Genomic DNA, 56,271 nt, shown 5'->3' on the forward strand with positions numbered 1-56,271 from the left:
AATCCCATGCCCGAATAGACTGCGTTGAACACCACGGTCTGAACCAGGATGCCGGGTAGGAAGAACTGCAGGTATTCGCCAGGCGAACCGGCGAGCGCACCGCCGAAGACGAAGGTGAACAGCAGCGTGAACATGATCGGTGTCATCACCAGGTCGAAGAGCTGCTCCGGCACATGCTTGAATTTCAGCACCGCGCGCCATCCGAAGACCAGCGCGTTGGAAAGGGCCGATGGGGTCCTCGGTCGGGCGACCCTTTGCAGCCGCTGCAGGGATGTCGTGTCGATCATGGCTTGTCGTCCTTCCGGCTTTCACCCAGGCTCGGCTGGCCGGTCAGCGCGAAGAAGACCTCCTCAAGGCTGGGTTGGCCCATGGAGAAATCCGACAGTTCGATGCCGGCAGCGACCAGGTCGGCGAGCGCCTCGTTGGCGGCCTTCGCCGTGCCGGCAAGGACGGAAAGTTCCGCGCCTTCGGCACTGCGTTGGACAGGGTGCTCCAGCCGGCGTTCCAGAATCGCCGCCGCCTGGTCCAGCCGCGCAACATCGGCGAGCGCGACATGGAGAAACCCGGAGCCGGTGGCCGCCTTCAATTCCCGGCTGGTGCCTTCGGCAATCTTCCTGCCGTGGTCGATGACGGCGATGCGTGCCGCGAGTTGATCGGCCTCTTCGAGATATTGCGTGGTGAGCAGGATGGTGACGCCGGCCTCGGCGAGGCCGCGGATCATGCCCCAGACATCCTTGCGGGCGTTCGGATCGAGGCCTGTGGTCGGCTCATCGAGGAACAGCACGCCTGGCGTGACGATCAGCGAGGCGGCTATGTCGAGCCTCCTTCGCATGCCACCCGAATAGTCCCTCACCTGTTTCGTCGCCGCCTCGGACAAGCCGAAAGCCGCGAGCAGGTCGTCCGCACGGGCTTTAGCGGCGCGACCGCGAAAACCCCAGAGTCGGGCGAGCAGGACGAGGTTCTCACGGCCCGTCAGGTCCTCGTCGAGCGAAGCGAACTGCCCGGTCATCGCGATTGCCGCACGGACCTCATGCGGGGCCTGCACGAGATCGTGCCCCATCACGGTCGCGGAGCCGGCGTCAGGCCGCGACAGCGTCGAAAGCATCCGCATCAGCGTTGTCTTGCCGGCGCCGTTCGGACCCAGGATAGCGAAAATCATGCCGCGCGGCACATCGAGGTCGATACCATCGACGGCACGCAGCTTGCCGAAGGTTTTGACCAGGCCCCGGGCGGAAATGGCTGACTGGGCAAGGCCCGTGGCGGGCAGACCCATAGGAGAAGTATCGTTCATGCAATCATCCGGCAGTCGCAAAATGAAGGCCAACTTCGGCGCAATGGCTGCGTCGTCAGTTCCTCTGCAGGCGCACGAGCTTACCGTCTGGCTTGTCCTCAAGCCAGAGGCTCCGACCATCTGCCTGGCCGCCGCGCTGTAGCGCCGGTCAGATCATGTCGGCTACTCCCTTGGGGTTTTCTCACTCGATCACGGCACAGGTCTGACGTTTTCCGGCATCACCGGCAGGCTGGCTTTTGTAGTCGTCCTGTCCACCGTGGATCATCAATGCCTTGCCTCGTATCGCCGTTTCTCCACCATCCAGCTTGACCATGCTGTTGAACACCTGAGCACGCAAAACGCCGTCGGCGCCGACCCGCTGATTTGGCATATCGCCCGCGTGAGGGCCTTTCCCAGTGAGATATCCATGTTCGGCATTCGTCGGATTGAAGTGCCCACCGGCCGAGTCATGGCCGGTCTGATGATCGCACTTTCCGGTCTCATGAACATGGAACGCAACCCATTCGCCCGCCGGCAGTCCCGTCACCTCCAACTCTATCAGCACACCCTGCGCCGCCTCGGTCAGCGTGGCCGTTCCATTCTTCTCGCCAGCCATGTTGACGAATTCGGCTTTCGCGGTCGCGGCGTCCTGAGCCGCTGCAGGCATCGCGACCGCCAGCGCCAACCCTGTTGTTGCAACCAATCTTTTCATTGACTCTGCCTCCGGTTGTCCAGGGCATCCAAACAACAACGGGGCCTCTTCGTTCCATTTGGGAATTGAGTTTTTGTCTCCGGCACGGCCGCCAGGGAAGCGACGCCGACAACTTTTTCGATGTGCCTCAGTTACACCAGTTCGAAGAGTTGCGCGGTTTGCCAGCCCGCCAGCACTATGATGAGAGTACCAACGAGCCTGAGAAGCGTCTTTTCTGCGATCGACTTCACCATCAATCCGGCGATCGGCGCTGCGATCACGCCGCCAAGGACCAAGCCGGCAACGGCGACTAGATTTTCTGCCAGCTCTCCTGCCTCCGCCCAATGGCCCGTCAATAACGCAAACAGGAAGGTCAGAGACACCGACAACGTGATGAGGAACTCGCTGGCATTAACCGTACCAATAACGTAGCGGGGCGTCCCGCCAAAACCGAGAAGGCCTGTCGTCACGATGGGTCCCCATCCGCCACCCCCTGCGGCATCGAGAAATCCACCACCAAGTCCAAGCGGAGGTACCACGGCTGCAGGGACCGGATTGCTTGGGAACCGCCGGAAGGAACGGAACAGGAGCCAAGCTCCGACGAGCGCGAGATATATGGTCACATATGGCTTCATGACGGCCCCTTCAAACGAGGTGAGCACAAAAGCGCCGAGAACGCCGCCGAGCACGCCAAATGGCATCAGCCGCCAGAAAAGCTTCCAGTCGATATTGCGGTGATAGAGGTGAGCCGAACCCGAAGCCGCCGTGGTAAACAGCTCAGCCGCGTGAACCGAAGCCGAAGCGTGCGCAGGAGACACGCCAAACCCCAGTAGTGTTGTCGAGCAAACCACGCCGTAGGCCATGCCGAGAGCTCCGTCCACAGCCTGAGCTAAAAACCCCACGATCACAAAAAGAAGGAATTCTTGCATTTGGCTCTCCAACAAAGCGCGGTTGTCCTCGACGAAAGAGGAACCCGCTGCCTACAACGCATGCAATCTTCATGCTTCCACAACTCACCAAACGCCTGGCTTCGATAATGGGACGACGAACGGGAGACTGTCCACCCGATCGACGCCTTTCTCCGCACCCGCTGCGATCGAATAGACTGCGCCGCATCTCCTCTGGAGGTTTCACGGGTCGGCCGCAGACTTGCAGCGCCACCCCATATCTGTTTAATTGCCGCCATCCACAGGGGTGCTCCGTATCGCCGGGGCTGAGAGATGGGCTGCAAGCCCGTAAACCCTAGAGCTGATCTGGATAATACCAGCGGAGCGAGGCGGGCGATGTTTTCTGACGCACAGATTTCTCTTTTTCCGATGTTCCCTCTTTATCCGATGATTGGCGATTTCGTCGGCGTCTCCGGGCTCGATGCGCTCGACCCTTGCCGCGAACGGTTGCGCATAGGGACAGACGATATTTTGACGCTGCCGGTCGGACCGCTCGAAAGCCATGTCACGATCGACCTCACGATCGACCTCGCGGTTTCGGCCAACGGCCCGGCCCCGCGCTGATCTTTCGCGCCAGAGGTCTCGCATGTCCCAACCATTCTCCGCCACGCTGCGAATCGCAGTCCTGTTCGGCAAGGTTGGACCGGCCTTGCTATCGGTCGGCACGCTGGTTTTGGCCTGGGAGCTCTATGCGCGCCTCTCGGGCATCTCGCCCACCACGCTGCCCGCGCCGTCACGCGTTCTCGCCCAGGCCATCCAGCAGCGCCAGGCGCTGTTCGACAACACCGTGCCGACGATCAGCGCCACATTGGCGGGTTTCGCCTGTTCGCTGGCCGTTGCCTTCATCCTTTCGATGCTGATCGACTTCTTCAAACCGCTGCGCAGCGCCCTGTTCCCGCTGTTCGTCATCAGCCAGACCCTGCCGCTGGTGGCGATCGCCCCGCTGATCGTGCTCTGGTTCGGCTTCGGGCTGACGCCGAAGATCATGCTGGTCGCCCTCGTGACCTTCTTTCCCATGCTGGTCGCGCTGGTGCAGGGGTATGCATCGACGGATCGCGACATCTCGGCGCTTCTGCATTCGATGGGCGCTTCCCGCATGCGCATTTTCCGGCTGGCCCGCCTGCCCTCCTCGCTGCCCTATTTCTTCGCCGGGCTGCGCATCTCGATCACCTATGCCGTGGTTGGCGCCATCTTCGCGGAATATGCCGGTGCGGCCAAAGGGCTCGGCATCTACATGCTCAACGCCAAGAACAATTTCCGGTCCGATCTCGTGCTGGCGGCCGTGCTGGTCAGCGCCTTGCTTACGCTGGTCCTGTTTGCCGCTACGGCGCTGATCCAGCGCGCCGCCATGCCATGGGAGCGGCTCGATGCCGCACGAAAATCATGAGCAGGCGGCTGGAGTTGCGTCAGGTCAGCAAGCGTTTTGGCGACATTGACGTGCTTGCCGGCATCACCCTGCATGTCGAGCCGGGCGAATTCGTTTCAATCCTCGGCCCCTCCGGAGCCGGCAAATCCACGATCTTCAGCTTGCTGACCGGCGGTCTCGATGGCTACGGCGGCGATGTCGACTTCGACGGACGGCCACTGGCCGACGCGCGCCGACCGTTTGCCTTGATGCCGCAGCGCGATGCCCTGATGCCCTGGCGCACGGTTATCGACAACGCCGCGCTCGGCCTGGAAGTGCAGGGCATGTCCCGCAAGGCGGCGCGTGACGAGGTGGCGTCGCTCTTCGGCGAATTCGGCCTTGCTGGCTTCGAGCATAAGTATCCGGCGCAGCTCTCAGGCGGAATGTGCCAGCGCGCCGCGCTGTTGCGTACCGTCGTGCAGCACCGCGCCATGCTGTTGCTCGACGAACCGTTCGGCGCACTCGACGCCCTCACGCGCACCGGCATGCAGCGCTGGCTTCAGACGATGTGGGACCGACACCGCTGGACCGTCCTGCTGATCACCCACGACGTGCGCGAGGCGGTCTTCCTGTCCGACCGCATCTATGTGCTGAGCCGCCGCCCCGCCCGGGTGCTGCGCGAAATCGCCATACCTCTTTCGCGCCCGCGCAAGGATCTTGCCTCGCCGGAAGCCAGCGCCATCGAAGCCGACATCCTCGATACCCTGCTCGACCCACAGCCCGCCCAAAGGACATGACCATGCTTTCCAGACGCCTATTCATCGCTGCCGCATTGATCGCCGGGCTCGGACCCGTCACGTCCGTGTCAGCCCAGCAGACTGTCACCGTCGCGCTCGACTGGACGCCGAACACAAACCATGTCGGGCTTTATGTCGCCCGGGCGAAAGGCTTCTACGCCGAGGCCGGGCTCGACGTGCAGATCCTGCCCTACAGCGACACTGCGGCCGGTACGCTGATCGCCAACCGCGTGGCCGATTTCGGCATATTGAGTTCCATAGGATTGTTTACCCAGCGCACGGCCGGCGCCGACCTCGTCGCCACCTATGCCATCATGCAGACGGAAACCGGCAGGCTGGTGTTCAACGCCGACCGCGCCGATATACAGTCCCCAAGGGATCTGGACGGCCTGACCTATGGCGGTTTCGGCAGCGCCTGGGAGAATGCGCTGATCGGCACCATCATCCGCCATGACGGCGGCGGGGGCAATTTCGAAACAGTGACGCTGGGCACCTCCGCCTATGAGGCGTTGGCCAATGGCAAAGTCGATTTTACGCTCGAAGTCTATACTTGGGAGGGGATCAAGGCGGAACTCGACGGCAAGGCCCAGCGCACCTTCCGCTATGCGGATTTCGGCGTTCCCGACCAACATACCAACTTCATTGGCTCGAGCCGGGCCTACCTCGAGAAGAACAAGGACACCGCAACCGCGTTCATCGCCGCGACCAGGCGCGGCTATGCCTTCGCCGTCGAACATCCGCAAGAAGCGGCTAATATCCTGATCGCAGCAAACAGCGACGTGTTGACCGACCGACCGTTGATCGAGGCATCACTGAAGGCGCTGGTCGACGGCCACTATTTGCAAAGCCCCACCGGCGCGATCGGCACGATCGATCCCGCAAAGATGGAGGCTATCGGCGACTACCTGTTCAAGGCCGGCGCCCTGCGCGACGGCGATGGAAACCCGGCCGGCGAACGACCCGATTTCGCAGCCTATTACACCAACGCCTATCTGGCCGGCGAAAAATGAACCCACCGCGGCACATGCATCTCAATGCCGTGATCCTTGGTCTCGGCAGTCACGAGGCCGGTTGGCGCATGACAGAAAGCCAACCCGCTTGCCTCGGCAAGCCTCGATTATTGGGTCGGACCTGCAAAGCTCAATCGATGACGTGATGCCTTTGCTGGAGGTTCGGAAGCGTTCGACGCCGAGGGTAAGCGCAGCCTTCGCGAGCGATACGGCCTTCCACGTTCTTTAGGTCTAGAATCGAACTAGTGGCGCGTGGCGTGCTTATTCACGACCAGGCGTGGCTCTCGACTGACGTGATGGCTTTGTGTCGCGCTTTGGCGTCAGTTCCGCCCCTGGTGGGTCGTTCAATCGTTTCTTGAGAATGTCAACGAGGCTGACGGTGACCGCGATCACCGCAGGGCCGAGGACAAGCCCGGATGCTCCGAAGAGGACGATGCCACCGACCGCGCCGATAAAGGCGACCACTGTGTGGAGCCGCAGCCGGCTCCCGACAAGCATCGGATAGAGCAGATTGTCGATGCCGGCGACGACGCCGCCGCCCCAGACGGTCAGGATCGCTGCGCTCGCCCAAGCCCCTTCCAGCGCGAGATAGATCGCTGCCGGCACCCAGATCAGGAATGCGCCAAGCACCGGGACGATGGCAAGAAGTCCCATTACCAGGCCCCAGAACACCGGAGTGGGCAGGCCGAGCCACCAGAATATCAGGCCGCCCAGCGTTCCCTGCACAGCGGCGACAAGCACGGTGCCTATCAGGATCGCATGGACCGTCTCGGCAAGGCGGGACAGCAAATATGCCGTCTCCGGTGCACGCAGGGGCGACAGACGCACGATCCCCCGCAGGGCGGGTTCACGGTCCCTCAGAAAATAGAACAGCAGATAGAATGTCAGCACGAACATCACGGCCTGATTGATCGAGCCGCGCAACAGCGATGTGCTTTGTCCCGTCAGCCATTGTACAAATGCGGCGACCGTGCCGGCCGGATCGAGTTGGTTCTCGATCCACTGGGCAACAGCCGAAAGCCTGGGATAGTCCGACACGAAGGCATCTGTGTTCCAGCCCCGGATGACCTCCTCCATATAGGTGGCGCCGTTTACCGCCTCGCGAACAAGCTGCTGTGCCACGAAGATGAGCGGCAGGCCGACCGCCACCGCCGCGACGCTCACCGATATCAGTGCAGCCAGATTTTGATTCCTGAGCCTTTCTTCGACCCGTCGATGAGCCGGATACAGGATGATTGCCAACACCAGCGCCCAGGTCAATGCGGGCAAAAAGGGCAACGCCAAGAGATAGCAGACATACAGACCGAGCGCCGTCGCGGCCACGATGCCGAGCAATCTCATTTGCTTCCTATCGGGCATCTGTTTCAGGTCGGGCATCTCTCGCCGTCTCGCAAACCAAGCGAGACTAGTGGATTTTCTGACAAAATGGCAGTTTCCGTTGCCGCACCCTACGGCTGGGCCGCTGTCGAGCGTGACAAAAATGGCCACGACATTACGCGCTCTGTGGGCTGGTCATACTGGTTGGGCGTCCGTGCGCTGCCACCACCGCGGCCTGCTCGGTCGTGGATGCTCCGCCCGCGGCAGCGCAGCTTCACAGGGCAGCCAAATAAAAAAAGGTCGGACTGTTAAAGTCCGGCCAGGCATGAAGGTTCAAAACCTCCAGAGGGGAACGCGCCGGACGCAATGGGAGGAAAACATCCGACGCAATGCACATATGGGTTGGCACGGCTGACGTTTCAACGACATGGGGTGGGCCACATCAGCCGCTCCATAGAGCCACGTGGGCGGCTTCAATCGTCACGGCCCGTACCGTCTTCCAGCGCCGCTATCGTGGCGGTCATTGCGACCGCCACGACAAGGGCTCACCAGCCTAGTCGATGTCGAAGGACACGCCTTGGGCGAGCGGCAGCGCCTTGGAATAGTTCACGGTGTTGGTGGCGCGCCGCATGTAAGCCTTCCAGGCGTCGGAGCCCGACTCGCGGCCGCCGCCGGTCTCCTTCTCGCCGCCGAAGGCGCCGCCGATCTCGGCCCCCGATGTGCCTATGTTGACGTTTGCGATACCGCAGTCGGACCCGTCGACGCCAAGGAAGCGCTCGGATTCCTGCAGGTCGCGGGTGAAGATCGACGATGACAGCCCCGCTCCGACCGCATTGTGCTCGTCGAGTACGGCGTCGAAGTCCGAGTATTTCATCACGTAGAGGATCGGCGCGAAGGTCTCTTCCGTCACCGGCGAGACCTGCTTGGGCATCTCGACCAGCGCCGGACGAGCGTAATAGGCATCGGTATGGCCATTCTCGACCCGCGTGCCGCCGGTCACCTTGCCGCCGTGTGCGGCGGCTTCCTTCAACGCATTCTGCATGCTGTCGAAGGCTGCCTTGTCGATCAACGGTCCGACCAGCGCTGATGTCTCCAGCGGATTGCCGACAGAGACGCTTTCATAGGCCTTCTTCAGGCGTGGAATCAGGGCATCATAGATGCTCTCATGCACGAACAGGCGCCTGAGCGTCGTGCAGCGCTGGCCGGCCGTGCCCATGGCGCCGAAGGCGATGGCGCGCAGGGCCATGTCGAGATCGGCCGTCGGGCAGACGATGCCGGCATTGTTGCCGCCGAGCTCCAGCACGGCGCGGGCAAAGCGCTTGGCCAGCCGCGGACCGACATCCCCGCCCATGCGGGTCGAGCCGGTGGCCGAAACCAGCGGCACATCAGGATGATCGACCAGAATTTCGCCGACGGCGCGATCGCCGATCAGCACCGAAATCAAGCCTTCCGGAGCATCGCCGAAACGTTCTGCCGCACGCTTGAAGATCGCCTCGCAGGCGAGCGCCGTCAGCGGTGTCTTTTCCGATGGCTTCCACACCACCGCGTCGCCGCAGACCAGCGCCAGCGCGGCGTTCCACGACCACACTGCAACCGGGAAGTTGAAGGCCGAAATCACGCCGACGACGCCCAGCGGGTGCCAGGTTTCCATCATGCGATGGCCGGGCCGCTCGGTGGCGATGGTCAGGCCGTACAATTGCCGGGAGAGGCCGACGGCGAAATCGCAGATGTCGATCATCTCCTGCACTTCGCCGAGCCCTTCGGACGGGATCTTGCCGACCTCGATCGACACCAGCCGGCCAAGCTCGGCCTTGTGGGTACGCAGTTCCTCGCCAAGCAGCCGCACCAACTCGCCACGCTTCGGTGCCGGCACCAGCCGCCATGTCTGGAAGGCTTTATGCGCCCTGTCGATGGTCTCTGCCGCGCCGGCCGGCGAGATCGTCTTCAGCGCGGCGATCTGCTCACCCGTCACCGGACTGCGCACGATAAGATCGCCGCCTGAAAGCGCAGCCTCGGCAACGCCCAGTTTCGCCAGTAACCCGGCTGTTTTCTTCGCAATTGTCATTTTCTTTCCCTTCAGATCCCATCGCTCATAATGCATGTCGCCCAAAAGCATGCCCTCTGGCCTGCCCGAGGGTGCGCAGCGGTTTTGGGACAACGACATGCACCCTTGTGCCATGCCGTCCCTGCGCCGATCGGCACATCAGGCGCTGTCATGGCGTGGCATTACTCGTTTCAGGGAAAAATCGCCACCCCGGCATGGTCTAAGCCCAGGTCAGACCGTTGAACCAGCGATTTGGTTCAGCGCGCTGTCTGTGCTGTTCCCCGCACGGCGCCTTCCTTCATCAGCCGGTCGATATGCATGCGGATATGGGCGGCCTCGGCGGCCGTATTGGCAAGCGCAATGGCGCGGTCGAAGGCGATGCGCGCCTCCTCACCACGATTGAGCTGCATCAGCAGGCCACCCCTAAGGCCGAAGAAGTGGAAATAGCCGGAAAGCCTTTGTTCCAGCGGCTCGATCATGGCAAGTGCGGCTTCCGGCCCGCGCACCTTGGCGACCGCGACGGCGCGATTGAGCGTCACCACCGGCGACGGCTGCATCTGCTCGAGCAGGCTGTAGAGCAGCTCGATCTCGTTCCAGTCCGTGTCCTCGGGCTTTGCCGCGCGCGCATGCAGGGCGGCGATCGCCGCCTGCACCTGGTAGGGACCGGGCTTCTGGTGGCGCAGCGCTTTGTCGACCAGCGCCAGCCCCTCGTCGATCATCTTGCGGCTCCACAGGCTGCGGTCCTGGTCTTCGAGCAGCACGATTTCGCCGTTCTCGTCGAAACGCGCCGGCGCACGCGCATGCTGGAGAAGCAAGAGCGCCGTCAGGCCCATGATCTCCGGCTCGGTCTGGAACAGCCTGAGCAGCAGCCGGGCCAGCCGGATCGCCTCCTCGCAGAGCGGCGCGCGCGCCGGTGCCTCGCCGCTGTTGGTCGAATAGCCTTCGTTGAAGATCAGGTAGACCATGGCGGCGACCGCGGCGAGCCGCTCGGAGCGCTCGACCGCGCCGGGCGTCTCGAACGGCACGCCGGCATCGGCGATGCGCGCCTTGGCACGGGTGATGCGCTGCTCCATGGCGCTTTCACCGACGAGAAAGGCGCGGGCGATCTGCTTGACGCTCAGGCCTGAAACGATGCGCAACGCCACAGCGATCTGCTGCGTCGCCGGCAGGTCGGGATGACAGCAGATGAACAGCAGGCGCAATATGTCGTCGCGGTAGTGCGCGCCGTCCAGCCGTTCGGCAATATCGGTCTCGGCATCTTCCAGATCGGAGATCTGGTGCTCTTCCGGCAGCGGCGCCTGCTTGGCGCGCTTGCGCACCGCGTCGATGCCGCTGTTGCGGCCAACGAAGATCAGCCAGGCTGCCGGATCGCGCGGCGGGCCGTTTGTCGGCCAGTTCTTCAGTGCTCGCAGGCAAGCGTCCTGGAAAGCTTCCTCCGCCGCGTCGAGATCGCGGAAGTAGCGCAACAGCGCGCCCATCGCCTGTGGGCGGGCGGTGCTGATCGCTGTGCTGATCCAGGTAAGGTCGGTCATGCGGAAACCTTGGCGGGATTGAAGAGCGAAACCGGCCGTATCTCGTAGGAGCCGCCGCTCGGGTTGACCTCGGAAAGCTCGCGCGCGAAGTCGACGGCCTCGTCGAGATCGGCGCATTCGAGCGTGTAGAAGCCGAGAAACTGTTCCTTGGTCTCGGCAAACGGGCCATCGATGACGACCGATTCGCCCTTGACCTTTCTCAGGGTTGTCGCAGCGGTCGTCGGCAGCAGCCGCGCCACCGGGCCAAGCCGGCCGGCCCGAGCGTATTTTTCCTGCACGCCCAGGAGTTTTTCCATGACGGCATCGTCCTGTTCCTTGCTCCACGAGCAGACGACGTCTTCGGAGGCATAGCAGAGGATTGCGTAGAGCATGGGTGCGTCCTTTTCTCTGTCAAAGGACGAAACAGTAGGACCGATCCCGACACAACGTCGATAAAAAAATCACGTCCTGCCAGCACAATGAAGGCCTGTGGCTGCTCTGTTCGGTTCAGCTTTCCTGCGCCTTCAGCCACCTCAATACGAGCGCTTCTTCGTCATCAAGGCCGGCTATCGATCGCTTCCGCTTGTTCGCATCCGCCATTTCGCTGAGCAGCCGACCTTCGGACCAGGCTTCGAAAACCTGTGGGTGGATGTAACAGCTGCGACAGATGGCGCGCGTGTTGCCCAGCCGCTCGGCCACCTTGTCGATGACGCCGTTCATCACCCGCTTCTGTTGTGCCTGGCTTTCGGGTCGTTCGGTTTGCGCAAACAGCGACGCAGCATGGATGGTGCCGCCCCAGGTTCGGAAATGCTTGGAGCTGAAATCGGCCCCTGCCGTCTCCCTGATATAGCGGTTGACGTCGTCGGAGCGGATCGGTCGCCTGCTTCCATCCTCGTCGAGATACTGGAACAGCTTCTGGCCCGGCAGATCCTGCGCCCCGCGCACAATCCTGGCGATCCGGCGATCGACGAGCTTCAGCTTCCATTCCTTGCCGGACTTGCCTTTGAAAGCGAAACGCAGGCTCGAGCCATCGATGTCGACATGGCGGTCGCGCAGCGTGGTCAGCCCAAAGCTGTTGTTGTCGCGGGCGTAGGCGGCATTGCCGACGCGAATCATCGTGTTGTCGAGCAGCCAGACCACAGCGGCGACAACCCGTTCCAGCGGCAGGCCGTGACGGCGCAGGTCGGCGTCGATCTGGCGTCGCAGCCCAGGCAGGCTCTCTGCAAAGGCAACCAGGCTCGAATATTTGACGCCGTCGCGCTCCTCGGCCCATTGCGGATGGTAGCGATATTGCTTGCGTCCGCGCTGGTCTCGGCCCGTCGCCTGGATGTGACCGTTGGCATCCGGCGCGATCCACACATCCGTCCACGCCGGCGGGATGGCGAGTGCCTTGATGCGGGCCATGGTGTCCCCGTCGACGCCCTGCCCGTCAGGCCCTTTGTATGAGAATCCCTTGCCGGCCCTGAAACGACGGATACCGGGCTCGGTATCGGTAAGGTAGGTGAGCGAGGCTCGATCGGCCGAGGCCTCTCCGCCATTGTTCGGCGCCCCGTTTTTTGGTGCAACCTCATTGGCAGCCGATCGGCCAGACGACGATCCGGATTTGTCCAGCATATCCTCTCCACGAGAAATTTTCCCGTAGATAAGCGCAGGAACGGCTGCGGGTTCCGCGAACGGCGTTCAGAATGATGTCAGCGCACCGCATGTGCGTTCGACGGGCCGTCTTCTCTGTCTACCTTCGGCGCCTACAAATCGATTGCGGCCTCGCTTGCCGTCATGCCTTTTCCAGCACAACCGGAATGACGTCGACAGCCTGCTCGCCGACCTGTCCGCCCGTCGTCTTCAGGACGCCGACGATCGGCGCTACATCCGAATAGTCGCGGCCGTGGCCGACGGTGATGTGGTCGTTGCTTGCCCGCATGCCGTTGGTCGGATCGAATTCCTGCCATCCGGTGTCGCGCCCGCACCACACCTTGACCCAGGCATGCATGGCGTCGGCCCCTTCCAGTCGCGGTTTTCCGCGCGGCGGGATGGTGCGCAGGAAGCCGCTGACATAGCCGGCGGGAATACCGAGGCCGCGCAGGCCGGCGATCATGATGTGCGAAAAATCCTGGCAGACACCCCGCTTCAGGCTGAAAGCATCGCTCGCCCGGGTCTGCACCGTGGTCGCCTCGCCATCGTAGGTGAAATCGCGATGAATGCGGTTGCACAGGTCCATGGCGGTACCGACGACAGAACTGCCGGCACTGCTGCGCGCATACCCCGTGATATCAGCGTCGACGCCGGCATGGTCGCTGGCGGCCAGAAAGTGATGCGGTGTATCAGGCGACAGCGACCGCACCGCTTCGAGTTGTTCCCGCAGCCGGCGAATGTCGGGCGACACGTCAAGCCCGGCTTCCGGCCGCGAGACGGCGACGCGCGCGCTCATCCTGATGTCGAGCGCATCATGGGCATCGCGAAAGGCGATCGACGTGACATTGTTGCCGAAGAAATCGGAAAAGTCGGAGCGTTCGCTCGGCGCCGGCGCGAAGGACAGCGAAGCGGCGATCACGCGCTGCACGCCCGATATCGTCGGCGGCAGCACGCGCACCTGATGGCGGCCGCCGCCGGCTGCAGCATCATAATCGTAACGCAGATTGAGCCTGATGTCGTAGAGCATGCCAGCCTTTATCCGAACCAGCCCTTACCCGAAATAAGCCTTAGCCAAAATAGGCCTTGGCGAGGCTGTTATAGAGGCCGCCGATCTCGCTGGCGAGATCGTCAAGGGCCTTCGCCGTCATGTCCGACGGCTCCTTGATGGCGATTGCTGTATTGAGCTGCAATATCTCTTTCGCCGCCGGCGACATATGCCCCTCGCCGCCGACAGCAGGCAACAGCGCGATTTCGGCCTTCAGCCGCTCGAGTTGGAACAGGATGGAGCGCGGGTTGAGCGGATCGAGCACCAGGAGGTCGATCACCGTGCGCCTGCCGGCCTGCACCGGATACTGCCGCCGGTGGGTCATCACGCTGTCGCCGATCTCCAGCATCATGTCGAGCGCGCCTTCGGGCGCCGCAGCCCTGGTCAGCCGGGCGAGCGTTCGGGCGATCTGGATGCCGCGTTCCAATCGCCGGCCGATCTCCAGGAACCGCCAGCCGGTGAAGCGATACATGTTCTCATGCAGCAAGCCGGAAAACCCGGCGAGCTTGCGCAGGATGACCGTCATCGCCCGCGTCGCGTCATCGCCCGGCGCCACCGTTGTCGCGAATTGATGGATGGTCTTCGACAGATCCTTCAGCGCCAGCCAGCCGTCGGGCGAGAAGCGGTCGCGGATCTGTCCGGCGCTGTAGACGGCGCTGTCCAGCGTGCCGATCAGCCCCGGCGGGATCGCCGCCGCGACGTCGATGCCGAACGGTTCGAGATGGTCTCTGATATCGGCAAGCAAAGGCATGTCCGGGTCGGAGGCCTCGGCCAGCCGCACGTGATAGGCGCGCAGGATGCGCACCGTGTCTTCCGATCGCTCGATATAGCGGCCGAGCCATGTCAGGTTTTCCGCAGCGCGGCTGGGCAGGCTGCCCGGCGAGGTGCGGATGAAGCTGTCATGCTCCTGCGGCAGCAGCGTCTCGCGCTCCACCGGCCTGTCGCTGACCACCCAAACATCCGCCGCCTGGCCGCCGCGCTGCATGGCGATTGCGGTCGGGTCGAGCGAAAAGCCGACGCGGGCAAAACCGCCAGGCATCACCGTCCAGCCTTCCGGCGTTCGCGCCAGATAGACGCGCAGGGCTGCCGGCCGCGGCTCAAGCCAGCCGCCGACATAGACCGGCGTGGTCGAAAGCGTCACCGCTTCCTGTCCGACGAAGGCGCCGCCGTCCCGTTCGATCCGGGCTATCAGTTCGGCCCGTTCCCCGGCGACCAGCGCCGAGCCCAGCCTGGTGCAATCGTCATCCTCGAAGGCAAGCCGCGTCGACAGCGCCGGACCGATCACCATGCGGTCGAGGTTGGCCAGCACATGGTCACGGTCCGCGTCCCGCCCGCACCACCATGTCGCGACGCTCGGCAAGAGAAGCTCCTCATTGCGCAATTCGCGCGAAATTTTTGGCAGGAAAGCGAACAGCGCCCGCGTTTCCATCAGCCCGGAGCCGAGTGCGTTGACGGCTGAAACGGCTCCCCGGCGGATCGCCTCGACCAGCCCTGGCGTGCCGATCTGCGAATCCGGCCGCAGCTCCAGCGGATCGGCGAAGGCGGCGTCGAGCCGCCGCCACAGCACGCTGACCGGCATCAGCCCGGAAACCGTGCGCACCATCAATCGACCGCCGGAGACGGTCAGATCCTCGCCTTCGAGCAGCATGATGCCGAGATAGCGGGCGATATAGGCATGCTCGTAATAGGTTTCGTTGAGTGGCCCCGGCGTCAGGATGGCGACACGGCCGCCTGATCCCTTGGCCAGGCCGTTAAGCGCGTCGCGAAAGCGACGGAAGAAGCCGGCAAGGCGGTGCACATGCATCTCGCCATAAATGTCGGACAGCGCACGCGTGGTGGCGACGCGGTTTTCCAGCGCAAAGCCGGCGCCCGACGGCGCCTGCGTGCGGTCGCCCAGCACCCACCAGCGGCCATCCGGACCACGGCCGAGCTCGAACGCGCAGAAATGCAGGAAATGGCCGCTGGCCGGTCTGGTGCCGACGACGGGGCGCAAATATTCCGGGCTGGCCGCGATCAGCCCCGCCGGCAGGATGCCTTTCTCAACCAGGCGATTCGGCCCGTAGATATCGGCAATCGTTTCCTCGAACAGCTCGGCCCGCTGGACCAGGCCGGCACTGATCGCAGCCCATTCCTGCTCCTCTATCAGGAGAGGCACATGCGCCAGCGGCCATTCGCGCTCATTGGCGCCGGCCTGATCGTAGAGACGGTAATAGACGCCGGCGTCGCGCAGATACTGGTCGGCGCGGGCGAAACGCTGGGCGAGCTTTTCGGGCCCCAGATCTTCCAGCGCCTCGATGAACTCCTTCCAGACCGGACGGGGATTGCCTGATGCATCGACCATCTCGTCGACGACGCCGTCGATCGGCTGGTAGTGCTCCAGCAGGTTATGCGGCCTGCCGCGTATTTCCTGGTGATTCCCCTTTGCCATGGCCGATCAGAGTCTTGCAGGCCGCCGCAGGTCAAGGGTCATCGGGAAATCCTCAGAGGCTTGTTCGTCGCGCAGCACGTAGCCGGACGGCGTATGGCCGCGTGGCTCGAAGCGGGCGAGCCGCCGCGCCTCCGCTTCGTTGCCGTTGACCGGGAAGGTGTCGTAGCTGCGCCCGCCGGGATGCGCGACATGGTAGACGCAGCCGCCGATGGCCCGGCCCGACCAGCGATCATAGATGTCGAAGACCAGCGGCGTGTTGACCGGCAGCGCGGGATGCAGCCCCGATGCCGGCTGCCAGGCTTTGAAGCGGACCCCTGCCACCGCAATCTCTCTGGTGTCGGTCACCTTCATCGGCACGATGCGGCCGTTGCAGACGACGGCATGACGCTCCGGGTTTAGCCCTTCCGTCTTCACCTGCAGCCGCTCGACCGAGGAATCGACGAAGCGCACGGTGCCGCCGATGGCGCCCTGCTCGCCCATGACATGCCACGGCTCCAGCGCCTGCCGCAGTTCCAGCTTGATGCCGGCATGCTGGACCTCGCCGCAGAACGGGAAGCGGAATTCGAGCTGCGCGTCGAACCATTCGGGACGGAATTCAAAGCCGTTCAGCTTGAGGTCGTCCAGCACGTCGAGAAAGTCAGCCCAGACATAGTGCGGCAGCATGAAACGGTCATGCAGCGACGTGCCCCAGCGCACGAAACGGCCATCGAGCGGGTTCTTCCAGGCGCGGGCGATGATGGCGCGCACCAGCAATTGCTGCGCCAGGCTCATGCGCGCATTGGGCGGCATCTCGAAACCGCGGAACTCGACCAGCCCCAGCCGGCCGGTCGGGCCGTCGGGCGAAAACAGCTTGTCGATGCAGATTTCCGAACGGTGGGTGTTCCCAGTCACGTCGGTCAACAGGTTACGAAACAGCCGGTCGACCAGCCACGGCAGCGGTGCCGCGCCCTGGTTCGGATGCGGCACCTGCGCCATGGCGATCTCGAGCTCGTAGAGCGAATCGTGGCGCGCCTCGTCGAAGCGCGGCGCCTGGCTGGTCGGGCCGATGAACAGGCCTGAGAATAGATAGGACAGCGACGGACGGCGTTGCCATTGCAGGACAAGGCTTTTCAACAAATCGGGGCGGCGCAAAAACGGACTGTCGTTGGGCGTCGCGCCGCCGACGACGACATGGTTGCCGCCGCCTGTGCCGGTGTGGCGGCCGTCGATCATGAACTTGTCGGCGCCAAGTCGCGTCTGCCGCGCCTCCTCGTAGATCGCCGTGGTCGTCGCCACGCAGTCCTGCCAGTTCGCAGCCGGATGGATGTTCACCTCGATGACGCCGGGATCCGGAGCCACGCGGATGACGTTGAGGCGCGGATCGTGTGGCGGGCCGTAGCCCTCGATATGCACCGGCAGCCCGATAGTTTTTGCCGCATTCTCGGCCGCCGCGACAAGTTCGAGATAATCTTCCAGCGCCTCGACCGGCGGCATGAACACACAAAGCCGTCCGTCGCGCGGCTCGACCGACAGCGCGGTGCGCACCGCGCCGCCGATCTCGGTGATCTCCTGTTCGACGCGGTCCTGCTGGCCGGTCGCTGCGGTGAAGGACGCCGCCTGTTGACGGCGCGCCATTTCGTCGGCGCCTTCAAGTTCGGCCGGGGCAGCCTCCGGCAAAGGAGCGGCCTCAGGCAAAATCGCCTCGCGCGCCGGCAACGGTCCGCGCGGCAGCGATGGGTCGACCGGCACGATGTAGGGGAACTGCGCCGGCGGCACATGGGGAAGCGTGCCGAGCGGCAGGCGGTAGCCGACCGGTGAATCGCCCGGCACCAGGAACAGCCTGCCGCGCCGCGTCTTCCATTTCTCCGAACGCCAGCGCGGTCCCGACGCCTGGCTGTTCCAGCGCTGGACAGGCAGTACATAGCCCGACGGCTTGGTCAGGCCGCGCTCGAACACCCGCGCCATGCGGCTGCGCTCCTCGGGGTCGTCCAGCTTCGAATTGGACGGATCGACATTCTCCGGCAGCTTGCCTTCCTTGAGCAGCCACTCAGCCGGGTCCTCATAGGCTTCGCTGACCATGGTGTTGTCGATGCCGAGTTCATCGGCAATCGCCGTCAGCAGGCTTTCCGCCTGCTTCGGCCCGACATCTGCGTCGCTGTTCTCCCGCGCGATCAGCGACGGGTCGCTCCACACCGGCTCGCCGTCGGCGCGCCAGTAGAGTGAGAAGGTCCAGCGCGGCAGGCTTTCGCCCGGATACCACTTGCCTTGCCCGTAGTGCAGGAAGCCGCCGGGCGCGAAACGCTCACGCAGCCGGCGGATCAGCGCATCGGCCTTTTCGCGTTTTGTCGGGCCGACGGCAGCGGTATTCCATTCCTCCGCCTCGAAGTCGTCGATCGACACAAAGGTCGGCTCGCCACCCATGGTCAGCCGCACGTCTCCGGCCTCCAGCGCGGCGTCGACCTGCCTGCCCAATGCGTCAAGCGCCTGCCAGCTTTCGTCGGAGAATGGCTTGGTGATGCGGGGGTGCTCGGCGATGCGGTCGACCCGCATGTCGAAGCCGAACTCGACATTGGCGAAGCTGGCCATGCCGGAAATAGGCGCGGCGTTGCGGAAATGCGGCGTGGCGGCCAGCGGCACATGGCTTTCGCCGGTGAGCAGGCCGGAGGTCGGGTCGAAGCCGATCCAGCCGGCGCCCGGCAGGTAGACCTCGCACCAGGCATGGAGATCGGTGAAGTCGACGGCGGTGCCGGGCGGTCCGTCAAGCGCGACCAGGTCGGGCTTCAGCTGGATCAGGTAGCCGGAAACGAAGCGCGCGGCGATGCCGAGGTTCCTCAGGATCTGCACCAGCAGCCAGCTCGTATCGCGGCACGAGCCTTTCTTGGCGGCCAGCGTTTCCTCCGGCGAAAAAACGCCGGTTTCCATCCGCACGATATAGGCGATCTCGCGCTGCAGGCGCGCATTGAGGTCGACGACGAAATTGACGGTGTTGGTTGGACTGCGATCGATGGTTTGCAGGAACGCCGACAGCAGCGGTCCGGCCGGTTCCGGCGTCCGGTAGATGGCGAGATCGGCGCTGATCTCTTCCGGGTATTCGAATGGAAAGATCTCGGCCGACGGCTCGACGAAAAAATCGAACGGATTGTAGACCGTCATGTCGGCGACGAGGTCGACCTCGATCTTCAGTTCCGTCACCGGTTCCGGAAACACGAAGCGCGCCAGGAAATTCCCGTAGGGATCCTGCTGCAGATTGACGAAGTGGTTCGCCGGCCCGACCTTCAACGAATGGCTGAGCACTTTGGTGCGGGAATGCGGCGCCGGCTGCAGCCTGATGACCTGCGGGCCGAGGACGACCGGCCGGTCATATTTGTAATGGGTCAGGTGGTAGACGGCTGCCAGAATTGCCATGGGACCCCGAAAGTCGGCGTTTCAAACGAACTCGCCGAACCCTGACACAAATACTGGCCATTCTCCAAGCAGAGATGTTGCGCTGCATCTAATTTAAGCAGCGTTGCCGGCCTAGGGGCCGGCTTAGAAAAACGCCTGCAATCCGGTCTGCGCCCGTCCGAGGATCAGCGCATGCACGTCATGCGTGCCCTCATAGGTGTTGACCGTCTCCAGGTTCTGCGCGTGGCGCATGACGTGGTAGCCGATCTGGATGCCGTTGCCGCCATGCATGTCGCGGGCCTGGCGGGCGATGTCGAGCGCCTTGCCGCAATTGTTGCGCTTGACGATCGAGATCATCTCCGGCGCCATCTTGCCCTCATCCATCAGCCGCCCGACCCGCAAGCTGCCCTGCAGCCCCAGCGCGATCTCGGTCTGCATGTCGGCGAGCTTCTTCTGGAAAAGCTGGGTGCCGGCCAGCGGCTTGCCGAATTGCTTGCGGACGAGGCCATATTGGCGGGCCCGGTGCCAGCAGTCTTCCGCCGCGCCCATCGCCCCCCAGGAAATGCCGTAGCGCGCCCGGTTGAGGCAGCCGAAAGGCCCCTTCAGGCCCGACACGTTCGGCAGCAGCGCATCCTCGCCGACCTCGACTCCTTCCATCACCACTTCGCCGGTGATCGACGCGCGGAGACTGAGTTTGCCGCCGATCTTTGGCGCCGACAGCCCCTTCATGCCCTTTTCCAGCACGAAGCCGCGAATCTCGTTGTCCTGCGCGCCCCCACTCTTGTCGGACAACTTTGCCCAGACGACGAACACGTCGGCGATCGGCGCGTTGGAAATCCACATTTTCGAGCCGGAGATCCTGTAGCCGTTCGCCGTCTTCTCGGCCCGCGTCTTCATGCCGCCAGGGTCGGAACCGGCATCCGGCTCGGTCAGCCCGAAGCAGCCGATCCATTCGCCTGACGCCAGCTTCGGCAGGTATTTTTTGCGCTGCGCCTCCGAGCCATAGGCATGGATCGGATACATCACCAGCGACGACTGCACGCTCATCATCGAGCGATAGCCAGAATCGATGCGCTCGACTTCGCGCGCCACCAGGCCGTAGGTGACGTAGTTGGCGCCGAGCCCGCCATATTCTTCCGGAATGGTGATGCCGAGCAGACCCGCCTCGCCCATCTCGCGAAAGATCCCGGCATCGGTCTTTTCCTCGAGATAGGCTTCCTCGATCCTCGGGGCGAGCTTGTCGGCGGCGAATGCCGCTGCGCCATCGCGCACCATCCGCTCGTCTTCCGACAACTGGTCCTCGATCAGGAAAGGATCGTCCCAGACGAATGCGTTCTTGTCGGCGGCCATGGCTCTCGCTCTCCAGACTCTTGCATGTCGCCCAAAAGCTTGCCCTCGGGCCTGACCCGAGGGTGTCCGGCGGTTTTGGGATAACGACATGCATAAAACAACAACATGAATTGGGCGGCTTATCGGCTTCCGGCTCGAAAAAATCAAACGAAATTGCTTCGCCAATCAATGAGCGCTAGTAATGGATCATGAACGTGCAGCGCCGCCTCTTGCCTGGTATCAGCGCCCTTGCCGCCTTCGAGGCAGTGGCCCGGCTGGGCAGCTTTACCGCCGCCGCACGCGAACTCGATCTGACCCAGGGTGCTGTCAGCCGCCAGATCAGGCTTTTGGAGGACCAGTTCGGCCGCCAGCTGTTCGAACGCGACAGCCGCAATGTCAGGCTGTCGACGGCCGGTGAGATCTATGCCGAAGCGGTGCGCGCCGCCTTGGGTCAATTGCGCGACGCAGCGCTTGGATTGATGAGCAATCGGCATAGTGGCATCTTGAACCTGGCGATCCTGCCGACCTTCGGCACGCGCTGGCTGATGCCGCTCATCCCGGATTTCGTCGAAAACAACCCTGACATCACCATCAATTTCGTCACCCGCATCGGCCGTTTCGACTTCGCCCGCGAAAGGCTCGACGCCGCCATCCATTACGGCCTGCCCGACTGGCCCGATGCCGACTCGACGCTGCTGGTGCGCGAGACGGTGGCGCCGGTTGCATCGCCCGAATTTCTTGCCGGCCGCGCCATTGCCACAGCCACCGATATCGGCCGGCTGCCGCTGCTGCATATGGCGACGCGGCCCGGCGCATGGACCGAGTGGTTCGAGCATCAGGGATTGAGCGCACCGACCGGACCCGGCATGCAGTTCGAGCAGTTCGGCACCGCCGCCCAGGCCTGCATGGCGGGGCTCGGCGTGGCGCTGCTGCCGCAGGTCCTCATCTCGGGCGAGTTGCAGCGTGGCCAGTTGGCGCCGGCGCCGGGCCGGCCGATGCAGAGCCGCAGCGCCTATTACCTCGTCGTGCCGCATGACAAGCGCGGCCATCCGCCGGTCGCCAGTTTTCGCGACTGGCTGCTGCGCCATGTGCCGCCGGAGAAATAGCTACTTGCGCTTCAGCGCATCGGCCAATGCGGCGCCGAATGCGCCCTGCCCTGCCGGCCGCTCCGGCTGACGCTGCGGCGCCGGCGCGCGCGGCGCCGGTCTGTTGCCATTGTCGCGCGGCTTCGGTGTGCCGCCGCCGTCACCATCCCTGCGCATCGACAGGCCGATGCGCTTGCGCTTGATGTCGATGTCGACGACGCGCACCTTGACCACGTCGCCGGCTTTGACCACCTCATGCGCATCCTTGACGAAACGGTCGGCCAGTTGCGAGACATGCACCAGGCCGTCCTGATGCACGCCGATATCGACGAAGGCGCCGAAAGCGGCGACATTGGTGACAGTGCCTTCCAGCAGCATGCCTGGCTTCAAATCCTTGATGTCGTCGACGCCGTCGGCGAAGGTCGCGGTCTTGAAGCCGGGCCGCGGGTCGCGGCCGGGCTTTTCCAGTTCCGCCAGGATGTCGCGCACCGTCGGCAGGCCGAACCGCTCATCGACGAAGGCACGCGGATCGAGCGCCTTGAGAGCGGCACTGTCGCCCATCAGCGAGCGGAGGTCGCGTCCGCAGGCCGCCACGATTTTTTTCGCCACGCCATAGGCTTCGGGATGCACGGCCGAGGCATCGAGCGGTTCGGTGCCGTTGGCAATGCGCAGGAAGCCGGCGCACTGCTCGAAGGCGCGAGGTCCGAGCCGCGCCACCTTCAACAGGTCGCGGCGGCTGGCGAAAGGGCCGGTCGCGTCACGATGCGCGATGATCGCCTCGGCCAGCGAGGCGCCAAGGCCCGAAACCCGGGCCAGCAGCGGCGCCGAGGCGGTGTTGAGGTCGACTCCGACGGCGTTGACCGCGTCCTCGACCACCGCTTCCAGCGAGCGGCCGAGCCGGTACTGGTCGACGTCATGCTGATACTGGCCGACGCCGATCGACTTCGGCTCGATCTTGACCAGTTCGGCGAGCGGATCCTGCAGACGTCGCGCGATCGACACGGCGCCGCGCAGTGACACGTCGAGGCCGGGGAATTCCGCCGCTGCCGTCGCCGAGGCGGAATAGACCGAGGCGCCCGCCTCGCTGACGATCACCTTGAGCGGCTTCGGCCCGCAATCCGACGGCATGTCCGACAGCATGTCGGTCACCAGCCTTTCCGTCTCGCGGCTGCCGGTGCCGTTGCCGATGGAAATCAACTCGACCTTGTGCACGCGGATGAGTTTTGCCAGTTCGGCCTGCGTGCCGCGCACGTCATTCCTTGGCGGAAACGGATAGACCGTCGTCGTCGCCAGCAGCTTGCCGGTGCCGTCCACCACCGCCGCCTTGACGCCGGTGCGGATGCCGGGGTCGAGCCCCATCGTGGGGCGCGAGCCGGCCGGGGCAGCGAGCAGCAAATCCTTCAGATTGCGGGCGAAGACATGGATCGCCTCCTCCTCGGCCCGCTCGCGCAGATCCCGCATCAAATCGAGCGTCAGGTGCAGCGACAGCTTTATGCGCCAGGTCCAGCCCGCCACCTCCATCAGCCAGCGATCGCCCGGCAACTGGCGGCCGATGGCGTAGGCATCGGCAATCATCCGTTCGACCGGCTTCACCGGCGACGCGTCGTCGGCATCGACCTCGATGTCGAGCGACAGCACCTCTTCGTTGCGGCCGCGCAGCATCGCCAGGGCGCGATGGCTCGGCACGTTGGCCCAGCGTTCGACATGGTCGAAATAGTCGGAGAATTTCGCGCCGGCTTCCTGCTTGCCGTCGACGAGGCGCGACCGCATGAAAGCGCGTTCCTTCATGTAGGTCCGCAGTCTGCCGACCAGGTCGGCATTCTCGGCGAACTGCTCGGACAGAATGTCGCGTGCGCCCTCGAGCGCCCCCTTGGCATCGGCCACCTCTTCACTGATGTAGGCCAGCGCCAGTTCGGCCGGCACCGCCGCGCGATCGGCAAGGATGGCCTCGGCCAGCGGTCCCAGCCCACGCTCGCGCGCGATCTCGGCTTTGGTCCGGCGCTTCGGCTTGTAGGGCAGATAGATGTCTTCGAGTTCCGCCTTGGTGGCGGCCGCCGCGATCTTGGCTTCAAGCTCTTCGGTCAGCTTGCCCTGCTCGCGGATCGAACCGAGAATGGTGTCGCGGCGCGCGTCGAGCTCACGCAGATAGGCGAGCCGCTCGGCCAGCAGGCGCAGCTGCGTGTCGTCCAGACCGCCGGTGACCTCCTTGCGGTAGCGCGCCACGAACGGCACCGTCGCGCCTTCGTCCAGCAGCCCGATCGCCGCGGCGGCCTGTTCGGGCCGGGCAGTGATCTCGGCTGCGATAATTGCTGCGATGCGCTCGGATGCCATGTCGTTCCTGCTGTCCTGTCGAAAAGAGCGGCGACCATAGGCGCAGAGCGTCGCTCCGCCAACCGCGGCGTTTTCAACCGCTCAATAGCTCCACAGGAAAGCTGCGATGGCGGTCAGCCTGGATTGGGTCAGTTCATCCGGCTCAGCGCTTCGAAGAAGGCGACCATATCGACATCAAGGGGCTCATCGACCGGTTCCGGCTGCGACGACATCTTTGCGATGACGACCTCCGCCTTGGGATCGACGTAGAGCCACTGGCCGTGGATGCCGATACCGCAGAAAGCGCCGCTGGCCGCGCCGGTCTGGTACCATTTGTTGCGGTAGCGGCCTTGCGGGAAGAGGAATGCCATCATGCCACGCTGCCAGGCGTCGGTGTCTCCGCCTGTGCTGACAGTGTCGCGCACCCAGGCTTCCGGCACGATGCGGCGGCCATTGGCCGTGCCGCCCTGCCGCATCATCTCGCCGACCCGCGCCAGATCGCGCGGCGTCACCGAAATGCCGCCGGCCGTGCGCGCAGTGCCGGCCATATCGACTGTCACCGAGGCTTCGCTCATTGCGCCAAGCGGCAGCCACAATTTCTCGTGCATCGACTCGGCGAAGCGCTGGCCGGACGCGCGTTCGAGCAGGATGCCGAGCAGGTCGGAATTGGGCGAGCGGTAGCGGAACGTCCGGCCATGCGGCTCGCCAAGGCGCTGCAGCGACAGGATGAAGTCGGCCAGGCTTTCCGCGCCGCCGCCCGGATTCCACAGCGTCGCGCGGCGATAGCGGGCAAACGCGCTTTCCGGATCGAGATAGGCTTCTTCGAAGTCGAGGCTGACGCTCATATCGAGCACATGCCGCACGCTGGCATCGCCATAGGCCGAGCCGGCAGCTTCCGGCAGATAGCGGGTCACCGGCGCCTGCGGATCGAAAATCCCCTCGCCTTCCAATATGCCGGCCAGAATGGCGGTCAGCGACTTGCTGATCGAGAAGATGATGTGGCGGGCGCCGAACGCCATATGCGGTGCGAACCAGTCGCCGACGATATTGCCGGCTTTCATGATCGTCAGCGCGTCGGTGTCGGAGCGCGTGAGAAAGGCCGCAACAGTCTCCGCGCCGCCGGCCAGCGCGACCTTTTCGCCAAGCAGCCCGTCAAGATCCTGTGCCGGGACCTCACTGCCGCTTGACGCTGCAGCGACGCGTGCGCTCGGCACCAATTCGCCGACATTCTGGAACGACCACCGGCTGAACGGGCTTTCGCGCCAGTTGCCGAGCAGCACCTTGTTGCGGGCAAAACCATGTCTGATCTCGAACGCGGTCCTGCCGTTCATCGCTAGTCCTTTCACGATTTTTGGCTTAGCCAAGCGCGGCGCCGATCGCGTGCACGGCTTTCATCGTCGCCACCGAATAGGCGATGTTGATGAAATCCGGGTAGCTCGAAAGCTTCACCACGACCATTCTCGTGTTCCAGTCGATGTGGATCAGCTGCCCGAACACGCCACGGCACATCAGCGCGCGTGAGCGCGGGTCCTCGATCCAGAACTGGTTGCGGTAGCTGCCTTGCGGCAGGCTGGGGCTGAAGTCGGGGCCATGCCTGCCGGTGCGCGTCGCCTCGATCCAGTCGGCCGGCACCACACCGCCGCCATTGTCGAGGATCAACTGGCCGAAACGGCCATAGTCGCGCAGCGTGGCGTTGAAACCGCCATCGGCGATGGCGTAGCCGGCGCTGTCGACGGTGAAGCAGGCGCTCTCATCCGCGCCGAGCTTTTGCCAGAGTTCTTCCGAAACCAGTTGCGCCAGCCGCTTGCCGGTTACCCGTTCCATGATGAAGGCGAGCACGTCGGTCTCTATCGAACGGTATTCGAAGGCAGCGCCATGCCGCCGGCTTGTCTTCTTGAGCCGCAGGATCAATTCGAACATATGCGACGGCCACTCGAAGGCCGGGTCGCTGCCCGGCGGCACGGGCTTCCAGCCGCTGGCGACATCGACCTGACCGATATCGGAATAGCGGTCGGTGTATTCCTCGGAAAAACGCACGCCGGTCGTCATGTCGAGCACGTGCTGCACGCTGGCGCCGGCCCAGCCGGTAGCTTCCAGCTCCGGCAAATAGGTCGTCACCGGCAAGGCCGGATCGATCAGGCCGCGCCCGGCGAGTATGCCGAATACCGAGCCTGTGACTGACTTCGCCATCGATTGCGACAAATGCAGCGTGCGCTCGGTCATGCCGTTGCAATAGCGCTCATAGGCGATCTTGCCGTCCTTGAGTACGAGAAACCCGTCCGTATAGGTTTCGTCCAGCAGCCCGGCCAGCGTCGTCGGCTGCCCCGTGCTGTCACTCACCGGCAGCGCGTCGAGATCGACCTCGGTCCGCTCGAACCGGCGGCGATGGCCATTGCCGCGCCAGACTTCGACGGTCGGCAGGATTTCGCGGATGTGCTGGAACGCCCAGCGATTCCAGGGTCCCCTGTCCCAGTCGAGCTTCGGCGGCACCATCTTGGGCGGCGAGCCCTGCATGATCGGCGGCACCGGTTCACTGTTGCGATAGGAGGTCATGAGATGCGTCCCGGCAATATGAAAACGGACCCGGCGGCGCGCGCCGCCGGGTCCGTCAACGATGCGATCACTTCTGCAGTTCGGTCCAGATCCTGGTGTAGAGTGCCTGCACGTCGGGCGCGCAGGTCAGCATGAACGTGCCCTTGTCGGCGAACTCGGCGGGGATGTTGACCTCCGGCGCCGTTTTCATGTCCTCGGGCATGAAGGCTTCCGATCCCTTGATGCCGTTGGCGTAGCGCGCGAAAGACGAGATCATCGCGGCGTTCTCGGGATCCATGACGAAGTTCTGGAACAGCTTGGCGTTTTCGACGTTCTTGGCGTCCTTCAGCACCGCAAGATTGTCCATAAAGATTGGATAGCCCTCCTTCGGATAGCCATAGACGAAGTCCTTGTTCTGCAGGCGGGAGCGAAACGACGCGCCGTTCCAGTCGACGCTGGCGGCGAAGTCGCCCTTGGCGAACTTCTCGACCGTGCCGTAGTCCATGGAGATCCATTTCGGCTTGGCCGCCACCAGCACATCGCGCACCTTCTTCAGCACCTCCTTGTCGCCGGTGCACGGCTCGCCGCCGACATATCTGATGGCGAGATGCATGACGTCGGCCATTTCGGGAACGACGTTGATCTTGCCGACCAGTTCCGGCGGCGGATCCAAGAAGATGGCCGAGGTGTTGGGATCGCCCTTGTAGACTGCGGTGTTGACCGTGACGCCAGTCGTGCCCCACTGCCACGGCACGGTGTATTTGCGGCCCGGATCGAAGGGAACATCGACCCATTTCGGATCCATGTTCTTGAAGTTCTCCATCTTGTTCGGCTCTGTCTCCAGGAGCAGCCCTTCCTGGATCCAGATCGGCACGAAGCTCGCCGAGGGCACCACGACATCGAAGCCGCTGCCACCCTGCCTGATCTTGGCCAGCGCCGTGTCGTTGGAATCGTAGTCGGTGACGGTCACCTTGACCTTGTATGTCTCTTCGAATTTCTTGACGAGCTCGGGGCTGGTGTAGTTGCCCCAATTGTAGATGTTAAGTTCGCCGTCGGCGCGGGCGAGACCCACCGAGGCGAACAGCGCGGCGCCGAGTGCCGTCGCAGTCAGTTTCCACTTCATCGTATCTCTCCTGTCACTCGTGATCCTTTTTCCTGCTGATGAAAAAGAAGACGGTGACGATCAATATCGAGATCAGCAGGAACACCGTCGAAATTGCGTTGATTTCCGGTGTGATAAAGCGCCGGAACTGGCCGAGCATGTAGGTCGGCAACGTGTCCTGGCCGCCGGACTTGACGAACTCGGTGATGACGACGTCGTCCAGCGAGATGACGAAGGCCAGCATCAGCCCGGCAAGGATGCCTGGCCACAGCAGCGGAAAGGTGACGCGCCGGAAAGCCTTCCAGGGTGTCGCGTAGAGGTCGGCCGCCGCGGTCTCCAACGACAGGTCCATGCTCTCGAGCCGCGCCCGGATCGGCAGATAGGCAAAGGGAATGCAAAAGGCGGTATGCGCCGCCATCAGGTAGCCCAGCCCCGAATAGCCGGTCCAGATCTTGATGCGCGAGAAGAAGATCAGCAGCGCCACCGCAGTGACGATCTCCGGCACCATCAGCGGCTGGTTGATGAAGGCGTATTTGAAGCCGAGGCCGGGATAGGGTTTGGTTCGGGTCGTGGCGAGTGCAGCCATGGTGGCGACGATCGTGGCAATGGTGGCGGCGACCAAAGCGATCTGCAGCGACCGGATGGCGGCATCGACGACCTGGCTGTTGTTCCAGGCCTGGTAGAACCAGCGCAGCGACACGCCTTCCCAGACCGCGATCGAATTGCCTGAATTGAAGGCATAGACGACAAGCGTGACGATCGGCAGGTACAGCGCGAAGAAGCAGATCATTGCGATGGTGGTGAAGCCGGTCTGCCGGCGGACATCGAAGCGGCTAGCCATGCGCGCCATCCCGGCGCCCGACGGAGCGGACGTAGAAGAGCAGCGCGACCATCACGATCGCCATCAGGGACAGCGACAGCGCCGAGCCGAGCGGCCAGTTGCGGCCTTGCCCGAACTGCAGCTCGATCAGACTGCCGAGCATCATATTCTTCGACCCGCCGAGCACGCGCGGGGTGACATAGGCGCCCAGCGCCGGGATGAAGACAAGGATCGAGCCAGCGATGATGCCGGGCTTGACCAGCGGGATGATGACCCGCCTCAGCACCTGGAAGCGGTTGGCATAGAGGTCGTAACCCGCCTCGACCAGCCGGAAGTCGATCTTTTCCATGCTGGCATAGAGCGGCAGCACCATCAGCGGCAGATAGACATAGGTCATGCCGACCATCAGCGCGAAATCGGTGAACATCATCTGGATCGGCTGGCTGATGATGCCGAGCTTGATCAGCACCGTGTTGACGAGGCCCTCATTGCGGATCACCTCCTGGATGGCGAAGGTGCGGATCAAGAGATTGGTCCAGAACGGGATGGTGATCAGGAACAGCCAGATGTCGCGCTGGCGCGCCGGCCGTGTGGCGATGAAATAGGCGGTCGGGAAGCCAAACAGCAGCGTCAGGATCGTTGTCAAAAACGACAGCTTGGCCGAGCGCCAGAAGATCGACAGATGCGCATCGGCGAAGGCCAGAGTGTCGTCGAAGATGTCGCGCTGCATCAGCACCGACAGCCAGCCGTCGGTCGAGAATTTCCACACCACGCCGCCATAGGGCCCCGGCGTCAGGAATGAGTAGATCACGACGATCAGCAGCGGGCCGGTCGCCGCGAGAAAGATGATGATCAGTGCCGGCGCCGACAGCAGCCAGCGATCGCGGATCTCTCGGCGCTCGGCTTCCTCCGCGACCTGTTCCGCGCTCGCCATCAATCCCTCAGCACTTGCGCGGCGTCGTTGCCGATCGAAATGCCGACCTTGTCGCCCCGCTCGAAACCGCAGCCGGCGCTGCGCGTGTTCTGCTGGCGCACTGTGAAGCTCTCGCTGCTGTCCAGGCGAACATGGATGTGGGTGTCGGTGCCGAAATAGACGATGTTTTCGACCGTGCCCGACAGGTCGCCCTTGCCGCTGGTCAGCTTGGCATGTTCGGGCCTGACCACCACGGTGGCATTGTCCTTCGGCTGGAAGCCCTCAGCCACGGTCGCGTCGATCGTCGCGCCGGATTTGAGCGTTGCCCGTGCCTTGCCGTTGCCCATGCCTGATATGGCCGCCGTCAGGAAATTGGTTTCGCCGATAAAGTCGGCGACGAAGCGCTCCGCCGGCTTGTCATAGATATCCCAGGGCGTGCCGACCTGCAGGATCTTGCCCGACGACATCACCGCGATCCGGTCGGACATGGTCAGCGCTTCTTCCTGGTCGTGGGTGACGAAGATGAAGGTGATGCCGGTCTCGTGTTGAAGCCGCTTCAGCTCGATCTGCATCTCCTTGCGCAGCTTGAAGTCGAGCGCCGACAGCGGTTCGTCGAGCAGCAGCACTTTCGGCTGCGGCGCCAGGGCGCGCGCCAGCGCCACGCGCTGCTGCTGGCCGCCGGAAATCTGGCTGGTGCGGCGGTTGCTCAGCGCCTCCATCTTGACCAGCTTCAGCATCTCGGCGACCCGCGCCTTGACTTCGGTCTTGGGCTTGCCGAGCATTTCGAGGCCGAAGCCGATGTTCTCGGCCACCGTCATGTGCGGGAACAGCGCATAGTTCTGGAACACGGTGTTGACCGGCCGCCTGAACGGCGGCAGCGGCGCGATGTCCTGGCCATGCAGCAGAATCTCGCCGGCGCTCGGGAAATCGAAGCCGGCGATCAGCCGCAAAAGCGTCGTCTTCCCGCAGCCGGACGGACCAAGCAGCGTGAAGAACTCATTTTCGCGGATCGACACCGAAACCGTGTCGAGGGCGGCGACCTGTGACTCCCCGCTACCGAAGACCTTGCGGACACCACGAACTTCAATTGCACTTCTACCCGGTTGTTCCGGCACGATTACCCCATTCTTGTGTCCGCTCTTCTGGCGGATCCAGTTCCCACTCGATTGTCAGCACACGGCGCATGGCTTGGCAAGCGCACATCTGAAATGTCGATCCAGAACCCAATTCCCGTGCCACCGTCAGGCCTGGTAGGTGATCTTGCCGCCGCAGATCGTCGTCACCGGCCGCACCGTATGCAGCGCTTCCGGCGCGGTCGCCTCGATGTCGCCTGAGAGCACCACGAGATCGGCCATAAAGCCTGGCTTGAGGCGGCCCTTGCGATGCTCCATGAACTCGGCATAGGCGCCTTCCACCGTGTAGCCCGCTAGCGATTCATGCAGCGAGAAGCTCTGGTCGGGATCGCTGTCTGCCCATGGTTTGCGCAGCACAGCCGCCTGAATGCCCAGGATCGGATCGATCGGCGACACCGGCCAGTCGGAGGCGAAGACGACGCGCGCACCAGCATTCTTCAGTGTCCGCCATGCATAGCTCAGCGGCCAGCGAGCAGGCCCGATGCGCGACACCGTTGGTTCCAGCGGCAAGCCCATGCTGCCCGGCGGATGCGGCGGCTGCATCGAGGCAATGACACCAAGCTCTGCGAAGCGCGATGTGTCCGCCGTGGTGACCACCTCGATATGCTCGACCCGGTGCCGGCTGTCGCGCTTGCCGTTTTGTTTCTGTGCAGCCTCGTAACCGTCGAGCACGGCGCGCACGGCGCCGTCGCCGATCGAGTGCACCGCCATCTGCAGCCCGCGCCTGTCGACGGCCACTGCAAGGTCGATGAATTGCTGCGGCGTGAACAGCGGCTCGCCAACCCAATCCGGACGGTCGGCATAGGGCTCGACCATCACCGCCGTCCATGAATCGAGCACCCCGTCGTAAAACACCTTGACCATGCCCGACGAAAGCCATTCGCCCGCGTAGCGCTCAGCCATATCAGAGGCTTTGTCGAGCATGTCGAGCGTCATGAAATTCTTGTAGTGGAACGGCACCTGCACCCGGCACAGCAAGTCGCCCTCGGCCTCGATCTCGGACAGGAGTTCAAGCTGGTGCAGATTGCCGTCCATGTTCTGGATCGAGGTGATGCCGTGCCTGGCGCACCATTCCAGACCGCGGCGCATGATCGCCCGGTCGGAGGCCTGCTCCACCGGCGTCGGCTTCGGGTCCGGCTCGCCGCCGGTGGCCAGGCCGAGCCGCACACGCTCCTCGCCGGCCAGCGCGATCAGCGGCCCAAAGGCCTCGCCCTCGCGCAATTCGCCACCGGCCAGCCCGTCGTCGCCCATGACGATCTCGTTGCCGGGACCAAGCCGCTTGCCTCTCAGCAGGCCGGCCAGTTCCAACGCCTTGGTGTTCGCCCACATTGTGTGGTGGTCGGGCGCCGCCATGACGAAGGGCCGGTCCGGCAGGATGCGGTCGAGGTGATGGCGGCTGACCCGCTCCGTCGAAGACAGGATGGTATAGTCGGCGCCTTGCGCCTGCAGGACGGATAGATCCGGCCGCTTTGCGGCATAGTTGCGCACAACATCGCAAAGCGCATCGAAACCGTGGACGCCCATCAGCTGGAGGTGATCGAGTTCGGCCGCGCCGGCGAAAAGATGCATATGCGCTTCGATGAAGCCGGGGACGACGGAGCCGCGCTCGGCGTCGATGACGCGCGTGCCGGGTCCCTTGTGTTCCAGCACGGTCGCGCGATCTGCGATCGCAATGATTTCGCCGCCCCTGATCGCTATGGCTTCGGCGCGGGGAGTATCGGGATCCATCGTCAATATGCTGGCGTTCTCGACGATCAGATCGGCCGATGGCGGCATAATTTTCTCCCGTTTGAGCTTAGGCTAACAGAGTCTTGGCGTCTGGCAAGCCGCCGCCACCACTCACAACAACGATCCGGGAAGCCCCTTGGCGGGGCTGAAACTCTCTGCCACAAAGCAATTCGTCAATGACGGATACGCAACCCGAAGAGCGAGCCGGCCGCCAAAATGAAGACTGTCTTCTCGCCTCTTCACGCCGGTCATGCCGGCAATTTCGAACTCATTTCGGGCGCCATCGTGCCGGCCTTCGAGAAGCCCTCGCGCGCCGAGTTCATCAAGGCGAGGGTGGAGAGCGAAAAGCTCGGCCCGGTGTTGCCGCCCGAGAGTCATGACCTCGCTGCCGCCAAGCAGGTGCATGCCAGCGACTACATCGATTTCCTGCCGACCGTATGGCCGCTCTGGGAAGCGTCGGGCCGGACCGGCTCGGCCCTCCCCTTCACCTGGCCGACGCGCGGCCTGCGCGGCGATGTGCGCCCCCAAACCATCGATGCGCTGCTTGGCTTTTACTCCTTCGACGGCGGCGCTGGCTTCGTCAAAGGCACCTGGGAGGCGATCAAGTCGTCCTATGATGTGGCGCTGACCGCAGCCGCCCTGGTCAAAGGCGGCGAGATATCAGCCTTCGCGCTCTGCCGCCCGCCCGGCCATCATGCCGGCGCTGCGTTCATGGGCGGCTATTGCTACATCAACAACGCCGCGGTTGCCGCGCAATGGTTTTGCGACCAGGGCGCCAGGCGTGTCTCGATCCTGGATGTCGATTACCATCACGGCAACGGCACGCAGGAGATCTTTTACAGCCGCGGCGACGTGCAGGTGCTGAACCTGCATGGCGACCCGATGACCGAATATCCGTTCTTCCTCGGCCATGCCGACGAGCGCGGCGCCGGCGCCGGCGAAGGCTTCAATGTCAACTACCCCATGCCGTTCGACACCGCATGGGATGTCTGGAATGCTTCACTGGAGGACGCCTGCGAGAAACTTGCAGCTTACGCTCCCGAGGTCGTTGTCGTCTCGCTCGGCGTCGACACGTTCGAGAAGGACCCGATCAGCAAGTTCAAGCTGAAAAGCGCCGACTATCCCAAGATTGGCCGTCGCATCGCCAAGCTCGGCCTGCCGACGCTGTTCGTCATGGAAGGCGGCTATGCCGTCGAGGAAATCGGCATCAATGCCGTCGGCGTGCTGACCGGATTCGAAGATCGGTAATGCATGTCGCCCAAAGGGCTGCCCCGGGCGTTCGACCCGAGAGAGCTTAGCTACGCCCCTTGGCCGCCGGTCGTCTGGAGCGCGCTTTCCCGGGCCCTCTCATTTCGACAAGCCTGGTTGGCGGGAAAGAGTGGATCGATCGTCATTGTCTGCTCTCCGGCGCGTAATGGAGGATGACAACACCTGACTTGAGCGTCGTCGTCTCGAGATGCTTCAGGGGTATCCGGTTCGGGCCACCCTTGAAGAGCGGCGTGCCTTTCCCGAGGATGACGGGGTTGATCCCGAGGTGATACTCGTCGATCAGGCCGTGCTCCATCAGGGTCGCCGTGAGGTTGGCGCTGCCGAACACGAAGATGTCTCCGCCGTCCCTGGTCTTCAGCTTGGCGACCTCTTCCGCGACATTGCCGTAGAAGAGCTTCGTGTTGTTCCAGTCGGCGCTTTTCAGCGTGCGCGAGAAGACCACCTTCTCGATCTTGTTCATGAAATCCGCGATCCAGCCTTGCTCGGACGGCCAATAGGCCGCCATGAGCTCGTAGGTCACGCGGCCGAAGATCAGCGTGTCGGCCTTTTCCTGGGTCTCACGAATGTAGTTCTCGAGTTCTTCTTCGAAGACGAACCAGCTGATGTCCCTGTCCGGACCTTCGAAGAAGCCGTCGACACTCACCATGTCCCATATGATCAGTTTTCTCATAGAACCGTCCTCTTCGTGTATCCCGCTGTGAATTCTCGGCCCTGTCCCGCGAAGCGGAAGCGCATGTTGGTGATCTTCCCCGCTTCCGGGACCTCGGTCTTCTCCAGCCAGCCCGGCTCCAGCCTGACCGGCTCATGCCCTTCTGACTGAAGCGGCGGATGCCGTCGCCAATGAGGACGGGCGCGACATGGATGAGACCTCGTCCACAAGCCCTAATTCGGGCCGACGAGAAGTTGCAGCATTTCAGCGGGATGCGACGAAGCGTTCCAGTTTGCCCAGAGTTTGCAGTCCCAGTTCCACGGCACCGAAGCCCTTCGCCTCCTGGAACTCGGCAGCCGTGCTGAATACCATGCCCAGCGTCACCTTCGTTGCCCCGTCCTGATCCTCGAACGAGGCCCAGGCGTCGGCATGTTTCGGCCCGTTCTCGCCCCAATGCAGCGTATAGCCGATCCTCTCCTCTGGCCGGACCTCGTTATAGAGATGGTGGTTCGGGAAAACCGTGCCGTCAGACGCGATCATCTCGAATACCCACTCGCCGCCCGCTCGCAAGTCGATCCTCTTCGTTCGACAGGAGAAGCCTTCCGGCCCCCACCATTGCGGCAGCGTTTCAGGGTTCATCCACGCGCCCCACACCATGGACCGCGGCGCCTGAATCACCCGCTGCAGCACCATGGTCCGTTCAGCCGCGCCCGCGAGGTTGCCCAGGCCGGCGCCGAAGCCCGCCCGGTAGCCTGCTTCCATGTCCTGCGCCAGCGAGGAAAGCTGCACCGTCACGACCAGTTGGCTGCGCTCGTGCGTGCCTGAAAGATTTGCCGTCACCAGCGCTGCTGATTGCGTTACGCCTTCAGATGAGATCACCTCATAGTTCACACTGCACACCGCCGGCTGCAATGCCAGCCAGCCGCACTCGCAGCGGATGTCCGAATGGCCCTCTGCCTTGCAGAGCGAGATCTCGCGACCACCCACCCTGGTGTCGGCCTCCAAAAACTCCACGGTGACCGAGGGCATCGGCGCTGCCCAGACTGCCCGCGCGGCAGGGGCCGTCCAAGCCTGCCACAGCACCGACAACGGCGCGGCCACGTCCCGTTCGAAGGTCAGCGTCGCAAAACGGTCCCTCCTATCATCAGGCGTCGTACGGGCCGTGCTGCTTGGATCCAGGTTCAGTGTCATTCTTTGCCTTCCTTCATCACATTCATCACAAATGCGTCCAACCGGTCGAGCCGAGCTTCCCAGATGGCCCGCTGTTCATCGAGCCATGTTCGCGCTGGATCCAGAGCCTCGGGTACGATGGCGCAGGTGCGTATCCGCCCGTCCTTGGACGTGGTGATCAACCCTGCCTCCTCCAGCACGGAAAGGTGCCGCATCACCGTGGGCAGCCGCAGTCCCGTCGGCCCAGCCAGATCCGTTACCCGCGCAGGTGTTTCGGCGAGCCGGCTCAGGATCGACCGGCGGGTCGGATCGGCGAGCGCGTGGAAGAGCAGCGAGAGATCAAGATCATGCTTAGCCATGTCACTAACTATCGCCCAATTTGCCGGTGGCGCAAGCGAAAACTTCGTCAAGTCGCTAAGTATTTTTTGCGCAACGCGCCGTTCGCGTTTTATCGGTTCACGGCAGAAGGCAGCGGGCGCGGCGGACGGAAAGTCGGTCACCTCACCGAAGCGCTTCACGCAGCCTGCAAGAATGGCCGCTGACCTGTTCCAGCCACCGCTATCTTATTGTTGGACCATGATCTTCTTTGAAAAGGCGTTCGCCCTTTGCGAAGTCATGCTCTACTTTGAAGGGACGGCATGAGGGCACCGATTCTGGAAAAACGCAGCATTTGAAGTCGGGGAAGCATCCATGATCGACGACAAGCCGGACAGCGAACGCGTCTCGGCGCTGGCGCCGTTCCGGCACGGCATTTTCCGCGCCGTATGGTCCGCCAGTCTGGTTTCGAATTTCGGTGGCTTGATCCAGGGCGTCGGCGCCGCCTGGATGATGACCACGATCGCCAACTCGTCCTATCAGGTTGCACTGGTCCAGGCCTCGACCACCTTGCCGATCATGCTGTTTGCGCTCGTTGCCGGCGCCATCGCCGACAGCTTCAATCGGCGCAAGGTCATGCTGATTGCCCAGATCTTCATGCTGATCGTCTCGGTACTGTTGACCGTGTTCACCTATCTTGACTTGATGACGCCATGGACGCTGCTCGCCTTCGCCTTCCTGATCAACTGCGGCACGGCGCTTTACAACCCGTCATGGCAGGCTTCTGTCGGCGACATGGTGCCGCGCGCCAAGCTGCCGGCGGCTGTCGCGCTCAACTCCTTGGGCTTCAACCTGACGCGCAGCGTCGGCCCGGCGATCGGCGGCATCATCGTTGCCGCCGCAGGTGCTGCAGCGGCCTTTGCCGCCAACGCATTGAGCTATGTCGGGCTGATCATCGTGCTGGCCCGCTGGAAGCCGGAATTGCCTGCCTCGACACTGCCACGCGAGACGCTGGGCGCGGCGATGGGTGCTGGCCTGCGCTACGTCGCCATGTCGCCCAATATCGGCAAGGTGCTGGTCAGGGGTGCGGCTTTCGGCTTCAGCGCCGGTGCGGTCCTGGCACTGCTGCCGCTGGTGGCGCGCAATGTCGTCAAGGGCGATGCCTTGACCTACGGCATCATGCTCGGTGCTTTCGGCATCGGCGCCGTCGGCGGCGCGCTGATCAGCGTCCGGCTGAGGCAGATCCTGTCAAGCGAGGCGATGGTGCGCATGGCGTTCGCCGGCTTTGCGCTCTGCGCCTTCAATGCCGCCGTCAGCGATCAGGCCTGGCAAACGTCGCTCGGGCTGCTCATCGGCGGCGCCTGCTGGGTGGTCGCGCTGGCGCATTTCAACGTCACGGTGCAGATGTCGACGCCGCGCTGGGTGGTCGGCCGGGTGCTCTCGGTCTATCAGACGGCGACTTTCGGCGGCATCGCGCTGGGCAGCTGGATTTGGGGCGTCGTCGCTGATGCGCATGGCGCCGAGTTCGCGCTGATCGCGGCCGCCGTTGCGATGCTGGCGGGTGGCGCGATCGGCCTCTTGCTGCCTTTGCCGCAGCAGGCGGTGCTCAACCTCGATCCGCTGAACCGTTTCAAGGAGCCGCATCTTGCGCTCGACCTAAAACTGCGCAGCGGGCCTATCGCCATCATGATCGAGTACATCATCCGCGAGGAGGACGTGCCGGAATTCCTGGCCACCATGGCCGAACGCGGCCGCATCCGCCGCCGTGACGGCGCCCGCAACTGGACGCTGGCGCGCGATCTCGAAAATCCCGCAATATGGATCGAGCACTATCACACGCCGACATGGCTCGAATACATCCGCCACAACAAGCGGGCCACCCATGCCGACGCCGTTGTCGGCGAGCGCGTACGGGCGCTGCACAGCGGCGACGAGCCGCCGCGCGTCCGCCGCATGATCGAGCGTCCGACAACTGCCGGCACGGCGATCGTCATGCCGAAGGGACCAATCGAGCATTAGGTTGACGTAGGGTTGTGGAGGAAGCACGCGCAAGCTCATTCGCTGGGCCCGCTTGCGCCCAGAAGCGGACGTTGTCGCCTGAAGCATTGCAAAGCTATTTCATTTCACCTTGATGACAACCTTGCCCTTGGCCCGGCCCTGTTCAATGTAAGCCAATGCCTCGTTGGTCTGCTCAAGCGGAAAGACGCGATCTACGACCGGGCGGATGACCCCCGTTTCGATGAGCGACGTTATTTTTGTCAACTGCTCGCCATTGGCCGCCATGAACAGGAACGAATATCGGACATCTGCGCGTTTCGCCCGCCGCCTGATGCCTGCGCTCAAAACGCGCATGACCAGGTTCAGCACCCAACTCAGCCCCTTCTCCCTGGCAAACCCAGGATCGGGCGGACCGGAGATCGAAACGGCGACGCCACCTGGCTTCAACACACGCAGGGACTTTTCGAGGGTCTTGTTGTCCTGGCTATTCAGGACGACATCGTAGCCCGAAAGCACTTTCTCGAAGTCATCCTTCTTGTAGTCGACAATGACATCGGCGCCCAGCTTCCTGACCATATCCGTGTTCGACGCGCTTGTTGTCGTGGCGACCGTTGCGCCGAGGTGCTTTGCCAATTGGATGGCGAATGTTCCCACTCCGCCGGAGCCGGCCTGAATGAAGACCTTCTGTCCTTTCTTCAGCTTCGCCCTTTCAACCAGCGCCTGCCAGGCGGTCAGCCCCACCAGGGGAATGGACGCAGCCTCTTCCATGCTGAGGTTTTTTGGCTTCAGGGCCACGTCCGCATCATTAATGGCGATGTATTCAGCGAAAGCTCCGATCCGACCGTCGCGCGCTCGCGCATAGACCTCGTCGCCCGGTTTGAACTGTCGGACTTTCGAGCCGACGCGAATGACCGTTCCGGCCACGTCATGGCCTGCGACGAAGGGCCGGCGGTAGGGCAGGATGAGCTTGAATTCTCCGTCCCTGATCTTGGAGTCCAGCAGATTGACGCTGGCGGCATGGATCTGCACCAGCAAATCATTCTCCCCTACTTCCGGCTCTGGAACCTCTCCAAGCCGTAGGGGAGCTCTCTTTGCATATCGATCGACGATGAAGGCCTTCATTGCAGCTTTCCCAAATTGACGAGACCCGGAGCGCCCCGATCGACATCTCCGATGCGTCGCCCTATTGCATTATGGTCACTTAATGATAATATGATCGTAATGCAATAGCTGATCCAAGGAGAAAAACATGCGCTACGAGAAAGGCCGGAAGGAAGCATCGCGGCAGCTGATCATGGATGTGGCGACCGAACGGTTTCGTTCTGACGGCATCGCTGCATCAGGTCTCGCCGGCATCATGGGTGAGGCGGGACTGACCAATGGAGCTTTCTATCCCCATTTTCCGTCCAAGGCGGCGCTTGTGCGTGAGAGTGTGGCGGCCGCGCTGGAGGCTCAGACGGCCCAGATACAGGAGCTATTGGCCGCCGGCGGCGCGTCATTGGCCATCGATACGTATCTGTCGGCGGAACACCGAGACAATCCAGGCAAAGGTTGCGCTTCAGCCGCGCTGTTGCCCGAAATTGCGCGTGAGCCGATCGAGACGCGCCAAGTTTACGCCGAGCACCTGCTCAAGCTCGTACGCCAGGTCGCGGCCGAGCTGACGCCCGACGCCCGCGACCCCGAGGCTATCGCATTCGGCGTCTTCGCGACCCTGATCGGCACGCTTGAGCTGTCCCGAGCGGTGAAAGGAACCAAGTTGTCCGATCGCATTCTTGAGGCTGGCGCGGTGGCGGCGAAGGCGTTGCTCCAGCCCCACGAGAACGGCAAGCCGGAAGATAGGAAACCATCGTGAACGTGCATCATCTGTCGCGACCTGCCGCGATCATCAAACACAGGGACGTGCCGACGAAAACGGTCGACGTCGGCGGTACGGAATTCGCCTACCGGGAACTCGGACCCACAACCGGGGTACCGGTGATTTTTCTTACCCATCTGAGTGCGGTTCTCGACAATTGGGATCCCCGGGTCGTCGATGGTATTGCCGCAAAACGGCGCGTTATCACCTTCGATAACCGTGGTGTTGGCGCATCAGGCGGCTCCACTCCCAACACGGTGGAGGCGATGGCCCGCGACGCGATCGCCTTCATCCGGGCCCTCGGTTTCGAGCAGGTCGATCTGCTCGGCCTCTCTCTTGGCGGCTTCATCGCCCAGGCGATTGTTCAGCTGGAGCCTGATCTGGTTCGCAAGATCATCCTCGCGGGAACCGGCCCAGCCGGGGGTACCGGCATCGACAGGGTGACGTTCGTCACCATCATCGACATGATCCGTGCCGCGCTGACCATCAAGGACCCAAAGAACTACCTCTTCTTCACCCAAAGCCCCAACGGCAAGAAGGCGGCGCGCGAATTTCTGCAGCGCCTCAAGGAACGGACCAATGACCGCGACAAGCCCATCGCGCTCGGCGCTTTCAGCCAGCAGCTCAAGGCAGTCCGTGCCTTTGGCCTTGAGCGCCCTGCCGACTTATCGCGTATCCGGCACCCGGTCCTCGTGGTGAATGGCGATCACGACAGAATGGTTCCCACCAGCAATTCCGTCGACCTGGCGCGGCGCTTCCCCAATGCCGAGCTGGTCCTGTACAAGGACGGCGGGCATACGGCCATTTTCCAGTATCACGGCGCCTTCGTGGAAAAGGCCCTGGACTTCCTCGAGGCCTAATCTGGCCGTGCCGGTGTGTCCAGTTGGTGAGCAAATGACGCTTCGATCCATGCGCTAACCTGACGGGCAACACCGTACACTAGATCGGGGGAAGCCCCTGAGGAAGGAACCACACGCAAGCTATTCGCCGAATCCGCGTTGCGTCGACAACGGACCTTCAGTCTGTTCCGGTAAGGCAAACCAGACTGCCAAGTGACACCCGCGCGTCAGGATGCGGCGCGCAGGCTCGTACGGACGCGCCGCCTGCTTGTGGCGCGGGACTTCTCCGCCACGACACCGGTGATCTCGACGACGCCGTTCTCATGTGGTTTGGCGTTTGTGACCTTGTGGAGACGCTCATAGGGCAACAGTTCCTTGACCCGGGCGTCGAGTAAGGCGACTTCGGCTCGCAGATCCTCGCATTCCTGCCTCTGGACATCGAGCTGTATCTGTTCGGATGCCTGCTGCAGGGAAAGCTGCGAAAAATTCGCGCTCACGGTCGAGAGGTGAATCTTGTCGTTTTCGTTCTCCTTTCTGAGAACGGACAACCTTTCCTCCGCAATTTGCTTTTCGGCGACAGCGTCGCTCCATTGAGCCTTGAGATTGGCGATCTCGCTCGCGGCTTGATTGTTCTCGTTCGAGGCGACTTCCAATCGTGATTGGAGGTTGCGAATTTCAGAACGCAGGCCGCCGATCTCCGTGAAACTACGCGCACGCTCGGCTTCCCTGTCACCTTCCATGATACGGGCCGCTTCCGTCATTTCCGACAGCTTCGATTGCGCGATATCGAGCGATTTCTGCAGCCGCATCTCCTCTTGTTCGCTCTTGCCGAGCGCAGCCAGCAGTTCCGAAAGTCGCGCCGCGTCACTGGCATGAATCGTCGAGAGCTCGTCCAGCCTGTGCCGCGCCTCAGCTTCCCGCTTCAGCGCCTTGTCGAAGTCGATCGACAGGCTGACATGCTTTTCCCGCAATATCTCGTTCTCGCGCGCGCATCGGTTGGCCTCGGCCGTTCTGGCCGAAAGCGTTTTGACGAGGTCGCCGAACTCCGCTTCGCGTTCTGCGCTCGCATTGCCTGCCACGACGAGTTCCAGCCTTGCCGCAGCCAGCGCAACGCGAAGTGCCTCCTTGTCCTCGGCCAGGCTTATCTCGCGCTGCTGCAGGGCCTCGACGGCGCTTTCACGCTCACGCTGCTTTCTGGTCGCATCGTGGAACTGCTCCGACAGCACTCTTTGCTGCGTGGTCAGGCTGACATTTGCCAGTTCCAGTTCGTTGGCGCGAAGAATGTCCCCGTGAAGCAGCTTCAGGAAGTCGCCTGTCAGGTGATGCGAGGTCGCGATCTCCGACAGTTTCGTGTTGATCTCCTCCAGATACTCCCGCGCATCGTCAAACAGCCCCTCAACGGCATCTAGCGCAGCCAGGCGGGTTTGTGTGTGGGAGGTCAGCCGCCGTGCGATCTCGGGAGTGTCGGCATCGTCCTCGGGCTGAGAGTTGTCATTCCTTGCCGCGAGATTCTCATCCGGAACGTTGTTCAACGGCGATTGGTCGTCCAGGTTGAGACACTCATCGAACGCCTCCGCCAAATCGGCTTCGAGTTCCTTGAATGCCCTGTCCACCGTCTCGGCACGCTTGATCAGACTTCTGATTTTCATGACTGAAACATCCCCTACTGTAACGCCATCTGGGGTCTCGATCCTCGCCTCCCGGATACGGGTTCATCCCCTTCCCCCTGATCGCGCGGTGGCGCATGAGGCGAGCCCACGCTAGGGACAGGCTTGGCCACTGTCCTCGTCTGTTTGAATGATGCAGACCTTGTAACTGCCAGTGTGGACAGCGTAGCTTCACTGCGGCGATAAAACCCATCATCATATCGGGAACCGCGTTGACGTAAACGTCAACCCGAAGCTATATGCGCCGGCGAACTTGATCGCGAAATGCGCAAGACGGCGACTTCGGCCGGATCAAAGTGCCCCAGGCCGAAGTGCCCCAGACCGAAGTGCCAATGGGTGCGACAAACGCAACGAGACGAGGAGAACGGCCATGGGCGTTCAGGAAATTGCCGACAAGATCAGCGCGCGCGTGGCGAGTGCCGGGTTCGATCGTTCCGTGAAATTCGATACCGGAGACGACGGCGTCATCGTCATCGACGGCGCTGCTGTATCGACCACCGACGCGCCGGCCGACTGCACGATAAAGCTTTCGCTTGACGATCTGGAATCGCTGGTATCAGGCGATCTCAACCCGACGATGGCGTTCATGTCCGGCAAGATAAAGGTCGAAGGCGACATGAGCGTCGCCATGGCGCTGAGCCAGTTGATCGGCTGATCCACTCCAATCCGGGATGGAAACAAGCCGCCGCCCGATGGCAGCGGCTTGTTTCCGATCCGTCAGGCTGCCAGCGGCAGCCGCTGTGCCTTCAGCTTGCGCCCAGCCGCCTTCAGCGTGCCCTGCGCGCCGGCGAGCACGCCTTCCACCAGTTCCAGCGCCAGCAGGCGGTGCCGCTCATAAGGTCCCGGCATGGCCAGCGAGCCGGATTTTTCGGCCGAGAACCCGAAGCGTTCGTAATAGGGCGCATCGCCGACCAGCAGGATCGCCGCATGGCCGAGGCGCGCGGCTTCAGTGATTGCAAGGCGCATCAGCGCCGAGCCGATGCCGGCATTCTTGATTGTGGGATCGACGGCGAGCGGGCCAAGCAGAAGGGCTGACCTACCGCCCTCGCCCAGCACGACATCCCACAGCCGCACGGTGCCAGTGACCGCGCCCGACGCGTCGCGTGCGACAAAGGCCAGGCCTTCCGAAGGCCGGCGGCCGCGCCGCAGCTTTTCCGACGATTTTCTCCGGCGCTTCGGCCCCATGGCGCGATCGAGCAAGGCTTCTCGCGCCGGGACGTCGGCGGCGGTTTCGGCGGTGATGACGAAAGCGCTGGCAATCTCCCCCCTTGAGGGGGAGATGTCGCCGAAGGCGACAGAGGGGGTCGCCGCGCGTGAAGCGCCGGCCCCACACAGTTCAAGAGAGGTCGCGGCAGCCGAACCGACCCCCTCTGGCCTGCCGGCCATCTCCCCCTCAAGGGGGGAGATCGGCCAATGCGCAGCGCCTTCAACGATGAAATCCACAATTTCCATCTCCGCGATCCTTCACGAGCGGATTGTTCCACAGGCGAGCCCGGGCGGGCGACAGGCGCCCGCGCCGGATGATCTGATCGGCTCTTGCGAGCCGTCAGATCACGTAGGATCGGAGAGGCTCGAAGCCGTTGAAGGCGACCGAGGCGTAGGTCGTCGTGTAGGCGCCTGTGCCCTCGATCAGCACCTCGTCGCCGATGGTCAGCGACAGGGGCAGCGGATATGGCGTCTTCTCGTACATCACGTCGGCCGAATCGCAGGTCGGGCCGGCGAGCACGCACGGCGCGGTCTCGGTGCCGTCATGCGCGGTGACGATCGGGTAGCGGATCGCCTCGTCCATCGTCTCGGCGAGACCGCCGAACTTGCCAATGTCGAGGAACACCCAGCGCACATTGTCGTTGTCGGCCTTCTTCGAGATCAGCACGACTTCCGACTTGATGACGCCAGCATTGCCGACCATGCCGCGGCCCGGTTCGATGATGGTTTCGGGAATCGCGTTGCCGAAATGCTTGCGCAGCGCCGAGAAGATCGCCTGGCCATAGGCCTGTGCCACCGGCACATCCCTGAGGTAACGGGTCGGGAAACCGCCGCCCATGTTGACCATCTTGAGCACAATGCCTTCCTCGGCGAGCGTAGCGAACACCTTTTTGGCGTCGCCGAGCGCGCGGTCCCAGGCGGTCAGGTCGGTCTGCTGCGAGCCGACATGGAACGACACGCCATAGGCGTCGAGCCCGAGCGCCCTCGCATGGCGCAGCACGTCGACCGCCATCGCCGGCACGCAACCGAACTTGCGCGACAGCGGCCATTCGGCGCCTTCGCCGTCGGTCAGCACGCGGCAGAACACACGGGCGCCGGGTGCAACGCGGGCGATTTTCTCGACCTCCTCGACGCAGTCCACCGCGAACAGCCGGATGCCGAGTTGATAGGCGCGCTGGATGTCGCGCTCCTTCTTGATGGTGTTGCCGAAGGAGATGCGGTCCGCCGGCGCGCCGGCGTCCATCGCCATCTCGACTTCGGCAACGGAAGCGGTGTCGAAGGACGAGCCCATCGCCGCAAGCAGGCGCAGGATTTCCGGCGCCGGGTTTGCTTTCACCGCATAGTAGATTTTCGAATCGGGAAGCGCCTTCTCGAAGGCGCGGAAATTATCGCGCACGACGTCGAGATCGACGACGAGGCAAGGGCCGTTCGGACGTCGGGTGGCGAGGAAGTCAAGGATGCGCTGGGTAGCCATCGGGGTCTCTCCATCGGCGCCTTTCGGCGCGCACAAAGGCTGCGGGACGCGGGTCATCGACCTCGCGAACACGCGGTGGACAAAGGCGGGACGTCGATCCATGGAACCAGCCGGTGGAGACCCCGGAACCATGAAGCGCCGTCTCGCGGCGGTGAACCTTGGCCTTGCCCGGCCTCGGTTCGCTTTGTCTGCCTTGGCTTGGATTGGGAGAACCCGTTCCGCACTGCCGGCAATGAAGGTGTGCCTCTTCAGTAACCCCGGTCTTTGGACGACCGGCAGAACACCAGAAAGGCCCGCACCGTCGTTGCTTCAAGGTGTCCTCGGTCTGGCGGTTGGCCGCTAAACCGACTGGAGGGGTTAGCTCCAGTTACCTTACCGATATCCCTCACCATTTTGAGGATCGGCGGACACCCACAGGCACGTGCGACTTTGGGCAAGCGCGATATAAGATCGATGGATTTCACAATCAATAAAAATCGTACGTCAGGTTGTAAAATTCCTGGCGTCGAACAATGTTGCAACAACTGTATCCGGATCTCGAACGCATGGCAGGCACTCGCGGCCCTCTGAACGCTTTTCTCGACCTCGACGGTATACCTGTATCCAATGCGCAATCCGGCCCGCTTGCCGGCCTGCGGCTGGCCGTCAAGGATATTTACGACGTCGCCGGCTACCGCACCGGCTGCGGCAATCCGCAAAAATACCAGAAGGCTTCACCCGCCTCGGCGACAGCGCCGGCCGTCCAGGCGCTGCTTGATTCGGGCGCGCGCTTCGTCGGCAAGACGCAGACCGACGAACTGGCCTTCTCGCTGATGGGGCTGAACGCGCATTTCCCGTCGCCGGTCAATCCGGCAGCACCTGATCGCGTCACCGGCGGCTCGTCCTCCGGTTCCGCGGCCGCGGTCGCCGGCGGGCTGGCCGACATCGCCGCCGGATCCGATACCGGCGGCTCGATCCGCGCCCCGGCAAGCTTTTGTGGGCTGATCGGGCTGAGGACCACGCATGGCCGCATCTCGCTCGAAGGCGCCATGCCGCTGGCCCCTTCACTGGACATTTTCGGCTGGTTCGCCAGGGACATGGTCACCTACGAAAAGGTCGGCGCGGTGCTGCTCGGCGACGATCTGCACAACCACGAATTGCAGCGTCCCCTCGCCCTGGATGCGCTGGACGGGCTCGTGCTCGGCCCGCCGGAAGCCGACGAGTATCGCGCCATGGTCCGCACTGTCGCATCGGTGCTGGGCGCGCCGCGCACCCTTGCCCCGCTGTCGCATTCCACCGACGATCTCTATTGGTGCTTCCGCAAACTGCAGGGCTACGAGGCGTGGCAAAATCATGGTGCCTGGATCGCCGGCGGGGATCGGATGCTCGGCCCCGGCGTTAAGGAGCGCTTCGAGCATGGCGCAACAATCGACGCGGCAACCGCACAATTTGAAACGGAACGTCGCGTTTCGTTTCGTGTTGAGCTTGCCGAACTGCTTGGCGATGACGGTGTTATTGTGCTGCCGACCGCTCCAGGTGCCGCCCCGCTCAAGGCCGCCTCATTCGACGATTTGCAGACCTATCGCGAACGCGCGCTAAGATTGTTGTGTCTTTCCGGCCTATCCGGCTTTCCGCAGGTCACCCTGCCGCTTGGCCTGGTTGACGGCGCCCCCTTCGGCCTGTCGCTGCTCGGACCGAAAAACAGCGACCGGCAGCTGATGGCGCTTGCCGCGCGCATCCTTTCAGCCCACCAAAGGAGCGCATGACATGGATACGCTGACCCGCATGCGCGCCTTCATCGACGTCGTCGAGGCCGAAGGATTTTCGGCAGCGGCGCGCAAGATCGGCCGCTCCAAGGCGCTGCTGTCGAAATATGTGCGCGAATTGGAGGACGAGCTCGGCGCGCTGCTGCTCAACCGCACCACCAGGCAGTTCTCGCTGACCGAGGCCGGCCACACCTATTACCGCCGCGCCTCGGAAATCGTCCGCGAGGTCGACAGCCTGGCCGATGCGGTGCGTGAATCCTCCGGCGACGTGCGCGGCAGGATCAAGCTGTCGGCGCCGCGCACCTTTGCCGATGCGCCGATCGGCCAATCGTTGATCGACTTCGCCAAACAGCATCCCGACATCGTGCTCGACATTCATCTCGACGACCGCTTCGTCGATCTGGTCGAGGAAGGTTTCGATCTCGCTGTGCGCATTTCGCGGCTGGAAAGCTCCTCGCTGATCGCCAGGCGCCTGGCGCCGTTCTCGGTGCGGCTCTGCGCATCGCCCGAGCTGATCGCCAGGCACGGCATGCCGGCGCGGCCGCAGGACCTTGGCCGCATGCCCTGCATCATCGACACCAATGGCCGCTGGCTGACCAACTGGCCGTTCAAGGGCGACAGCGGCGACACAGTGACCGTTTCGGTCTCCGGTCCGATCGAGGTCAACAGTCCGATGGCGGCAAGGGCGGCCGCCGTGGCGGGATTGGGATTTTCCGTCCTGCCGGATTTCATCGCCGCGCCCGATATCGAAAGTGGCCGGCTGGTGACCGCGCTGGATGACCGCATCCTGCCGGGTGGCGGCATTTTCGCCGTCTATCCGCACCGGCGCTATTTGCCTGCGAAAGTTCGCGTCTTTGTCGATTTCCTGGTGCAGTGGTTCAAGACGATTGACAATGCATGAGCTTTTGGCCGCCGCGGGGTCCCATTTTCGCCCGCTTTCTGGTAACTCTCGATATTTCCGAAGCTGATGGAATCGCGACCCAGAATGCATCCTAAACGTCAAGCAATCATGATGGCTTCGGCCATGGCGGCGACATTTGCCACGGTCGGGCCAGCCGACGTGCATCCCCACGTGTTTGCCGAGGCTCGCCTTGAAGTGATCCTCAGCCCGGATCACCAAACTGTGAAGGCCTTGCGCCATGTCTGGCGCTTCGACGATTTGTTTTCGAGCACGGTGATGATGGAGTTCGACAAGAATTCCGACCTGAAGCTCGATGACGCGGAGCTGAAGGCAGTCGCCGATACCGTCCATGCTTCGCTGGCGGAGTTCAATTACTTCCAGCTCGTCACCGTCGACGGCAAGGATGAGGCGATGAGCCCGCCGCCGCAGCTGATGGCGAATTTCGACAACGACCAGCTCATTATCCTGTTCGAATCCGAACCTAAGGCGCCGACCAGGTTGGCCGGCAAGATCGATATCGGCGTCTATGACCCGACCTTCTACACGGCAATCGACTTCACCGAGGATGCCAATCTGCAGGTCGCCGGCTTGCCGTCGACGTGCACGAGCAAGGTCGTTCGTCCGAACCCCGACGAGGCGATCGCCGAGAACCAGAAGACCCTGACGGACGCCTTCTTCAACGATCCGACAGGCACCGATATGAGCAAGATCTTTGCGACCAAGCTTGAACTGAACTGTCAGCCAGAAGGATAATCCGGTGACCAAACCGTCCCTGCGTTTGGCTTTCGGCGTTTTGGCCGCCGCCCTTGTGATGACGCACGTCCTCGGCTCCGCCCACGCCCAGAGCTCGCTCGGCATCGGCACCAATGACGGGATGGCTCCCACCACCGGCCCGTTCGCCCAAATCCTGATGTGGATCAATCTGCGTCAGCAGGAATTCTACCGCGCGCTTGCCGGTGCGATGAAGGCGATGCGTGAGGACGGCAGCAAGCTGTGGCTGCTTATCGGCCTGTCCTTCGCCTACGGCATCTTCCATGCCGCCGGCCCCGGTCACGGCAAGGCGGTGATCTCGTCCTACATGGTCGCGAACGAAGTCGCGCTCAGGCGCGGCATCATGCTGTCCTTCGTCTCGGCCCTGTTGCAGGCGCTGACGGCGATCCTGGTGATGATGCTCGCCTACTTCGTCCTGCGCGGCACCACCATATCGATGACCGACGCGGCATGGTTCCTCGAAGTCACGAGTTTTGTCTTCGTCACCCTGTTCGGCGCCTGGCTTTTGTGGCGCAAGGCCGGCCCTGCCATCCTTCGCCTGTTCGGCGCGAACCCTGCCTACAGCCTTTCGGCGGCCCATGCCGGCCATTCGCAAACAGCCCATCCTGCACATGCGCATTCAGTGCATGCGCTTCACGCACATGGCCATGACGGCCACGATAATCATGATCATGGCGCACACGACCATCACCATGACCATGGCGGGCACGATGACCATGGCGGGCACCATCACCATGCGGCGGGCGAAGTCTGCGAGACGTGCGGACATTCACACGCGCCCGACCCGGCGCTGCTTGCCGGCGACCGCTTCGACTGGCGCACCGCCTGGTCGGCGGTGGCTGCGGTCGGCATCCGCCCCTGCTCGGGCGCGCTGATCGTGCTGAGCTTTGCCGCGCTCAACGGGCTGTGGTTCGCCGGCATCCTGTCGGTGCTGGCGATGGCGCTCGGCACCGCGATCACCGTCTCGATCCTGGCGACGCTGGCGGTGACGGCCAAGAACTGGGCGGTGTATTTCGCTGGCGACGGCCGCATGGGCAACCGCATCCATTCAATCGTCGAGATCGGCGGCGCCGCCTTCGTCTTTTTGTTCGGGTTGCTGTTGTTGTCGGCGAGCCTGACTGGCGGATAGCGTCTCGATCGGACGCGCAGGCGCCGCCCCTCATCGCCCTGCTGGGCACTTCTCCACGTATAGTGATGGGGAGAAGTGGCTGACCGCAACGCCGGCGCTGTTTTTGCAGCGCTGGTGATTGGCGAAACCGTCGATGAGAGCGCCCCTCGCCCCGTTTGCGGGGAGAGGATGCCGGCAGCCAGGTGAGGGGCAGCGCCGAGGTCGACAATTGGCGTAGTGCCGGAAGGCGGCAGCCCACAGTGACCTGAAAATCAACGCAAGTTAGATCTTCCCGTCCAGCTCGTCCTCAATATGGACCCGGATGATGTCGTCGAAGCTGGTTTCGGCGGCAAAGCCAAGCTCCCTCGATCGTCGCGCCTCGAACCGCGTCGGCCAGCCCTTGACGATCGCCCAGATCGTTTCGTCGGGCTCCTCGCGGATCAGGTTCACCGCCTTGGCGCCGGCAATGCGTTGCAAGGCCTCGATCTGCTCGCCGACCGTGACGGCGACACCGGGCATCGTCAGATTGCGGCGCGGCCCGACGGCGCTGCCGTCGATCGCTGCTGCGTGGATCAAGAAATTCACCGCCGAGCGCGGGCTGGCGTGGGTGTGCACGACAGAGCGCGGCACGGGCAATATTGCTTCCTGGCCGTTCAACGGCTCGCGGATGATGCCGGAGAAAAAGCCCGAAGCCGCCTTGTTGGGCTTGCCCGGCCTGACGCAGATGGTCGGCAGCCTGATGCCGACGCCGTCGAAGAAGCCGCGCCGCGTATAATCGGCGAGCAGCGCTTCGCCCATCAGCTTCTGCGTGCCGTAGGAGGTCAATGGCGTCGGGTGGAATTCGTCGGGGATGATGTCCGGAAACGGTGCGCCGAAAACGGCGATCGACGAGGTGAAGACGACGCGCGGCGCAAACCCCGCCAGTCTTACGGCATCGAACAGCGCCCTTGTGCCGTCGAGATTGACGCGATAGCCGAGATCGAAATTGGCTTCCGCCTCGCCCGACACGACGCCGGCGAGATGGAAGATCACGTCTGGGCGCGACGCGACCAGCCGTTCCATCGCGCTCGCCGCGGCGAGATCGCCTGTATGGATGGTGACGTCGACGCCATCCAGCGTCGGCGCCTGCGGCGGCACGATATCGTGAAGGTCGAGCGCGGCGATCTTGCGGCCGCTGAGCGTTCCATCCTTCGCCAGCCGGGCGATGAGCTTGCGGCCGACCATGCCTGCCGCGCCGGTAATCAAAACACGCATATCAATGATCCTTTTTGCGCTGACTGCGGCCACGCAGCCAAAACACGACGAAAATGGCCACCATGAAGACAGCGGCAATAATAGCGGCAAGAATGGTCGAGACGCGGCCGACCGCCAGCATCACGGTTGGCAAATAGTAGGCGGCGATGCCGAACAGCAGCAGCACCCAGAGTGCGCCTATCGCCGCATTGCGCGTGTCGCGATCCATCACGCGGCCCGGACACGGCGGGAATTCATCAACTTCGTTACCAATGCCTTGGAACTCCTAGAGTCAGTGATAGTGGCGATGATGCGGAGCCGCATCATGCGCATGGTCGTGCTCGCCATCGTGCTTATCATCGGCGCAATGGCCGAATTCCGGTTCTACGGTGGCGTGGGCAATGCCATGCGCGGCAAGCCGCTTCTTGATGGCGCTGACCGCTTTGTGGGCATCGACGCCATCGTTGAGGCAAGCATGCAAGGTCGCCATGTTGCTTGACCCGTCAAGCGACCAGACATGCATGTGATGCACCTCGCGCACGCCGTTCACCGTCCCTTCTATGTCCCTGGCGATCAAGTCGCGATCGAGGCTCGCCGGCACGCCTTCGAGCAGGACATGGGCCGCTTCGCGCATCAGCGACCAGGCGGTGGACAGGATCAGCAGCGAGACAAGGACGGACAGGATCGGATCGATAGGCGTCCAGCCCGTTGCCAGAATGATCAGCGCAGCGATGATCGCCGCCGCCGAGCCAAGCAGATCGCCGAGCACGTGCAGGATGGCACCGCGCATGTTCAGGCTGTCGCGGTCGCCGCCATGCAGCACGAAGAAGCAGCCGATATTGACCAGCATACCGGCGATCGCAACGACCAGCATCGGCCCGCCGAGCACGGGCGCAGGCGTCAGCAGGCGTCCCCAGGCCTCATAGATGATCCACAGCGCAATGGCGAAGATGGCGATGCCGTTGGTATAGGCGACCAGCGTCTTGACCCGGCCGAAACCGTAGGTGAGGCGAACCGTGGCCGGCCGGCCAGCCAGATGAAAAGCATACCAGGCAAGGCCGAGAGCGATACAGTCGGCCAGCATGTGGCCGGCATCCGCCAGTAGCGCCAGCGATCCCGTCAAGAGACCGCCAAGCGCTTCCACGACCATGAAGCCGGCGGTCAGGCAGGCGGCGATCAGCACCCGTTTCTTGTCGGTCGAGCCGTGCACATGACCGGCGCCGTGGCTGCGGTCATGCCCTTGCGAACCATGGTCGTGGGTATGCGCCACCTGCGAACTCCTGTCAGAGCTGATCCATCCCGGCAGAATCGGACGGAGGCTCTGTCTTCCTGTTTGACCATGATCTTGCCCGAAAACCGGCCTCCACTTTTCGGGATCATGGTCCTCCTTGTTTGACCATGATCTTACCCGAAAACCGGCTTCCACTTTTCGGGATCATGGTCAGGCGCCGAACTCGGCGCGGAAATCCTCGAGCCGTCGCTTCTGCCGGCCGTCGCCGTCGAAATTGCCCGGATCGAGCCATGCCTCATAGGCTCTGCGCAGTGCCGGCCACTCCTTGTCGATGATCGAATACCACGCGGTATCGCGGTTTTCGCCCTTGACCACAAGATGCTGGCGGAAAATGCCCTCGAGCTTGAAGCCGAACCGCTCCGCCGCGCGCTTCGACGGCTCGTTGCGGTTGTTGCATTTCCATTCGTAGCGGCGATAGCCAAGCTCGTCGAAGATGTATTTCATGAACAGGAATTGCGCTTCCGTCGCCGCCGGCTTGCGCGAGATCAGCGGACCCCAATAGATGTTGCCGATCTCGATCACGCCATAGGCAGGGTCGATGCGCATCAGCGTCTGGCGTCCGGCGACCTTGCCGCTGGCCTTGTCGATGACGGTGAAGAACAGCGGGTCCTCGCTGGCTTCGGCCTTGTCCAGCCACGGCTGGAAGGCGGCGCGGGTCTGCGGCGGATAATCGGGCAGCCAAGCGAAGCGGCCGTCGACATCAGGCACCGACGACGCCTCGAACAGGCCGTCGCCATGCTTTTCGGAGCTCAGCGGCTCAAGCCTGACAGTGCGCCCCTCCAGCACCTTGCGCTCCGGCCGCGGGCGCGGTTGCCAATTCTTGAGATTTTCCGACACCCAAAGCTCCAATCCGTTTGACTTTTGCGAAAGGACGCTCACAAAAACGCTCGCTCGGTGAAAGAACCACAGGGACGGGAAAAATGCTCCACACGATTTCGGCCTTCGATCGCCTCGGCGAGGAAAACGCCTTTGCGGTGCTGGCTCGTGCCACCGCGCTCGCCCATCAGGGCCGCGATATCGTCAATCTCGGCATCGGCCAGCCCGACTTCAAGACGCCGCAGCACATCGTCGAGGCGGCGATCAAGGCGCTGCGTGACGGCCACCACGGCTATACGCCGGCTAACGGCCTGCTGGCGACACGCGAAGCGGTGGTGCGCCGCACGCTGACCACAACCGGCGTCGAGGTGTCGCCCGAGGCGGTGATGATCCTGCCCGGCGGCAAGCCGACCATGTTCGCCGCGATCCTGATGTTCGGCGAACCGGGCGCTGAAATCCTCTATCCCGATCCGGGCTTTCCCATCTATCGCTCGATGATCGAGTTCACCGGTGCTGCTCCGATACCGGTGCCGATGCGCGAGGAGAACGGCTTTGCCTTCTCGGCGCAGGAGACGCTGGCGCTGATCACGCCGAAGACCAGGCTGCTCATCCTCAACTCGCCGGCCAACCCGACCGGCGGGGTCACCCCCCGCGCCGAGATCGAGAAGCTGGTCAAGGGGCTGGAAGCGCACCCGGACGTCGCCATCCTCTCCGACGAGATCTACGACGTGATGACTTATGACGGCGAGACGCACTGCTCGCTGCTCAATTTCCCCGAAATCCGCGACCGGCTGATCGTGCTCAACGGCTGGTCGAAGACCTGGGCGATGACCGGCTGGCGCATGGGCTGGTCGATCTGGCCAAACGGCGACAAGGGCGCCCACCTCTACGACAAGGTGCGCAAGCTGGCAGTCAATTGCTGGTCCTGCGTCAATGCGCCGAGCCAGTATGCCGGCATCGCCGCCATCGACGGCCCGCAGGACGACGTCGACAAGATGATGCGCGCCTTCGACCGCCGCAGGAAGGTCGTGGTCGAAGGCTTGAACGCCTTACCAGGCGTTTCCTGCATCACGCCGAAGGGCGCGTTCTATGCCTTCCCCAATGTCTCAAAAACCGGTTGGAAGGCGAAGAAGCTCGCCTCGGCTTTGCTTGAGGATGCCGGAGTGGCGCTGATCGGCGGACCTGATTTCGGCATTCTCGGCGAAGGCTATGTCAGATTGTCCTACGCCAATTCCGAGGAGAACATCCTGCGCGCGCTGGAGCGGATCAAGACGTTTCTGGCGAAGTGAGGGCGGGTACACGACCGACGAAAGGAGACGTCAGATGTTCTATGCCATCCTTGCCTATCACGTGGAAGAAGCGATCACGGCGCTGACGCCGGAGGAGGATGCGGAGCTGATGACCGACCTGCTCCAGATCCACGAACGGCTATACCGCGAAGGCGCCCTTGGCCCGGCGGCGCGGCTCGGGGCGACCCAAGACGCCTGCACCTTGCGCGGGCCGGGCGCCGGGATGGTCATTGACGGACCCTTCGCCGAGACCAAGGAGCAATTGTTGGGACTATACGTCGTCGACTGCGCCACGCGCGATGCCGCGATCGCGATTGCGCGCGACTTTCGCCGCGTCAATCCGACCGCCGTCTACGAAATCCGCCCTATTTCACTGTATCTTCCCGGCGTGCCGCTTTCGGTGACGCAGTCCTAGCCAAAATTGAACGCCGTCCGGCCGGGTCCCCGCTGCTGCGCAGCGTCCCGGCGTTCGCCGGCCTTTCATCGTACCAGTGGCACGATGAATTCGCTGACGCGAACCGGCCGCTCACCCTCGCCCGACATACGGCATCTTCGTCGCCATCACGGTCATGAACAGCACATTGGCGTCGAGCGGCAGGCTGGCCATATGGAGGACGGCATTGGCGACCTGCTGGACATCCATCACCGCTTCGGCGGCGATGGAGCCATTGGCTTGCGGTACGCCGACCGTCATCGCCTGCGCCATGTCGGTCAAGGCGTTGCCGATGTCGATCTGGCCGCAGGCGATGTCATAAGGCCGGCCGTCCAGCGCCAGCGTCTTGGTCAGCCCGGTAATGGCGTGTTTGGTCGCGGTGTAGGGCACTGAGCCCGGACGCGGCGCGTAGGCAGACACCGAGCCGTTGTTGATGATGCGGCCGCCCATCGGCCGCTGCCTGCGCATGGCGCCGAAGGCGGCGCGGGCGCACAGGAACGAGCCGGTGAGATTGACCCCGACAACTTCGTTCCACACCTCGACGGGGATCTCGTCGATCAATGTCGACTTGTAGCTTGTGCCGGCATTGTTGAAGAGCAGGTCGACACGACCGAAAGCCGCCGCCACCGTCTCGAACAGATCGTCGACCTGGTCGGCCTTGCTGATGTCGCAGGCGACCGCCAGCGCCTTGGCTTGTGTCGATCCGGCCTCAGCGATAGCCTTGTTCAGCACCGGCTTGCGGCGTCCGCAGAACACCGTATTCCAGCCGGCCCTGAGCAGCGCCGTGGCGACGGCTTTGCCGATGCCCGTACCGGCGCCGGTGACGATGGCCGTTTTGTAGTCTGTCATAACTGTCCTCCTACAGCGCCGCATACCCGCAAGGACGCTATAGCACCATGGTTTTGAGCAATTTTGAATTTGCGCATGATCGCTTGCAAAAATCGATTCCGATTTCGGGTCATGCGCTAACCGGATCCGACAAAAAGGGCGGCCATTGGCGGCCGCCCTGATCTGAACCGGCTGGGAGGAGGAAAGCCGATCCGACTGCTTAAAATCATGCGCTTCCTGGGTAAACGAGACATTAACGCGAAAGGACGTCGGATTCCCGCTCTCCGTGGCCCTGAAGCCTACCAGCGCGAATTGGCGGTTGCCTTGCCCGATCCCGGCACCTCTGGCGCCTGCTCCCCTGGCGCCGGCACTTTTGCCGCCGACACCGTCGCCTCGACATGGTCGAGCAGTGCATCGGGCAAGCTGAGGCGGCCGGCGAGCAGATCGAGATAGCCGCGTTCGGCACGTGTATTCGGATCGATGGCGAGGCGCGAGGCGGTGTAGAGCTCGAGCTTCTGGGCGTCGGTTTGGGCGCCGGCGACCAGCGTATCCAGATCGAGCGGCCTTTCCAGTTCCGACATCAGGAATTTCTCCGCGTCGGAGTCGATGCCCGCGAGGCTGAGCTTGCCGGCGATCTTTTGCCGTTCGTCGTCATCGATATGGCCGTCGGCCTTCGCCGCCGAGATCATCGCGCGCACCAGCGTCAGCGTGAATTCGTCCTCGCCTTGCGGCGCTTGCGAGGGATGAAAGCTGGTGTCGGCGGGCGGCGGCAGCAATTCCGGTTCGCCGGCAACTTGCGTTTCAGCCGGCGCCTTGCCGTTCTTGTAGTTCTGGTAGGCCTTGTAGGCGAGGCCGCCGACCACGGCCAGGCCGCCGAGCTTCACCGCAGTGCCGGTGACCTGACGGCCAGCGCCGGTTCCGAGCAGCACCGCGGCCAGCGCGCCAGCGGCCAGCGGATTGTCCTTGGCCATCTGCATCGCCTGACCCCCTTTGTCGCGCACGGTCGATCCGGTTCCGGGAATTTGCGAGCCGAGCAGATCGTTGAGGAGCTTCTTGGGATCG

At 63.3% G+C, this 56,271-nt stretch carries 52 protein-coding genes and 1 riboswitch (2 of these 53 only partly in view); of the genes, 18 read left to right on the plus strand and 34 right to left on the minus strand.

Features of this window, described 5'->3' with window-relative positions:
* Positions 1-287 carry the start of an ABC transporter permease gene (locus tag BQ8794_RS19630; protein ID WP_077380291.1) on the minus strand. The gene continues 520 nt to the left of window position 1, outside the view, so only the first 287 of its 807 coding nucleotides appear in the window; the start codon lies at positions 285-287; the stop codon falls past the left edge of the window.
* Complete coding sequence (locus BQ8794_RS19635) at positions 284-1,291, minus strand: ATP-binding cassette domain-containing protein (protein WP_077380292.1); 1,008 nt, start codon at positions 1,289-1,291, stop codon at positions 284-286. Before BQ8794_RS19635 ends, BQ8794_RS19630 begins: the two co-directional genes overlap by 4 nt.
* On the opposite strand from BQ8794_RS19635, the gene BQ8794_RS35695 reads away from it, so the two are divergent.
* Positions 1,290-1,433, plus strand: coding sequence for a hypothetical protein (locus tag BQ8794_RS35695; protein WP_167378790.1), 144 nt, complete (start codon positions 1,290-1,292; stop codon positions 1,431-1,433). The genes BQ8794_RS19635 and BQ8794_RS35695 overlap by 2 nt on opposite strands.
* A gap of 39 nt (positions 1,434-1,472) precedes the next feature.
* On the opposite strand, the gene BQ8794_RS19640 is transcribed toward BQ8794_RS35695, so the two are convergent.
* Both BQ8794_RS19640 and BQ8794_RS19645 read right to left on the minus strand, forming a co-directional pair.
* Positions 1,473-1,982, minus strand: coding sequence for a superoxide dismutase family protein (locus tag BQ8794_RS19640; RefSeq protein WP_077380293.1), 510 nt, complete (start codon positions 1,980-1,982; stop codon positions 1,473-1,475).
* 131 nt (positions 1,983-2,113) lie between these two features.
* Positions 2,114-2,890, minus strand: coding sequence for a sulfite exporter TauE/SafE family protein (locus tag BQ8794_RS19645; RefSeq protein WP_077380294.1), 777 nt, complete (start codon positions 2,888-2,890; stop codon positions 2,114-2,116).
* 251 nt (positions 2,891-3,141) lie between these two features.
* Positions 3,142-3,254: riboswitch (TPP riboswitch) on the plus strand.
* Here BQ8794_RS19645 and BQ8794_RS19650 point away from each other — a divergent pair.
* The 4 genes from BQ8794_RS19650 (at position 3,245) to BQ8794_RS19665 (ending at position 6,060) form a co-directional block, all read left to right on the plus strand.
* The gene (locus BQ8794_RS19650; RefSeq protein ID WP_077380295.1) at positions 3,245-3,472 is read left to right on the plus strand and encodes a hypothetical protein; all 228 of its coding nucleotides are present in this window, start codon (positions 3,245-3,247) and stop codon (positions 3,470-3,472) included. It overlaps the preceding riboswitch by 10 nt.
* A 22-nt stretch (positions 3,473-3,494) precedes the next feature.
* Positions 3,495-4,295 (plus strand): ABC transporter permease, encoded by an 801-nt coding sequence (locus tag BQ8794_RS19655; protein WP_077380296.1) that lies wholly within the window; start codon positions 3,495-3,497, stop codon positions 4,293-4,295.
* Positions 4,292-5,050, plus strand: a complete 759-nt coding sequence (locus BQ8794_RS19660) for an ABC transporter ATP-binding protein (RefSeq protein ID WP_077380297.1) — start codon at positions 4,292-4,294, stop codon at positions 5,048-5,050. Before BQ8794_RS19655 ends, BQ8794_RS19660 begins: the two co-directional genes overlap by 4 nt.
* Positions 5,047-6,060, plus strand: a complete 1,014-nt coding sequence (locus BQ8794_RS19665) for an ABC transporter substrate-binding protein (RefSeq protein WP_077380298.1) — start codon at positions 5,047-5,049, stop codon at positions 6,058-6,060. Before BQ8794_RS19660 ends, BQ8794_RS19665 begins: the two co-directional genes overlap by 4 nt.
* A 261-nt stretch (positions 6,061-6,321) precedes the next feature.
* Here BQ8794_RS19665 and BQ8794_RS19670 read toward each other — a convergent pair whose 3' ends face one another.
* From BQ8794_RS19670 to BQ8794_RS19710, 9 genes are all read right to left on the minus strand, one after another.
* Positions 6,322-7,437, minus strand: coding sequence for an AI-2E family transporter (locus BQ8794_RS19670; protein ID WP_077380299.1), 1,116 nt, complete (start codon positions 7,435-7,437; stop codon positions 6,322-6,324).
* 493 nt (positions 7,438-7,930) lie between these two features.
* A complete protein-coding gene (amaB, locus tag BQ8794_RS19675) occupies positions 7,931-9,442 on the minus strand; it encodes an L-piperidine-6-carboxylate dehydrogenase (protein ID WP_077380443.1) in 1,512 nt (503 codons plus the stop codon).
* Positions 9,443-9,678: 236 nt separating this feature from the next.
* Positions 9,679-10,953, minus strand: coding sequence for an RNA polymerase sigma factor (locus tag BQ8794_RS19680; protein WP_077380300.1), 1,275 nt, complete (start codon positions 10,951-10,953; stop codon positions 9,679-9,681).
* On the minus strand, positions 10,950-11,324 hold the full coding sequence (locus BQ8794_RS19685; protein ID WP_027153193.1) for a YciI family protein: 375 nt from the start codon (positions 11,322-11,324) through the stop codon (positions 10,950-10,952). Before BQ8794_RS19685 ends, BQ8794_RS19680 begins: the two co-directional genes overlap by 4 nt.
* Before the next feature lie 115 nt (positions 11,325-11,439).
* Positions 11,440-12,546 (minus strand): DNA topoisomerase IB, encoded by a 1,107-nt coding sequence (locus tag BQ8794_RS19690; RefSeq protein ID WP_077380301.1) that lies wholly within the window; start codon positions 12,544-12,546, stop codon positions 11,440-11,442.
* A gap of 160 nt (positions 12,547-12,706) precedes the next feature.
* Entirely contained in the window at positions 12,707-13,591 is an 885-nt protein-coding gene (locus BQ8794_RS19695) for a transglutaminase family protein (RefSeq protein WP_077380302.1), read from the minus strand.
* 40 nt (positions 13,592-13,631) lie between these two features.
* On the minus strand, positions 13,632-16,037 hold the full coding sequence (locus tag BQ8794_RS19700) for a circularly permuted type 2 ATP-grasp protein (RefSeq protein ID WP_077380303.1): 2,406 nt from the start codon (positions 16,035-16,037) through the stop codon (positions 13,632-13,634).
* Positions 16,038-16,043: 6 nt separating this feature from the next.
* A complete protein-coding gene (locus BQ8794_RS19705; protein WP_077380304.1) occupies positions 16,044-19,421 on the minus strand; it encodes a transglutaminase family protein in 3,378 nt (1,125 codons plus the stop codon).
* Between the two features lie 123 nt (positions 19,422-19,544).
* A complete protein-coding gene (locus tag BQ8794_RS19710) occupies positions 19,545-20,750 on the minus strand; it encodes an acyl-CoA dehydrogenase (protein WP_077380305.1) in 1,206 nt (401 codons plus the stop codon).
* A gap of 188 nt (positions 20,751-20,938) precedes the next feature.
* Here BQ8794_RS19710 and BQ8794_RS19715 point away from each other — a divergent pair, with 188 nt between their 5' ends.
* Positions 20,939-21,835, plus strand: coding sequence for a LysR family transcriptional regulator (locus BQ8794_RS19715; protein WP_077380306.1), 897 nt, complete (start codon positions 20,939-20,941; stop codon positions 21,833-21,835).
* On the opposite strand, the gene BQ8794_RS19720 is transcribed toward BQ8794_RS19715, so the two are convergent.
* From BQ8794_RS19720 to BQ8794_RS19755, 8 genes are all read right to left on the minus strand, one after another.
* Complete coding sequence (locus BQ8794_RS19720; protein ID WP_077380307.1) at positions 21,836-24,145, minus strand: Tex family protein; 2,310 nt, start codon at positions 24,143-24,145, stop codon at positions 21,836-21,838.
* A 128-nt stretch (positions 24,146-24,273) separates the two neighbouring features.
* A complete protein-coding gene (locus BQ8794_RS19725) occupies positions 24,274-25,455 on the minus strand; it encodes a serine hydrolase domain-containing protein (protein ID WP_077380308.1) in 1,182 nt (393 codons plus the stop codon).
* Between the two features lie 25 nt (positions 25,456-25,480).
* Positions 25,481-26,677, minus strand: coding sequence for a serine hydrolase domain-containing protein (locus tag BQ8794_RS19730; RefSeq protein WP_077380309.1), 1,197 nt, complete (start codon positions 26,675-26,677; stop codon positions 25,481-25,483).
* A gap of 67 nt (positions 26,678-26,744) precedes the next feature.
* Positions 26,745-27,779, minus strand: a complete 1,035-nt coding sequence (locus BQ8794_RS19735; RefSeq protein ID WP_077380310.1) for an ABC transporter substrate-binding protein — start codon at positions 27,777-27,779, stop codon at positions 26,745-26,747.
* Positions 27,780-27,792: 13 nt separating this feature from the next.
* Positions 27,793-28,599: an ABC transporter permease gene (locus tag BQ8794_RS19740; protein ID WP_027153204.1), complete on the minus strand. Its 807-nt coding sequence runs from the start codon at positions 28,597-28,599 to the stop codon at positions 27,793-27,795.
* Positions 28,592-29,512, minus strand: a complete 921-nt coding sequence (locus BQ8794_RS19745; RefSeq protein ID WP_077380311.1) for an ABC transporter permease — start codon at positions 29,510-29,512, stop codon at positions 28,592-28,594. Before BQ8794_RS19745 ends, BQ8794_RS19740 begins: the two co-directional genes overlap by 8 nt.
* On the minus strand, positions 29,512-30,606 hold the full coding sequence (locus tag BQ8794_RS19750) for an ABC transporter ATP-binding protein (RefSeq protein WP_077380312.1): 1,095 nt from the start codon (positions 30,604-30,606) through the stop codon (positions 29,512-29,514). Before BQ8794_RS19750 ends, BQ8794_RS19745 begins: the two co-directional genes overlap by 1 nt.
* Before the next feature lie 126 nt (positions 30,607-30,732).
* Positions 30,733-32,400 (minus strand): amidohydrolase, encoded by a 1,668-nt coding sequence (locus BQ8794_RS19755; RefSeq protein WP_077380313.1) that lies wholly within the window; start codon positions 32,398-32,400, stop codon positions 30,733-30,735.
* A 168-nt stretch (positions 32,401-32,568) separates the two neighbouring features.
* On the opposite strand from BQ8794_RS19755, the gene BQ8794_RS19760 reads away from it, so the two are divergent.
* Entirely contained in the window at positions 32,569-33,600 is a 1,032-nt protein-coding gene (locus BQ8794_RS19760) for a histone deacetylase family protein (protein WP_077380314.1), read from the plus strand.
* Positions 33,601-33,742: 142 nt separating this feature from the next.
* Here the strand turns inward: BQ8794_RS19760 and BQ8794_RS19765 are convergent, their stop codons facing one another.
* The 3 genes from BQ8794_RS19765 to BQ8794_RS19775 form a co-directional block, all read right to left on the minus strand.
* Positions 33,743-34,291, minus strand: a complete 549-nt coding sequence (locus tag BQ8794_RS19765; protein ID WP_077380315.1) for a dihydrofolate reductase family protein — start codon at positions 34,289-34,291, stop codon at positions 33,743-33,745.
* Between the two features lie 243 nt (positions 34,292-34,534).
* Complete coding sequence (locus BQ8794_RS19770; protein ID WP_077380316.1) at positions 34,535-35,461, minus strand: SRPBCC family protein; 927 nt, start codon at positions 35,459-35,461, stop codon at positions 34,535-34,537.
* Positions 35,458-35,799, minus strand: a complete 342-nt coding sequence (locus BQ8794_RS19775) for an ArsR/SmtB family transcription factor (protein ID WP_077380317.1) — start codon at positions 35,797-35,799, stop codon at positions 35,458-35,460. Before BQ8794_RS19775 ends, BQ8794_RS19770 begins: the two co-directional genes overlap by 4 nt.
* On the opposite strand from BQ8794_RS19775, the gene BQ8794_RS19780 reads away from it, so the two are divergent.
* Positions 35,798-36,082: a hypothetical protein gene (locus BQ8794_RS19780; RefSeq protein ID WP_077380318.1), complete on the plus strand. Its 285-nt coding sequence runs from the start codon at positions 35,798-35,800 to the stop codon at positions 36,080-36,082. The genes BQ8794_RS19775 and BQ8794_RS19780 overlap by 2 nt on opposite strands.
* 48 nt (positions 36,083-36,130) lie before the next feature.
* Complete coding sequence (locus BQ8794_RS19785) at positions 36,131-37,774, plus strand: MFS transporter (protein ID WP_077380319.1); 1,644 nt, start codon at positions 36,131-36,133, stop codon at positions 37,772-37,774.
* A gap of 99 nt (positions 37,775-37,873) precedes the next feature.
* Here BQ8794_RS19785 and BQ8794_RS19790 read toward each other — a convergent pair whose 3' ends face one another.
* Positions 37,874-38,875, minus strand: a complete 1,002-nt coding sequence (locus BQ8794_RS19790) for an NADP-dependent oxidoreductase (protein WP_077380320.1) — start codon at positions 38,873-38,875, stop codon at positions 37,874-37,876.
* Between the two features lie 127 nt (positions 38,876-39,002).
* Here BQ8794_RS19790 and BQ8794_RS19795 point away from each other — a divergent pair, with 127 nt between their 5' ends.
* Positions 39,003-39,605 (plus strand): TetR/AcrR family transcriptional regulator, encoded by a 603-nt coding sequence (locus tag BQ8794_RS19795; RefSeq protein WP_077380321.1) that lies wholly within the window; start codon positions 39,003-39,005, stop codon positions 39,603-39,605.
* A gap of 2 nt (positions 39,606-39,607) precedes the next feature.
* Positions 39,608-40,468: an alpha/beta fold hydrolase gene (locus tag BQ8794_RS19800; RefSeq protein WP_244555033.1), complete on the plus strand. Its 861-nt coding sequence runs from the start codon at positions 39,608-39,610 to the stop codon at positions 40,466-40,468.
* Positions 40,469-40,674: 206 nt separating this feature from the next.
* On the opposite strand, the gene BQ8794_RS19805 is transcribed toward BQ8794_RS19800, so the two are convergent.
* The gene (locus tag BQ8794_RS19805) at positions 40,675-42,096 is read right to left on the minus strand and encodes a coiled-coil domain-containing protein (RefSeq protein ID WP_077380322.1); all 1,422 of its coding nucleotides are present in this window, start codon (positions 42,094-42,096) and stop codon (positions 40,675-40,677) included.
* Positions 42,097-42,484: 388 nt separating this feature from the next.
* Here BQ8794_RS19805 and BQ8794_RS19810 point away from each other — a divergent pair, with 388 nt between their 5' ends.
* Positions 42,485-42,769, plus strand: a complete 285-nt coding sequence (locus BQ8794_RS19810) for an SCP2 sterol-binding domain-containing protein (protein ID WP_077380323.1) — start codon at positions 42,485-42,487, stop codon at positions 42,767-42,769.
* 62 nt (positions 42,770-42,831) lie between these two features.
* On the opposite strand, the gene BQ8794_RS19815 is transcribed toward BQ8794_RS19810, so the two are convergent.
* Entirely contained in the window at positions 42,832-43,395 is a 564-nt protein-coding gene (locus BQ8794_RS19815) for a GNAT family N-acetyltransferase (protein ID WP_244555037.1), read from the minus strand.
* Positions 43,396-43,660: 265 nt separating this feature from the next.
* Positions 43,661-44,794 (minus strand): ornithine/lysine decarboxylase, encoded by a 1,134-nt coding sequence (gene odc2 / locus BQ8794_RS19820; RefSeq protein WP_077380324.1) that lies wholly within the window; start codon positions 44,792-44,794, stop codon positions 43,661-43,663.
* A 545-nt stretch (positions 44,795-45,339) separates the two neighbouring features.
* On the opposite strand from odc2, the gene BQ8794_RS19825 reads away from it, so the two are divergent.
* The 4 genes from BQ8794_RS19825 to BQ8794_RS19840 all read left to right on the plus strand — a co-directional run bounded on the left by BQ8794_RS19825 (position 45,340) and on the right by BQ8794_RS19840 (position 49,340).
* Positions 45,340-46,539 carry an amidase gene (locus BQ8794_RS19825; protein WP_077380446.1) on the plus strand — a complete coding sequence of 400 codons (1,200 nt, stop codon included), beginning with the start codon at positions 45,340-45,342 and terminating at the stop codon, positions 46,537-46,539.
* Position 46,540: 1 nt separating this feature from the next.
* Positions 46,541-47,440, plus strand: coding sequence for a LysR family transcriptional regulator (locus tag BQ8794_RS19830; RefSeq protein WP_077380325.1), 900 nt, complete (start codon positions 46,541-46,543; stop codon positions 47,438-47,440).
* A gap of 84 nt (positions 47,441-47,524) precedes the next feature.
* A complete protein-coding gene (locus BQ8794_RS19835; protein WP_077380326.1) occupies positions 47,525-48,193 on the plus strand; it encodes a DUF1007 family protein in 669 nt (222 codons plus the stop codon).
* Between the two features lie 4 nt (positions 48,194-48,197).
* Entirely contained in the window at positions 48,198-49,340 is a 1,143-nt protein-coding gene (locus BQ8794_RS19840) for a nickel/cobalt transporter (RefSeq protein ID WP_425293554.1), read from the plus strand.
* A gap of 261 nt (positions 49,341-49,601) precedes the next feature.
* Here BQ8794_RS19840 and denD read toward each other — a convergent pair whose 3' ends face one another.
* The 4 genes from denD to BQ8794_RS19860 all read right to left on the minus strand — a co-directional run bounded on the left by denD (position 49,602) and on the right by BQ8794_RS19860 (position 52,680).
* Entirely contained in the window at positions 49,602-50,573 is a 972-nt protein-coding gene (gene denD / locus BQ8794_RS19845) for a D-erythronate dehydrogenase (RefSeq protein ID WP_077380327.1), read from the minus strand.
* A gap of 1 nt (position 50,574) precedes the next feature.
* Entirely contained in the window at positions 50,575-50,781 is a 207-nt protein-coding gene (locus BQ8794_RS19850; RefSeq protein ID WP_027153224.1) for a hypothetical protein, read from the minus strand.
* Positions 50,782-50,844: 63 nt separating this feature from the next.
* Positions 50,845-51,822, minus strand: coding sequence for a cation diffusion facilitator family transporter (locus BQ8794_RS19855; RefSeq protein ID WP_077380328.1), 978 nt, complete (start codon positions 51,820-51,822; stop codon positions 50,845-50,847).
* A 171-nt stretch (positions 51,823-51,993) separates the two neighbouring features.
* Positions 51,994-52,680 (minus strand): GNAT family N-acetyltransferase, encoded by a 687-nt coding sequence (locus BQ8794_RS19860; protein ID WP_077380448.1) that lies wholly within the window; start codon positions 52,678-52,680, stop codon positions 51,994-51,996.
* 83 nt (positions 52,681-52,763) lie between these two features.
* Between BQ8794_RS19860 and BQ8794_RS19865 the strand changes: the two genes are divergently transcribed.
* Positions 52,764-53,948 carry a pyridoxal phosphate-dependent aminotransferase gene (locus BQ8794_RS19865; protein WP_077380329.1) on the plus strand — a complete coding sequence of 395 codons (1,185 nt, stop codon included), beginning with the start codon at positions 52,764-52,766 and terminating at the stop codon, positions 53,946-53,948.
* A 34-nt stretch (positions 53,949-53,982) separates the two neighbouring features.
* Positions 53,983-54,363: a YciI family protein gene (locus tag BQ8794_RS19870; protein WP_077380330.1), complete on the plus strand. Its 381-nt coding sequence runs from the start codon at positions 53,983-53,985 to the stop codon at positions 54,361-54,363.
* A 111-nt stretch (positions 54,364-54,474) separates the two neighbouring features.
* Here BQ8794_RS19870 and BQ8794_RS19875 read toward each other — a convergent pair whose 3' ends face one another.
* Positions 54,475-55,230, minus strand: coding sequence for an SDR family oxidoreductase (locus tag BQ8794_RS19875; protein WP_077380331.1), 756 nt, complete (start codon positions 55,228-55,230; stop codon positions 54,475-54,477).
* A 278-nt stretch (positions 55,231-55,508) separates the two neighbouring features.
* On the minus strand, positions 55,509-56,271 hold the 3' portion of the coding sequence (locus BQ8794_RS19880; protein WP_077380332.1) for a tellurite resistance TerB family protein. It continues 5 nt past the right edge of the window; the window shows 763 of its 768 coding nt (coding positions 6-768); its start codon lies off the right edge, out of view; its stop codon occupies positions 55,509-55,511.

Source organism: Mesorhizobium prunaredense, from assembly GCF_900156895.1.
GTDB lineage: Bacteria > Pseudomonadota > Alphaproteobacteria > Rhizobiales > Rhizobiaceae > Mesorhizobium > Mesorhizobium prunaredense.

Excerpts from the sequence above, each read along its gene's own strand:
- BQ8794_RS35695 (WP_167378790.1), top strand. The coding sequence starts at position 1,290 with ATGCAATCATCCGGCAGTCGCAAAATGAAGGCCAACTTCGGCGCAATG.
- BQ8794_RS19635 (WP_077380292.1), bottom strand. The coding sequence starts at position 1,291 with ATGAACGATACTTCTCCTATGGGTCTGCCCGCCACGGGCCTTGCCCAG.
- BQ8794_RS19640 (WP_077380293.1), bottom strand. The coding sequence starts at position 1,982 with ATGAAAAGATTGGTTGCAACAACAGGGTTGGCGCTGGCGGTCGCGATG.
- BQ8794_RS19645 (WP_077380294.1), bottom strand. The coding sequence starts at position 2,890 with ATGCAAGAATTCCTTCTTTTTGTGATCGTGGGGTTTTTAGCTCAGGCT.
- BQ8794_RS19650 (WP_077380295.1), top strand. The coding sequence starts at position 3,245 with ATGTTTTCTGACGCACAGATTTCTCTTTTTCCGATGTTCCCTCTTTAT.
- BQ8794_RS19655 (WP_077380296.1), top strand. The coding sequence starts at position 3,495 with ATGTCCCAACCATTCTCCGCCACGCTGCGAATCGCAGTCCTGTTCGGC.
- BQ8794_RS19660 (WP_077380297.1), top strand. The coding sequence starts at position 4,292 with ATGAGCAGGCGGCTGGAGTTGCGTCAGGTCAGCAAGCGTTTTGGCGAC.
- BQ8794_RS19665 (WP_077380298.1), top strand. The coding sequence starts at position 5,047 with ATGACCATGCTTTCCAGACGCCTATTCATCGCTGCCGCATTGATCGCC.
- BQ8794_RS19670 (WP_077380299.1), bottom strand. The coding sequence starts at position 7,437 with ATGCCCGACCTGAAACAGATGCCCGATAGGAAGCAAATGAGATTGCTC.
- amaB (WP_077380443.1), bottom strand. The coding sequence starts at position 9,442 with ATGACAATTGCGAAGAAAACAGCCGGGTTACTGGCGAAACTGGGCGTT.
- BQ8794_RS19680 (WP_077380300.1), bottom strand. The coding sequence starts at position 10,953 with ATGACCGACCTTACCTGGATCAGCACAGCGATCAGCACCGCCCGCCCA.
- BQ8794_RS19685 (WP_027153193.1), bottom strand. The coding sequence starts at position 11,324 with ATGCTCTACGCAATCCTCTGCTATGCCTCCGAAGACGTCGTCTGCTCG.
- BQ8794_RS19690 (WP_077380301.1), bottom strand. The coding sequence starts at position 12,546 with ATGCTGGACAAATCCGGATCGTCGTCTGGCCGATCGGCTGCCAATGAG.
- BQ8794_RS19695 (WP_077380302.1), bottom strand. The coding sequence starts at position 13,591 with ATGCTCTACGACATCAGGCTCAATCTGCGTTACGATTATGATGCTGCA.
- BQ8794_RS19700 (WP_077380303.1), bottom strand. The coding sequence starts at position 16,037 with ATGGCAAAGGGGAATCACCAGGAAATACGCGGCAGGCCGCATAACCTG.
- BQ8794_RS19705 (WP_077380304.1), bottom strand. The coding sequence starts at position 19,421 with ATGGCAATTCTGGCAGCCGTCTACCACCTGACCCATTACAAATATGAC.
- BQ8794_RS19710 (WP_077380305.1), bottom strand. The coding sequence starts at position 20,750 with ATGGCCGCCGACAAGAACGCATTCGTCTGGGACGATCCTTTCCTGATC.
- BQ8794_RS19715 (WP_077380306.1), top strand. The coding sequence starts at position 20,939 with ATGAACGTGCAGCGCCGCCTCTTGCCTGGTATCAGCGCCCTTGCCGCC.
- BQ8794_RS19720 (WP_077380307.1), bottom strand. The coding sequence starts at position 24,145 with ATGGCATCCGAGCGCATCGCAGCAATTATCGCAGCCGAGATCACTGCC.
- BQ8794_RS19725 (WP_077380308.1), bottom strand. The coding sequence starts at position 25,455 with ATGAACGGCAGGACCGCGTTCGAGATCAGACATGGTTTTGCCCGCAAC.
- BQ8794_RS19730 (WP_077380309.1), bottom strand. The coding sequence starts at position 26,677 with ATGACCTCCTATCGCAACAGTGAACCGGTGCCGCCGATCATGCAGGGC.
- BQ8794_RS19735 (WP_077380310.1), bottom strand. The coding sequence starts at position 27,779 with ATGAAGTGGAAACTGACTGCGACGGCACTCGGCGCCGCGCTGTTCGCC.
- BQ8794_RS19740 (WP_027153204.1), bottom strand. The coding sequence starts at position 28,599 with ATGGCTAGCCGCTTCGATGTCCGCCGGCAGACCGGCTTCACCACCATC.
- BQ8794_RS19745 (WP_077380311.1), bottom strand. The coding sequence starts at position 29,512 with ATGGCGAGCGCGGAACAGGTCGCGGAGGAAGCCGAGCGCCGAGAGATC.
- BQ8794_RS19755 (WP_077380313.1), bottom strand. The coding sequence starts at position 32,400 with ATGCCGCCATCGGCCGATCTGATCGTCGAGAACGCCAGCATATTGACG.
- BQ8794_RS19760 (WP_077380314.1), top strand. The coding sequence starts at position 32,569 with ATGAAGACTGTCTTCTCGCCTCTTCACGCCGGTCATGCCGGCAATTTC.
- BQ8794_RS19765 (WP_077380315.1), bottom strand. The coding sequence starts at position 34,291 with ATGAGAAAACTGATCATATGGGACATGGTGAGTGTCGACGGCTTCTTC.
- BQ8794_RS19770 (WP_077380316.1), bottom strand. The coding sequence starts at position 35,461 with ATGACACTGAACCTGGATCCAAGCAGCACGGCCCGTACGACGCCTGAT.
- BQ8794_RS19780 (WP_077380318.1), top strand. The coding sequence starts at position 35,798 with ATGTCACTAACTATCGCCCAATTTGCCGGTGGCGCAAGCGAAAACTTC.
- BQ8794_RS19775 (WP_077380317.1), bottom strand. The coding sequence starts at position 35,799 with ATGGCTAAGCATGATCTTGATCTCTCGCTGCTCTTCCACGCGCTCGCC.
- BQ8794_RS19785 (WP_077380319.1), top strand. The coding sequence starts at position 36,131 with ATGATCGACGACAAGCCGGACAGCGAACGCGTCTCGGCGCTGGCGCCG.
- BQ8794_RS19790 (WP_077380320.1), bottom strand. The coding sequence starts at position 38,875 with ATGAAGGCCTTCATCGTCGATCGATATGCAAAGAGAGCTCCCCTACGG.
- BQ8794_RS19795 (WP_077380321.1), top strand. The coding sequence starts at position 39,003 with ATGCGCTACGAGAAAGGCCGGAAGGAAGCATCGCGGCAGCTGATCATG.
- BQ8794_RS19805 (WP_077380322.1), bottom strand. The coding sequence starts at position 42,096 with ATGAAAATCAGAAGTCTGATCAAGCGTGCCGAGACGGTGGACAGGGCA.
- BQ8794_RS19810 (WP_077380323.1), top strand. The coding sequence starts at position 42,485 with ATGGGCGTTCAGGAAATTGCCGACAAGATCAGCGCGCGCGTGGCGAGT.
- odc2 (WP_077380324.1), bottom strand. The coding sequence starts at position 44,794 with ATGGCTACCCAGCGCATCCTTGACTTCCTCGCCACCCGACGTCCGAAC.
- BQ8794_RS19825 (WP_077380446.1), top strand. The coding sequence starts at position 45,340 with ATGGCAGGCACTCGCGGCCCTCTGAACGCTTTTCTCGACCTCGACGGT.
- BQ8794_RS19830 (WP_077380325.1), top strand. The coding sequence starts at position 46,541 with ATGGATACGCTGACCCGCATGCGCGCCTTCATCGACGTCGTCGAGGCC.
- BQ8794_RS19835 (WP_077380326.1), top strand. The coding sequence starts at position 47,525 with ATGCATCCTAAACGTCAAGCAATCATGATGGCTTCGGCCATGGCGGCG.
- denD (WP_077380327.1), bottom strand. The coding sequence starts at position 50,573 with ATGCGTGTTTTGATTACCGGCGCGGCAGGCATGGTCGGCCGCAAGCTC.
- BQ8794_RS19850 (WP_027153224.1), bottom strand. The coding sequence starts at position 50,781 with ATGGATCGCGACACGCGCAATGCGGCGATAGGCGCACTCTGGGTGCTG.
- BQ8794_RS19865 (WP_077380329.1), top strand. The coding sequence starts at position 52,764 with ATGCTCCACACGATTTCGGCCTTCGATCGCCTCGGCGAGGAAAACGCC.
- BQ8794_RS19870 (WP_077380330.1), top strand. The coding sequence starts at position 53,983 with ATGTTCTATGCCATCCTTGCCTATCACGTGGAAGAAGCGATCACGGCG.
- BQ8794_RS19875 (WP_077380331.1), bottom strand. The coding sequence starts at position 55,230 with ATGACAGACTACAAAACGGCCATCGTCACCGGCGCCGGTACGGGCATC.